Below are 46,565 nucleotides of genomic sequence, written 5' to 3'. Positions count from 1 at the left end.
AACTGGATCAAGTAAATAAGTTTAAATCTCAAAAAAACTATTAGACAATCATCTGGTCGCAATACTAAAAGGATAACCAAAAAATCATGGTCAAATTTTAATCATTAGGATCGAAATGTGCCATGATTTTATAACATTATTTCTACAGTTATAAATCAGTTCCCAACACTTATTAAATATGAAAGCTAAAATCTTACTACCGCTACTAGCCGCTTTTTTCTTAAGCTGTAACACTTATGAAAAATTAGGTGATTTTAAATACAGAACAACTGTTAAAAGAGTCTTTATTGACGATTTTGGAGGTTTAATTATTTCTATAAAAACCTATTACAGCCCTAAAAAAGATACATTCTTGTTTGGACATGCGATTAAAACCCAAAAACTTGATTTTGAAACTGAAAAAGATACTATTTACAGCATTGGAAAGTTTACGTATGATCCTGCGAACAAGACAATAACTTCTACGGAAATTTTTACAAACGGATATGAACGTTATAAATACCTGGATTCAATTGTCAGGATACTGATTCAGGAACAAGACGGCAGTATATATTTAAAAAATTATATTGAATATAAAGATGGGGTAGGTATAGATTATAAAAAAGAAACTGGATCAAGTAAATAAGTTTAAATCTCAAAAAAACTATTAGACAATCATCTGGTCGCAATACTAAAAGGATAACCAAAAAATCATGGTCAAATTTTAATCATTAGGATCGAAATGTGCCATGATTTTATAACATTATTTCTACAGTTATAAATCAGTTCCCAACACTTATTAAATATGAAAGCTAAAATCTTTATACCGTTACTAACTGTTTTTTTCTTAAGCTGTAACTCTTATGAAAAAATAGGTGATTTTAAATACAGAACAACTGTTAAAAGAGTCTTTATTGACGATTTTGGTGGTTTAATAGAGTCTATAAAAACCTATTACAGTCCTACAAAAGATACATTGTTGTTTGGACATATAATTAAAACTCAAAAACTTGATTTTGAAACAGAAAAGGATACCAACTATATCGATGAAAAGTTTAGGTATGATCCTGTAAACAAAACGATAACTTCTACTGAAATTTATAAAAACGGATATGAACGTTTTTTAAAGATCGATTCTCTCGTCAGGATACTGGTTCAGAAAAAAGACGGGAGTATCTTTCTAAAAGAATATATTGAATATAAAGATGGGGTAGGAACAAGTAAATAATTTTCAATCACCGTTCTCCGAAGTGTTCATTATGAAAAGCTGGCAAATGTCTATTTTAATTTTGCGCAATTTTTTTGTTTCTTATAAATTATAAATGTATCAAAAGTCTCCTGAATTTTATAGAAACATAGTGTCATTCCGAGGTACGAGGAATCACATCAAGTATTCGCCAACAGTATGTGCTCAGCAGATGTGATTCCTCGTACCTCGGAATGACAAATAGGTGAGGTAAAGCTCGCGACAGCAGGAATAAAAAACCTTTGGTTCAGACCAAATAGATTTTTATAATTTCGCATTGGCAATTAAGGTATTCAGTTTACCTTCTAATGCAGTTAACCCGTCAGAAGAATCAACATTCATTTGGCTTAAAATGGTGTAGAAATCCGATGTATGAACAGAACGGTTGGAAGATTTTTCTGCAGCAACGGTAATGGCAATTTTTCTGACCTCCTCGAATTGTTTTTTCATTCCTAATCCCTTATTATTTATAGTGGTAACTTTTTCCATGATTTTTTTCACACCCGATGGTTTACTGCCATATTTTGTATGTTCGTTCCAATTGGCGTCAGCGATGCGTTTAATAAGTTCAAGGTTCTTTTTCCTGCCGGGTGTTAAGTTATAGGTAAGAGTATCCCACTTCGTTAAGTCATCAGCCATAGCTTTTCTGTCCAGTGCTGGTGAAGCAGCATCCAGCCCGCCCATGGCGCCATGAGCGATCCTTTCGGGTAATTTCATTTGATCTGTAAGTGCTTTGTCACTGTGTTGATCGATACTGATATTATGCATTTCTTCTTCGTCTGTAAGCTGATTTAGAATGGGTTCACCTCTGTATTTATCAGCAGAAACTCCTGCCATTCCCTTTAATTTATTGACTACATGACCCAGTTCATGATGGTTAGCCGCAAACATAGGAGAGGTAAAAGCCTGTATGTCTTTTGTAGCGGTATGCCCGTAGTAAATGGGAAGTAAGGTCTGGCTTCTTTCCATATTCACTGTGGCATCACCAATTTCTGCCCTTCTGGGGTTTGCTGTTCTTGCATACCCGCCTGTTGCCTTTGCTTTTATAAATTCACTCAGATTGTTATGATGTTGTGCAAGCAAGTGGGCATCTGCCTCTTTATCCCGGCGTTCTGTTTTTTCTCCCAGTGGATTATCTCTTTCCGGATTCTGCAATCCGGCACTGGGACCAATGAGAAGTTGATTGATTTCGATATTCCGGTCTCCTAAAAGCTGCATTAATTCTGTAAAACGACCCTCACCGGCTGCAAATTTCATTCCCTGAAGCACATAAGAAAGGAATATTTTTTTGTATTTAGCATCCACACCATCACCCAGTGGCGTCTGATTAATGAGTCGGTTAAAGAGAGGTTTTAAAACTGCCGAATCTTTTTGCAAGACTGTATCCAGAAATGTTTTTCTAACGGCTTCATCAGCACTATCAACGTATTCCTGAACCAGATCAGCCTGAATATTGGTTTGGGCATAACAAGCATCTCTTATCGAAGTTAGTTTCGAACTAACCGCATGAAAGGTTGCCGGAGAATCGTGTTCACTAAAATCCTGCAGTAATTTATTTGCTTTTATGATCAATTGTCTTTCCTCTTCATGCGCTGCTAAAAACTGACCGCCTTTGGCTGCCACGTTTTGTGCATTTAAAACCCTTTGTACGACCTGGCGAAAATTAAGGGTTGCTTTTGGCTGAATTGTTTTTTGCCGGCTAAGCATTTTTGCCCCCATCACGTTGGCCTGGGGATCCGGCAGGCCGGTGTTGTTTGCTTTTCTTTGCACAAGAGAAGTAGGGCGGTTGTCCTCGAGTACTATTGCCTTATTCTGAACGGTTTTCTTATTCAGACTATCTGAAACAGATTGCGTTTGGCTTCTGTTAGTTTTATCTTGAGAATGTTCCATACTAATTTCAATTTGTGATGTGCTTTTTATCAACTATTTAATAAGGCTAGAGCAATTTCTCTAATAACACTGGATTTTTCTAACAGGACTAAAGAGTCCTCATCTTCAGAATCAGTATCATCAGCATCTGATTCTGGTTCGGCATCTTCTACATTTTTATCCCCCGCGGCTCCGGTAAATCTTTTTAGGGATAATAATCTGGATTCTAATATTTTGACAAGGTTTACCAGATAATCTTCTGCTGTTTCTATAGAATCTATTAATAGTTTGATCTGTGCCAGGGATGACTTAGAGATCCATCCATACCCGGTATGATCTCCAAGTAACTCGTGTTCGCCTAATTTGGTAAAATAGGCCTGACATGCCATACAGGCAACTTTTGTGCCTCCAATTTCTAATATTTTTTGTTTGGTATCACGTATACTCGCAAGTATGGCCGATTCTGCATGAATATTTTCTTTATTAGCAGGTACGTTCATCTTTTTAGAAGCGTGGGCTCTCGCAAATTTTCTGGAACTGGTTCCGGTCAGACGAAGCGGATTACGCTTATGCTCCGTTAGTAAATTTCGGATTATTTTTTGTGCTATAGTATTTTCCGTATCGCCTTTGACTACTTTTATTTTAGCCCTGAAATCTTTCTTAACCACATATCTTCCTTTTGCTTTATACCCCATGCTCCGGGCAACGTTTTCAATGCCTTTTACTCTTCTCCGAACACTTATCGGGCGAATATTAGCTTTGTAATAATCACCCAAAACCATTGCTTTTTTACCTCTGATTTTATTATTGGCATTAGAAGTATTTCCGGAAACATAAATTGATTCTGAAGCTCCCAAAGCCGTTTTTACCAAAGCGGTTTGTATTTCCGGAGTTACGTTATTCTTTTGCATTGCATTTACAAATTCTTTGACCATTGAACTGAAATTGGCTAATCTTGCTTCTTTTTTTGAAATATTCAAATGGTCTGTAGTAGGAAATCCGCCTACAAAAAAAGCCGGATTCATTGGTGTTGCAGTAGCATCAATACCAAGTTCAGCTTTTATTTTATGTATATTTGCTATTTTTTCATTTGCTTTTTCTATACGTTCGTTCATCTCCTTCATCTGTCGGTCAAATTTCTCTTTGGCGGTTTCCTTACTTCTTACATTCTGAACGACATAGGAGCTGGCGGGCTTCTTTTTAAGAACTTTTAATTGTGTATTGTGCGTGGTATTGAGAGCTTTGGCTCCCATAACATCAGCCTCTTTTTCGAGTCCTTTATCATCGTTTACATTCACTTTGTCTTTCATTTGCAAAGTTGGCTTTACCCTTCCTTGTTTTTGCTGCACCACATGCCAGGCTTCATGAGGTAAGTGTTTTTCCTCTCCGGAAGCGATATGGATGTCGGTTCCCTGTGCATAGGCATGCGCATTAAGTTGTGCAGGCTTGTCGGAGTTATAATGTACTTTTACATCATCCATACTATGTCCGGAAAGGTTTTCTATTCCGGATTTTAAGGGGTCGGGCAGTCCGGTGTTGTTGGCTTTTCTTTGCAGAATAGAGGCAGGGCGATTGTCCTGCAAGGCTGTTGCTTTATTTTGAATGGTTTTTTCACTCAGACTATTAGCAGCAATACTTTGCGTCCTGTTTGTTTTGGTGTCATAATCCATATTTTTTGCTCCATTTCATTTTGATTAGAACTATTGTATTTTATTTTTTTGGTGATTCTAGACCAAATTTCTGTTTTGCTTTACTTCTTTATCAAGAACTAATTTTTTTGAAACGGGGTCTATTTTAACTGCCGGAATCGTTAATTGCTGTGAAAGTCCGGGTAAACCTTGTGAGTAGCCTCCTTTTCCAACCTTTCTTGCCTTATGTGTATTGGAATGTTTTTCGCCTACCAATGCTACATATTTCCCTCCGTTACGCCTGTTTTTATCAGCTTCAATTGTATGTTGCGCAAAAGCATTCATAGTCATATCCCTGAGTTCATCACCTCCGGAGTCATCAGGGTCATATTGCGCATGTAAAGAGTCAATACCCACTACTTTGATTTTATTATCGTATGCTTTTTGTACTAATTTTTCTAAATTATGTAACTCATTTTTTAAATTATTGCTGAAGTCATTTGATTTTAAAAATGTTTTTAATTTTGCAGGCATAGGGGTTAAGGCCGGAGCAGCATACCATTCATCGATTATGGTTTGATATTCGGATCTTATGTGTTCCAGATATAGTGTTGTGACATTGTTTTTCTTCAAATTTGCCATTTGATTCATTAAGAATTTTTTAGAGTCTGGTGTATCATGATTTTCGCCCATAATAAATCCTTCAAATCTGTCTTTTCCCAAAAGATGGTTTACTTTGTCGTTATTTTCTTTCTTATTGAATTTTTTGGCAATAGGTTTTTGTCCAAAGGCAGCGTCAAAATGAGTATAATCCATTTCGGTTACCTTTTTTCTTGAATCGTTCAGGAGCGCCTCTTTTTTATTTTCATAGCTATCCATAAAATGGGGTGTGCCAAAACATTTTAGAATAGTTGTTTCCTGGTCGCTCCGCAAATCTTGTGGGGTCATGTTATATAAATGTGCACGGACATTTGTAAAAAGTTCCGCCAGCTGAATAAAATTGTATTTTATGTTTATGGCTTTTTTTGCGTTTTGAAATTCAAAACCTTCGTCGTCGTGAACAATATTCCGAATATCATTAAAATTCTGGATCCAATCTGGATCCAGATTGGCATTTGGTTTATGAACATGGAATATTACACCCTGATTTTCCCAAATTGCTTCTAATCGTTTTCTTTTTTGATTTTCCTTATTTCTTTTGTTTTCTTCCGCTAATGCTTTTTTGTACGTAATTCCCGAAGGCGGTGCTACTGCAGTTGTGGCAGTTGAAGTAGCTGTTGGAGTGGTAGCAGGGGTTCCAAATAAATAATTCCATGCCCCTTTAAATGCTCCAAACATTAACTGTACAGGTACAGTTGGATTATCGGTAGAGAATTGAAATTCCCTGCTGATTTTTACTCCTGATTTTGGTTGATCAGTCAATTCTGAATGGTTCGATTTTCGTTGCAGGAGAGAGGCAGGGCGATTATCTTCAAGTGTTATTGCTTTATTCTGAGTGGTATTAGTCGTTAGGCTATTAGAAACAGATTGTGTTTTGATGTTGTTTTTTATATAATTTGACTGTTCCATACGTTTTGCAATTAATTATTCTCTTTTTTTTAGTATAACCATTGGTTTCTAACAATAGGAGTGAAAATAGAGTTGTGTTATTTTAGATGTCTACCAAAAAACGGTCCCTGCCTGTACGCATTTTATACACTGCATCTTTTAGTTTTTCTGAAAATATCATAACCAAATTACTGAAGGCTTCTTCTCCCTCTTCCTTTGTCTGGATTGGAGTGTCTAATGCATCTTCATGCATAAACTTCATAAATTCCATATCTACTTCATTGTCATTTAGTGCCATTAAATGTATAATCTGACTGGCGTTTATTTTTTGTTTTCCGGCTTTACCCAATCCCCCGTAGTCTGCTTTTTCTATGTCTTTTGGCGCATCTGTTCCGTTCATGCCCTGTACCAGAAGAAAAGTACTTTTACTTACAGATTGCTCTATGAGTTGTCTTGGTGTTGTGTGACCTAAACGAATTACAACAGTACGGTTTAAGGAGTTGGAAATAAAATGATCTACATTAGCAATAAATTTATTGATCACCTCAACGGGTATTGGCCTGTTTCTCAATAAATCGAGTGACATTAGCGGATTTTCGCCTCCAATAGCGTTCAGGGGGACCGCATCGCCACCTTCGGTTCCATGTAATTTTTCATTTTCTGCGGAAGCTTTTGTATCATGATGCCTTAAACCGAATTTGTTTTCATACATAAACTTTATGTCCTCCTGGGTAAATCGTTGTACTGTTGCTGTCCCGTAGTTTTTTGTGGAGGAAAAAGACGTATTTTCCGGAGCAGAATGAGATATGCTTTTATTCTGAATGGCTTTCGCACCCATAACATCAGCCTCTTTTTCGAGTCCCTTATCATCATTCACATTCACTTTGCCTTTCATTTGTAAAGTTGGTTTTACCCTTCCTTGTTTTTGCTGTACCACATGCCAGGCTTCGTGGGGTAAGTGTTTCTCCTGTCCGGAAGCGATATGAATGTCGGTTCCCTGTGCATAGGCATGAGCCTGAAGCTGGGCAGGCTTCTCGGAGTTATAATGTACTTTGACATCATCCATACTATGGCCGGAAAGGTTTTCTATTCCGGATTTTAATTGGTCCGGCAGACCTGTGTTGTTTGCTTTTCTTTGCAGAATAGAAGCAGGGCGATTGTCCTGCAGGGCTGTTGCTTTATTCTGAATGGTTTTCTCACCCAGACTGGCTGAAGCTTGTGTTTCACTTTGGTTTGTTTTATTGTAAGCATGGTCCATATCACATTTTTTAATGGGTAAACAAAATGGTGCAGCATTTTATTTGTTTTACATAGAAAGTTTTTAAATTAAATTTATGCAATAAGAGGTGTGTTTACTGTTGGCAGCCCTTCGGGTGAAGATCGAATCGTTTTTACTGCTTTTACGCTCTGATTGGCCGACCTTAGTGTTTTTGAAGCGGCAACGCCAAGCCCTGAAACAGCTGTAACAGCCTTTTGTGCTCCTTCTCCCGCAAGAGCGCTGTGAGCATCTGTACTGCCTGCTGCCAGGCCGGCACCCACTTCAATCCAATGGAGTGCCGCTGCCATTCCGGTAAAAGCTTTATGTGCATTTGGATAATTCTCTTTATTTACAAAATCCATGAGGAAATGCATCACGGAGCGCAATGCTTTGGCAAGACCAAATACCAGTCCTGCAATATTCAAAACTGATCCGCCGCTGGCTCCCACTACTGCTGCGATAGCCTCAAACGCACGAAGTGAATCAATCAATCCTTTTTGTGTTTTACTAGGATTGTCATTTCCATGAATCGTGATTGCTCCGCGCACAATTTTTGCGACCCCAACCGCTATGGCTGCGATACCCGGAACCAGTGCGACTCCATGTGATAAGGCAAGTATGGCTATACCCGCAGACAGGGATAATATTCCTTCCAGAATTACAAATCCGCCAACCACCCGGTTCGATAAAAAATATTGCTGTACTTCGCTTGAGTTTTGAAATTGGGTTACCACAACCTGATCGCCGTTCTGATGCACACCGCTCATGGATTTTGCCTGAACGGTTCCCTGCCATTTTCCATAATCCGCCTGACTCATCACCGCGTAATTAACACCCGGCACACCTAAAGGGTCCATAGATTGAAATTGGGCCGTATGCTCTTCCTGTACTTTTTTTGGCTGAATGGTTTTGGCACTTTCCGCAGGGCGTGAAATACTGGCACGCTGAATAGCACGCTGTCCCATGCTGGTCGCTTCCTGTTCCAGCGAAGGGTCATTATTTACCGCTGTGCCGCCAATCTTTATAGTCGGTTTTACGCGCCCTTCCATTTGCTGTACCACATGGCCTAATTCATGGGGCAAATGTTTTTCCTGACCCGGTGCCAAATGAATATTTGAACCCTGTGCGTAAGCAAGCGCTTGTACGGCAGCAGGTTTGGAAGAGTTGTAATGCACTTTTACGTGATCCAGGTTTTTATTGCTCAGGCTCTCCATTCCATTTTTTAAAGCATCCGGTAAACCGGTGTTATTGCTTTTTCTTTGAACGGTAGCAGAGCGATTATCTTCCAGTTCTATTGCTTTATTGCCCTTTAAGTTTCCTGCGGAACTTGTAAGCTGTTTGGTTTCTGTTTTATGCTTTGCGTATTTCATGATACTATAAAATTACATTAGCTGTTTCTCCATCATTTAGAGTAATCCGGTCAGCAGGCTGTGTCAGGTCGTTATGCCTGCGCTGCCGGAACCCGGGTCAGGGGGTGGATCTTTGCGGAAATCTTTGTAGAAGCCTTTATTTTCATGTTCATCATCATCGGTAGCATATCCTTCTTCTTCATCCTCACTTTCATAACTGAGCTTTTTTCTTTTTTCATATTTATGGCTCTCGTTGCATTTTTTGCACAAAGCCCTTAAACGGGATGGGTCATTATGATCCTCTCTTATTTCTTCGTCACTGGCTCCTCTTGCCTTAAGGGCTCTTTCGCGCCCTGCCCACGGAGGGTAATGATCTAAGGCTAAGGCACGTTGGCTGTGTTTATTCCCCCCTTTACTGGTATAGGCAAACTTGGTTAGTTCAAGGGCTTTTTTCCCTTTTCTGATGGCAGCCAGAGGTCGTCTGCAGGCCGGGCAGGTATAAATATGGCTGTACCTCTTGTTTACGTTGGCACGTCTGTGAGCAGTTTGCCTTAAAACCCTTTCGGTAATTCGTTTCGGTATGTGGAATCTTTTTTGCTTGTTCGATCCCGGTTGAATATATTCTTCATCTTCATCTTTTTTCTTCTTCCCAAATTGAATGACGCCATTGCCGGAAGTTTTGCTTTGCAGCTGAACGATTGGCTGTGAACTATTGCCTGTTTCCTGCAGCCTTCTCTGAACAAGTGACAGCGCCCGATTATCTTTCAGTTGCACCGCAGCACTGCCACGATTGCTATTCGCAGCAGTTATTATGCTTTTATTATCTGATATTTTACCCTGATATCTTTCCATTCTTGCTTTTTTAAATTAAAAGGCTTCCTGTTTTGATTCTAATCTTAACTGTTTTGGAGGAACGCTGTAAAAGCGGCAGCATCCCCATTAAAAACATCAAAATCATTGGACTGATTATCTAAGGTATAGCTGGCGGATTTTTGCCATAAAGTCCACGGTTGGGATTTCCAGAGGGTTGGTAAAGTGAGTGTGCTATTATAATCGGCAATCCATAAATTATAGCCGGCAAAAGCAGGATTGGTCAGATACCCGTTTGCGGTATTGTTGTCTGTGTAGAGGAGCGGTTTTCTTCCTGTTTTTTGCTCCAGCAGCGTTAAGAATTGCAGTAAATTGGGCTGTATTGTCGTTTTATCAATGCCGGGATCGATGCTGGTTTCTTCAAAATCTACAATAGGAGGAAAATCAGTTTTTGAAAACGCACCGACAACTCCCAAATAATTAGCCACCTGCTTGGCAGGATCATCGTCACAATGGTAAAAATGATAAGCACCACGAACAAAACCTTTTGCCTGGATGGCCGGCCAGTTGGTTTTAAAATCCGGATCGGTATAGGTAATGCCTTCTGTGGCTTTGCAGATGATAAAAGTCAGGCTGTCAGTCTGTTTGTTGAGAGAATTGATTTCGTTTCCCTGGTATTTTGAAATATCAATTCCGAAAACGGTAAAATTATCGGCTATTGTTGGTGCTGTACTCATAAGATTTTGAATTTTGGTGGGTTAAATGCCTTTAGGCGGAATTATTGGTTTATTGTTTTTGTAATGCACTGAAACTGTTATTTGAAAAGCTAACAGATAAAAAATATAATTTGAATACATATGGGTATTCTTATCTAAATCATTGTGATCCTGAGCGAAGTCGAAGCCCTTTCTATGTAAAAAATCCTTCGACTCCGCTCAGCCTGACATCAATTTTGAATTATTGCCAACGCGTTGTTTTTAATCTTTTACTAAGGTGACATTTACAGGTCCGATTGCCCCTGAATAATCAATAGCGGAACAAAAAGGATGATGGTGAATTAATTTTTTTAAAGCCTCAAGTCTTCGGTCGTAATAGGGGAGTTCTATTTTTTTACCGGTGATGAGCGGAATGAGGTTCTCATTTTTTAAAGGATATGCTTTAAATAAAGGTTCCTGAATCTCAAAAAAAACATCCTCATGGTCCAGTATAAAATCAATATTGTATTTTTTGTTTTTTAAGGTTCGTTTATCGTCTTTTAGTGAGAGATTGATACGATCTTCGATTTTATTCAGTATCGTATCAATTGATTTTTCATGTGTTTTTACGACCAGATACAGACTCCTTGCCGTAATCAGATAGCCATTGATGATAAGATCATGGTATTTGCAGCAATGATTAAGAGCAATGGCAATGATCGTATTGGTATAATTCAGATCGAAATTGTTTTTCCAGTTTCCAATTTTAAGCGCTGTTTTATGCGTATAAAAATGCTTTTTGGAAAGTGGGACAACAGGTGTATCTTCAATATTTTTCATAATCCGGTTCTATTTTTCCTAATACTAATTTTTGTATTAACATCCTCCGTTTTTAAATTCAAAAATGACATAAAAACAGTTTGGATTTGAAACTGATCTTGTCCACACTACCCTAAATTAAACAGCTGCAGCTTTTTTAAGACTCAGCATGGCTGTAAATAAAGCTTTGGCATGTGGCCGTGCCGTTAGTGTATCAGGTGCATAGGGTTCATTGGTGTCCGGATTCCATGGGCCGACACATCCGCCTTTATTGACAGGTTTTCTGGTAGCAGGGCTCACCGGAGCAATTGCAAACAATCCGAAAGCTTCCTCGTCGTAATAGTTTCCCGGAAAATGGGGTTTAAAACTCATATCAGGTCCCGGATTCCATACTCCGGAGCTGCAGGTTAGAGCTGCATTAGGATCATTACATTGGGATCCCGGCGGATCTGCTTTCCACCATTCATCAGTCCATTCGAAATAAGTACCTCCAGCGCAGACTCCCTGACCAATGTCAGAACGATTGGCGACCATATCGTGATAATGACCTGTAATGTATGTAACCAAATTATCCATCTGCGAAGCATTCATGGGCTGAATATTTCCTGCACCATCATGCGTAGAGGCAGGAACTCCCCATTCTGTAAGCATTAAGGGACGAGGATTCGCAGTAGTCGCTGTTTTATAGGTTGAGAATAAATCATCAAACCCATTTGAATTGGTCCAGTTTCCGCGATAGGAATTATAGCCCCAAAAGAAATTACCTGCTGTCATATATTGGTTTCCCTTCGTGACACTATGCATACTATCATCCGAATTTACCAGTGTGGTCAGCTTGCCAGGAACGGCACTGCCAATGGCTGTGGCAACCTCATTCCAGTATTTAAAAAATAATGGATTTTGGATTACATCCTCTGCATTCACTTCATTTGCCATTGCAAATCCCATTAAGGCAGGATAGGCTCCCCAGGCAGAGGCCAGATTAACTAAAGCGGTTTTGAACGAAGCACGCAAATCTACATTTGCCTTGTCTGACCAGGTAAGAGGCAGAAATGCCTGCTGATTGGTTTTGGGTGGTGCGTAACCCATTAAAACATAAATAGGATTTTCGCCATTGTTCCAGCAGGCATCCAGAAAATCTTTGTGTTCGTGGTCCCAGGTTCCCGGATTTCCACCCGCTATGAGTTGCGCGGAGTCAAGGGTGTTGTAGGTTTTTAAAAGATTGACCCCGTTGGCTCTCATCAGTTCCAGATCTCTTCTCCATACCGAGCTCCAGGTATTAATGGTAAAATCTCCGTAGGGAACAAAAGCGGTACAAGCTCCCCAGGGTACAGGCGAGTAGCTCACTCCGTTGCCAAAAAAAGGCTGACCGTTAACCGTAATTTTATACTGCTCAATGGCCCAGTTTGTAGTTGCTTCCATGATATAAGTTTGTTTCGTTAAGTTGATTCTGTTAATGATTATTTGAAAAAAAACGTGTCATTAATTCATCTGTGTCACACTCAGCGTGCGGTTCTCCTTCTTAAATTCTCTTCTGATGCCTTCCAGTAAAACCTGAAAACCCACTATGGTTTCGTTTTTCTGTATCGCTTTCAGGGCGCAATACCGCAGTACATTTATGATGGCACCACCAGCGAGTTCGTATTGTTCTGCAATGTTTTCGAGATCAATAGCCGGATCGAGTTTACATTTCCCGGAGAAGGCATTTTCCCATAACAGCAGGCGTTCTTCGGGACCGGGCATTCCAAAATGAATCATCGACTGAAACCTTCTCGAAAAAGCCTCGTCCATATTTTCTTTTAGATTGGAAGCCAGTATTACGACTCCCGGAAAATCTTCAATACGTTGTAATAAATAACCCGTTTGCTGATTGGCGTGCCTGTCGTTTGAGGAGGAGGCACTGGTTCTTTTGCCAAAGAGCGCATCTGCTTCATCAAAAAACAAAATCCAGTCTTTATGCTGTGCCACATCAAATATTTTCGAAAGGTTTTTTTCGGTTTCCCCAATGTATTTGGAGACAATCATCGAGAGATCGACCCGGTATACTTCGCGATTGGTATTTTTGCCCAGTAAGGTAGCCGTAAGCGTTTTTCCTGTTCCCGGAGGTCCGTAAAAAAGCGTCCGGTATCCGGCTTTGATTTTGTTTTCAAGGCCCCATTCACTCATGAGTGTTTCACCGTGGTTCAGCCAGGCATTAATTTCCATGACCTGTTCCATGACCTGATTTTCCAGAACCAGATCCGACCAGTTCAGGTTGGTGAAAATTTGTTGTGCCGGAAACGAAACACTGTGTTCCAGCCGTGGTAAGGTACCAGTGATAAAATAATGCAGCCAGCGTTCGTTAATCGTAAGCGTCTGATTTAAAATTGGCACGTTCGATTCTGCAGCTTCCAGTACTAAAACCTGTTCTTTCGCCAATATGTTACCGGCACTTAAAACATTAAGTACTTCCACCTTTAATTCCGGATTGACGGCTGTGATTAAAAAAGACAAGGTCTGGCCCGTTGGTATAAATCCGCTGTGGTTTTTATTGATGACGCCGCCAAATTCTGTAAAACCGCGATCGTACAGGGCATTTTTACTGAAAAAAATATCCAGAATTTCCGGTTTGATCTGAGGGGCAAGTATCAGGGCAAGGCAAAGCCTTTCAAACAGATTTAAATCCCATTCAGCCAGTTTTATGTAGTACACGCTGCCTTCCGTATCTGCTCCTGCTTCGGGCATCGGAATGTCCTTCCAGTGATTTTCATGGCCTTCCTGGAGCAGATAACTGCAAATAACCTGATCGATCACTTTTTGCAGCCAGTCCATTTCACGGTCCAGCACCAGTAGGTTCGGATTAGTTTCCATAATCAGCAAATAGTTTTTCAATATCGTCTAAATTGGCGTCTGCCCATTTAAAATACAATAAAGCCGTGTTTGGATTTAATTCATTGGCTTGCAGCATATCCAGAAAATAACCCTCCGGATGCTGCATGATCCTTTGCGCATTATAATCGGCATCATTATGAAAATTTGAATCATAAAAAGTGTCCGTCCATTCACTGGAATTATTGGTTTTAGCCATAAAATCACTAACAAAAAAGGCCAGTTTATCGTCTTGCACGACCAGTTTTTTAGCTTTAAAATAAGCGGGTTTTCTTTTGGTTTCGTGATGATAGTACTCAATATCCTTAGACTGGATGGTTTTGGTGCCCGGATGTCCGAAAATATCGACCAGGCCAAAGTTTTCAGTTTCACTTGCCAGTTCCAGTTCCGCCTCTTTTTCGCCCGCAATCGCCAGTGTGGTATGCGTGGCGGTGGCGCTTTCGGTTACAATATAGATTTCGCGAAAGGAAAATAAGGTCTGTGTGAGTTTTATAATTAATTGCTGCTGAATGGCATTCCAGTTATTAATCTTTATGGACTGCGGTTCTTCGGCCTTAAAAATAAAGCTGCCCTTACTTGCAAAAGACAGTATCTGCCTGCTGAATTCAAATTGCCCTTCAATCGCTCCATGGCCATTTCCGCGGCCGGAATAAGGCTTTGAAATCCCGTCGCTAAAATTCCAGTTAGACGCATTTAAATGTACTACTGCACTCAGTTCAGCATCTTCCGGAGGCAGGATCGAATTGCGGTACAGATTGCCCAATACGATAATTTCGCCATTTTTTATCTGAAAATAATCACCTGGAAACAGACTTTGGCTGAGGGGCCTGGCCGGTATAAATCCTGCTGTTTTTAAATAACAATGTCTGTAGAATTTTTTGTAGATACGTTCCATACGACTATAAAGTAAGAGATTAAAGTCCACTGCAGCAAGGTACTGCCACAGTGGACATTTTTAGTTTTCTTAAGAGGCCAGCGCCGCAGCATTTGCCGCAGCCAGCGCCGCCTCCAGTGATTTAAGCTCAATCTGGGCTTTGTTCAGCTGCGTAGTCGCAACATTCAGTTGTCTCGTCGTTTCATCATTGGCTCTGTTGGCTTCCAGATAAGCCGCTTTTGCTTCTATATCTGCCGTGGCTAACAAGGCCAGGATGGAGTTGTTGTTTTTGAGTGTAAACGTTTCATTTACGCTCTTTTTTCCTGTCAGCGTCAGGTAAAGGGCTAAGGCCTGTTTTTGTTCCAAAGCGGTAATCGCTTCCGATTCCAGACACAAGGACTGGGCTGCAAAGATCGATTTCAGGGCATTAAGGGTAAGGGCAACGGCATTGTTGGCGTCTGTTCCGGCGGCGCTTATTTTAGTGATCAAATCATCTGAAATAAGCGGGTTTAACGCTTTTTTTCGGATCACGAGATTGGATAATTTATTAATAATTTCTACCGAGTAAATCAGCTTATTGATTAATGCCGCCATTTCTTTGGCTACTGCTCCGGTATTTTCATTGGCAGCGGTCATCTTGGAAAAGGCGATTTCGGAATTCTGCGTCAGGTCTAAGGCATTCTGAACGACCTGCTCGGCAAGCTGTTTGTTGCTTAGGGACTGGGATCTGCTGTTTTCTGCTTCTGTCAGGTAACCCTGATATTTGATGGCTTTTTGATTTAAAGACGAAACAACGGCCAGCTGCTGCTGCACGACTGCCTGTGCGTCTGTTACCTGAGAAGTTAATAAATCCAGATCTGACTTTTTCTTTTCTGTAATTCCATATCTCTTTGTTGTCGGTTTTATGAATGCTGTGGTTTCCATATTTTAGAATTTTACGGGTTAGTTTTACTGATTATTTGTTATTGAAAAATGGAACGGTTCTTCGTTTTCCCAATCGGATAAATTATTGCTGTACTGCTTTTGATTGGTTTCATTTCCTGAATAAACAGAAAGCACAACAGGAATGTACAATTTTCCGTCTATCAATGCATTACCAAAATTATCAGTTGTGGTTGGATCAATTTTGACTTCGTAGGACAATGAATTTTTAGACGATGGCAGGGCTGTGGTGTAATTGCCTGAAGAAACATTTTCCGCTAATTTCAGATTGAAGAAAAAGCCTTTTTTGTTTTTTATTTTTGGCAATTTTTCCGCTATTATTTTTTCAAAAGAAACATACAGCTCATTTAATTTTGCGGTAACGGTTACTATTTTTGAATTAACTTCTGCCTGAATCTGATTGTAATTGTTTACGATACTTTTATATTCTGCATTCAGCGCCTTGATTTTATCTTTGTCCTTAACCGGATCCAGATTTTTGATTTCTTTTTTAAAGGCGTCGTCCAGTTCCGTAATTTTCAGGTTTATGGCTTTTAGTTCTTCCTTGAATTGACTGATATCGTTTTGCGAGTACTGGATTTCTTTTTTGAGTACCGCTACTTCGATGCTTTCTTCAAAATAATCCAGTTCGTAGCTGGTAAAAAGATCTTCATTATACGATAAGAACATACATCTGTATTCGGTATGTTTATGATCGGTCTCGTCTACGGTAAAGCTGATGGCATAAGGCGACAATACAGGAAGATCCGGATTGAGATGGGCACTTTTTGGCGCTTCATTTTCTACGGTAATATCCGTTACGGCTTTTAGCGTATTTTTTAAACTAAAAGTTTCTGATGGAGCCGATAGGAAATCATCGTACGTATTGATCCCTTTTTTATAGTCATCTGTAAAGATCGTAAGAAGGAAGATCACGTACTTTTCGCCCTGTACAAGCATTTCATTATCAGTATCTACCAGATCCATAGTTTCGATTTTTTTAAATCCTTCCCTTTTGGAGCTGGCCGCCAGTTGGGCAGCAGAGGTTACTTGCTTTTGGTCATTTTCAGCCTGTGTTTCGGCAGCAGCCAGACTGGCTTTGGCATTTGCTGCATTTGAAGTGGCAATTTTTAGCGAATCGGCAGCTACTCTGGCAGCGTCAACTTCTTTTGTTTCGTTTAGTTTTGCATTTTCAAGTTTCTGCTCTAAGGTGCTTAAAGCTTTGGCCGCGTCTGCAGCAGCTTTGGCAAGATCAGCGTTTTTAGGTTCTTTTTTAGAGGCTTCTGCAGTATGTGCTGCTTTTTCTTTGGCAGCAGGTATTTCTTTGTTTAATTTGACAATTTCCTCTTTTCCTTCCAAAACAAGTACATCAGCCTCCTGTTTTTCTTTAGTGGCAGCTGCTAAAGCGGCATTGGCATCGCGCAGTTTGTCTTTGGCCTGAACGACTTTTTCTTTGGACAGCTTGGCAGTATTAAGTGCCGAAAAGTACGCATTCGAATTGTCAACCACAGCCGTAAGCGCTTTTGAAGGATCCGTTTCCGAAGTTTCAAGTAAGGGAAGAATCTGTTTGTATTGCAGCGAATTACTCATGGCTTCTTCTGCTGTTAATGCCGAGAAGGTAGATTTTTTACTGTCCTTTACCAGGAAAAGATTATAGCTTTTTACAGGGTTGTCTAACCCAAGAGAAGCCGTATTGGCTGCTTTTTCATTGCTGGTAAAGGGCGGTTTGTAATAATCAAACGAAACACTGTAAGAGCCGTCATATACTTCAGGGACGTGTACTTTCAAATTGTAGTTAAGGGTTTTGTTGTTGAGATTGTAAGCCACTTTTGCAGCCTGCAGTTCTACGGTATTCGATTCTATTGCTCCCTGCGCTTTTTTGGTCGTCACACTTGCAGAGGCTTTGGCATCATTCTGTGCTGCAACAACGGCTGCAATAGCTGTAAAATCTGCGGTTGCCACTTTTAGTAAATTGTCAACGGCAGTATCGGTCGCTTTTGCTTTGTCCGCTATGGTTGAGGAGGCTACTTCGGCAATAGAGGCAGAGGTTTCCATAGCATGCTGGGAAGCCAGTTCTGCAAGGTAAGCCGTCGTGTTCATCAGTGTATACGCTTCAAAGCTTTGCTGATAAATCTGAGTCCCATAGTCGGCAGCATTTACAATACTAAAAATACTTCCCATATCGCTTGCCAATCGTACAATTGCATTGGCAGCAATCTGAATGTTGGCGGCACTTGTGGCTACATTGGTTACCGATTGTGACGTGTAAGTGTTTTGCTGCGTGGCAGACAATAGGGTATTGGTAGAAATGTTTTTGCTTTCAGTAGCCTGTTTTTTTACCTTCTGCGACTGATCGTATTTTTTTGTTGCCGTAATAGACTTGTCGTTGGTCACTATTTCAGCACCTTCGGCATAATAAAGTGTAAACATGGAAGAATTCAATTGGGAGTCCAATTTTTTCTTATTCGATTCCTGGCTTTCTAATGAAGCCAATACACTGGAATGTAAATTTTCACTGTAGCTGTTCATAATTGTTTTTTTAGTTGATTAATTTTTATTTTCAAGGTTCGGTTTATTATGGTAATTTTTCATTTTTAAATTCATACTGGCTTAGTACGGCCAGTTCACATGAAGGGGCTTGTCCATCCAGGGGTATTTCATGATCGAAAAGGCAAACGGAGACTTGTTGATCAGGACATCGTAGGGTTTCTTGTCGACTGTCAGTTCCCAGCGGTCTTCCCTTTCAAATAAAGTGCCTTCGCGTACGAGCCAGTTGCCCCTGAAACCGCTTACGGAACATTCCCCAATAGCATCCCAGTAGGAAATGGCTGCCTGTATCAGGCCGTCTATTAAGTTTTTATGGGCTTCAGAAATTTCGATTTCATCAGGAATAGTATGCAGCAGTGATAAACCGCATAAGACCTTATTGAGCGGCAGATAGGTTTCTTCCGTTTGGGTTAATCCGGTAACCACATACTGCAAATACTGGGCAGCACTAATCTGATTTTCGATAGTGGTAAATTTGTTATCCTCGACTAATCCAAGGCGTTCAAAAAGCATCACGACATAATCATTCAGAAGTACGATTCCGGCATTTCGGACGGTAATCCCTTCCTTTATCGGTGCTTTTGGCTGTTGGGGTACTTTCAGTTTTTCCATCTTTGAAAGTGACGCTGTTTTTTGTACCGTCTGAACGATTTGTTTTTCGGTCTGTATAACTTCCCTGAAACTAAGCTGCAGGGAGGGTGGAAACTGATACAGCTGTTTTTCAATATCGGTCAGGAAGCTTTTTTTGGTAATTCCTTTTTTAGTCACCACTTCCCAGATCAGTTCGTTCCAGATTTTATCAATAGAAATGATACGCCAGTTGTCATGGGCTGCAGCTCCCAGCAGTTTTCGCAACAAAAGGCTTTGCAGGTCTTTTGCCGCAATTCCGCGGATGGTAATAGCCCCAAGGACATGGTAAAATTTCTCCAGTATTTTCAGGTACGATTCTTTGTTTTTGTCTAATTGGCTCACAGCTTCACATAAAGTACCGAAACTAATATTTCGGCTGAGCCAGTCGGTTTGTGCTTCGGAAAGGAACTCTTTTTTAATTATTTTAAAGAATATTCCGGGTGCTCCGGCTATAATTTCATTCAATATATCTTTAATCTCAATTGTTCCGGAAATCGCAAAACCCGTTGGCATTTCTCTATGGACAATGACTTGTAAACACCAGTCGTATTTTTCTTTTTCGCTTCGTTTTTGTCCGTTGAACAGCATGATTTTTCCCGAAGACTTGAATGTTTTTTCGAATATATTCCCGTCCTGAAGCAAATCATTTTCAGGAAGAGCAGCGTCGCTATTTTTTTCGAAATAAGCGCCTTCAGTGGTTGTTGTGTAAGCTGTTGTATCCATTGTTTTCGTATTGTTTTTCGACACACTTTTTGAAGAAGCAATCACTTTTTTCAAATAGACCGTAAAGGCTTTTTGCAGCATTTTTTCAAACAGCACTTCATTTCCTTTATAAGCGGTATAGTTCAGAAGGGTTTGCCAGAATAACTCATTCAGCTCAGCACGGATTTCATTTTTGGAAACGTATTGCGTTTGACTGATGATTACCACAGTCCCGTTTTCGATCCAGTTATTTTTCAGGAATATTCCGTTCTTTAAAAAATATGAAATGAGGTCCTGGCCCTGTTTTTTGTTGTGTTTTCGAAGCAAACTAAATTTCGCATCCTCAAAATGGGAAACCAATAGATTCGATAGTTCCGATTGGGCTTCCGGCGAGCTGCTCTGAATCAGCAGGGCAAGCGTAACAATATCAATGGCGCTGTTGCTTTTTAATTGATTCAGAAAGCTTCTTTTAGTCGTAATTCCAAATGATTTAACTCTTCTGGACTGCAATAGTTTAGTGATAAACTGAAAGTAATCCTTACGTTTCGTGTTGGTCACTTTTTTAGTTAATGCTATAAGAACCGTTTCCAGAAACACAGACAAATTATGTTCGGGATGCAGCAGGATTTCCTGAATGCTTAACAGCAACAAATCTTCGGTAAGAAGCTCTTCGGGAAAGTCATATTTTTCTTTTGCATTTAAAATTTCATAGACGATTTGTATCGCTTGTACCAGTTCTGTTTTTTTGTAACGGCTTTTTTTAACCAGTAACTGCAATACTTCGCGGTTCAGCACCAACGGAAGTATTTTTTTGATAAAAGCATTATTTCCATAAGACAGCATCACTTCAAAAGCCATTTTTGGATGCAGGGAAATCGTTTTAATCAGGGCATTTTGCAGGTCGGCAAAAACTTCGTTTTTAGTCGATTTTTTTTGCAGCTGCACTTCCAGTTTCGACATTAAATTCCTGAAATGCAGAGCAGGATAATTCGAATTATTACGGCCAGTTTCGCTAAAATATACCGCACTCAGCTGGTTATAAATTAAGGCTGACTGCGCAGTTTTTAAAGACTCCGGAATTTGGGCCGTGGTAAAGGCTTCCAGCAATTGTTCGGCATCGAGATGGTTCTTTTTGCTTAATTCTTTTATGCAATGCAGCAGAAAGGCCTTAGCATCGGTATTTTTATTCCGGATCATAAAAGCAATTCCAATTTGCCATAAGACGGTACTTTTTGTTTTGAGCTTCAGCGTGATGCTTAAACGGTTCAGATAAAGCAGCGTATCCCTGTTCAGTGAAGAGGAACTGGTATCGAATTTCGAAAACAGGACCTTTAAAGCCGTTTCCTCTAAATCACCAATGACTGCAGCCAGTACCTCTTCCGTATTCAAAACCCTTTTTAGAATAGTGCCGAATTTGCCGCTGTTCTGATGGTGGAGTGCCACGATCAGTTCGTTCAGATTTTCTTTTGCTGTTTTCGTTTTTCGGAGTTTCTGATCCTTCAGTAATTGCTCCAAAAGCATCCAGTAATCAATGCTTTTTTCAGCTGTGTAAGGCGATTTTTTTTGTGTTTCGTATTCCTGTGTCAGTGTTTTTAGGGAGAATATAAAATCGTTGTGCTGCGTCGTTTTATCCGACAGCTTAAGGATTGTATTTTCAATTAATAAAATAAGCTCCGGATAGGAAATATTATAATGATTCGCCATTTGCAGAATACTGCTTTTCATAAAGGCGATTTTATTAAAAAGCGTACCGCGTTCCAGCAGCAAAAAGTTCAGAATAAAGAAATAAAGGTTCTTTTTGAAACTGGCTGTGCTGGTCTGAATGATCGTTTCTTTGACCTGAAGATTCGTCATCACCGAAGAAAATTCGATAATAGAACCGCTGTTATTAGGCTCAAGTGCCGCGATTATTTTGTTGACATTTTTGGCGTCAAACTGCCATGAAATTCTTTTTCTGACTTCCTCGTGGGTCAGTCCGGTTTGTTTGATAATGGTAATAATTTCCGCTAAATTGGTCTGGAGCAGTTCGGCCATAATCTGATTTACGGAGCCTTCCTTATTTTGAAAATTCCACGGCAGATAACCTTTCAGTAAAAAAACAGTAAGGTTCTCCAGCATCGATTTTTCTTTGTTGTATACCGCAATCAGGTTTTGTTTCTGATTGTTCTGATTGATAATCAGTTCGGCGATTTTCTCGCGCAGGAGGCTGCGGATTTTAACGCCCAGATCAAATTCCAGATCGCTGTAATCACAAACGCCCAGATCCAGTTCCAGCGACTGGATTCTCCAGCTTTGTTCCGGCGGGCAAAGTTCATTGAATACGCCGGCAACCTCTCCCGGCAAAGCGATCTTGCTCCAGGTACTCAAACGTTCCTGAAGGCGGTATCCCTCTTCGCGGGTATCAAAAGTAGTGTCCCACTTTAGACTTGATACCATATGGCTGTTAATTTGTTCCATTTCTTGTGGCTAAAATTGAGGTTAAACTACCGATCAGGTTTAGGGCAGACGTAACCGGATTCAGGGTTACGGACGGCGCTGTATTGGTTCTGTATGCATCTCCCGAAGCTGTTTGCAGCGGAAGTAATTCGTCTTTGTAGCGCAGACTTTCATACCAGTACATATAATCCGGAATAAAAGTTTCTAATTCCTGAATGCTTACAAAAAGACATTCATAACTCACATTAAAAGGAAGGTTCAGGGTAAGAAACTGTTTTAATCTTTTCCTGAATTCCGGGGTTTGCAGTGACGGAATAAAGTCCGGGAACAGTAACAAGAGACTCTTCTTAAAAACTTTAGCGTCAAGGGCTATTTTTTCATTGCCGGAAGCAACTGTGATGCGGAACGAATAATTGGAATCGGCCGCTTTTATAAAATCATTCTGGCCGTCTGTGGCCCTGTTGCCTGCCGTAAACGGATATTGGGTTCCGGAAAACAGCAGGTAACCTTTTTGCAGTTGCGAATCCAGTTCGGCTTCGGTGGTGGCGTTTAAAACATAATTCAGGTTGGTAACGGTTTCAAAACTGATGTTGTCTATCGTGTAATACGCTTCATTTACCGGATTGGGTTTTATGATTTCGAGATTAAATTTCAATGGATTCAAAAGCAAAACGGTTTCCAGCAGCAGACTGCCGTGTCGGTTGGTGGTAAACCACGAAGCTTTCTGGATGGTTCTGTAAAACGTGGTATGCAATAAATTTTCAATAGGGCTCTTTTGACTGTCCAGTCGGGCCGAGATGAAATTTTTATAAATGTTTTTAAGCCCGAACAATAAATTCAGCTTGAGTTCTAATCCCGAAAAATTATTGAAATCCTGTTGGTGCAGTTTTTCCTTTGCATTGATTTGCTCTGTTTTGAATAAGAAATCGGTGGTATGTTCGTTGCTAAAACCAAATTCATTAGCACTAATTTTCGGCAGATTTACGTCCAGATTTCCATCGACTTCATTGGCTATTTTTTTCGCCCCAATATAGTTGTAGGCCTTTTGTCTGTTGTACGACAGCAGCCCAAGATTTTGCAAATAGAGACTCTTTAAGATGATCTGGTCTTTTCTTTTGTCACCGGTATAAACGGTATCCTGAATAATGGCATCGATTACCTTTGGCGCTTCACCGTGTCTGGCCAGAAGATGGTCCAGAAGATTATTTCTTCGGTCGAGGTTTGTTTTTTCCTCTTCCATGATTTTCATTAAGCCAAAAATATACGGATTGTAAGGATCCTGCTGGTAGTCGAACCAGCTTTTTTCCAATAACTCCGCCGGAGTTTCATTGCCGTAACTGTAATTAAAGGCATTATTATCCTTTAGCAAAGGCTTAATATGAGGCACGTTGTACAGGGACTGATAAAAATAGCTTGGTGCAAACGTTTTATAGGGTACCGGATATTCGAGATGTTTTTGCTCGTATTTGTCTTTTACGGCATAAAAATTTTCTTCATCGGAAGGGGCACCGCAAAGGGCATTTTTAAAAGAAAACAGTTTGGAAACATTCGCCAGTTGCGAAAACTGGTTGGCCAGTATCTGATCAAACAACGTGAGATATCCTTTGAGCTGACGCGATTGTGCCACCTGAACAGGCAGTGAAGCGTCTTCTAAAGTATCATCCCCAATTCCGTATTGCTGCGGGAAAGTATTTTGAATGGAATAATAGGTATTGATGTCCCTAAAGCTGCTTTTGGGTGCTTTTGAACTGGTCTTATTGTTGATGAAAGCGGTTGTTTCATTAAAATTATCCATCCTGATTTGTAGCGGCCCGAAAGTATCGGCCGGCAAATCTTTTCCGTTTGCATTTACGATCAGTTTTTTATTTTCAAAAGAAGCCAGTACGTCAATAACCAGTATTTCATTGATCTTGGACTGAAGCACCGGAACGGGGATCTGGTTCTGATACAGCTGCACGCCGGATACTGAGGCAACCCCGGGGGTAGACGCTATAACGGGTACTAAATCAATACCTTGTACCGTATCTTTTTTATCGGTCAGGGATTCTGTTACAATCCAGCCGTTTACCAATTTCGGTCCGTCATAGATTTCTTCGGCAGTGTATCCCTTTTCTTTTAGAGTATCGTAACCCGCCTGCGTTATTTTTGAAAATACATACGAGCGGATATTGTTTTGCAATTCCAGTAAAACAGTATACGGATCCGTATCTTTTTCAAGCACTATTTTAGTGTCCATCCAGCAGGCTACCGGAAGTAAAGCCATTGGCATATTGAAAAGCTCGCCTAAATTGCGGCTTTGATTCAGCAGGTAAAAGGCCGATTTACAAAGACCTGAAATTTGAATTTCGTCCGTAATCTCTGGATTTAGATAGAGATAAACCTGGTAGACTTTGTTAAAAGGAAAAACATTAGTGTTATAGCAAACGATGGTTACGTTGTCTGCCTCTGCTATGCCATCAATCAGGTATTTTTTATAATCATCGATTGTGTAGGGGGCTGTAGTCAGGATTTCGGAAGGGTCATAAAACTGGTTTTCCATTTCCATTTTTCCATTAGCATCAGTCAGGATATCCGCGATGCTAAAATCGGTACAATAGCCCAATTCGGTCAGCGCATAGCAAAACTGGTCCAAAATGGTCATTCCGGGATCACTCGGATTAAAGTTGGTCCATTCACTTCCGATGTGTTTTTGCACATAATCAATCGCCTCTCCCTTCAGGAAAGTAAAATCCTGGGAAGCAGGAAGCTGTTTTTTGGTGATATGATTAGCGGTATCCATCTGATTTAAAATGTAATGTTATGCTGGTCTGCTGAAACCAAAAGAGTTGTCGGTCCGTAGGACTGCAGCCGTGTTTTGGCACTTTTCAGGGTTGTTTTTATTCCGGTTACCGGATGAATCGTATAGCTTGAAAAAGAAATGGCCTCTACGGTGGCTACACCTTCAATGGTGCAGAGGAACGTATTGATTTTGGCGTCAATAAGAGGGTGACCTATTTCGATCTGAGCCGGATAAGCAGTGATCCACGGCGATAAATAGTTTTTTAGCGCAAGGTTTACCGTATTGTAAAGTAGTGCTTCCTGATAGCCGCTTTTTAGTCCTATTTTAGCCGAAATGCAAACATATTCCGGGTTAAAATTGGAAACACTGAGGCAGGCAAAAGGAGAGGTATTGTCCTTTAGGAATTTTTGTATTTCGTTTTCCAGACCATTCGTTACCAGAGGAAGATAAGCACCGGTATCACTTTCGTCTGTAATTCTTCTGACCACGTACACAGTCGTACTGCTGTCTGATTTTTTTGAAACCACTTTGGAAAAATAAACCGTATCGAATTTTTCAGCGATCAGCGTATAATAATCGGCAGGGCTAACGGCTCTTTTTTTGGTTTTAATGCTATTGCTGACTCTCTGATTTTTATTGGTTGTGTTTTCTGCGGCTTTTCCGCCAAACGAAGCAAAAGGCTGCACTATGGTTGCCAGCTGCGGAATGGCCGTTTGCGGTTTGGTAATTGTGTTACTGTTGATTTGCGGCGTTTGCGTATCGGTCAGGAATGCTGTTCCGGTTCGCTGTGCCATAAATCCGTTGGTTTGCAAAAAAACAGTATTGGAATAGGTATTGAGTGCACCGTTCACCACAATGGAAAGCCAGTTATTGCTGCCGGGCATAAAAGCGCCGTTATTATTGCAGTCCGCCGGAACAGGCAGTTCTATAATACCGGAAGATTTAAACTGATTGGTCTGATCGGATAAAGGTTTTATTTCTTTCCATCCGGAATGGTTTAAACAGAAATACGAAACACTGTCACCGGGCGTAATCGTTGTGGCATTTCGGGCCAGTTCAAAATATAAATTTAAAGAACTGTTGCAGATTAACTGCTCCAGCTCCAGGAATAAGGCTCCTGAATACTTAAAGGACGGATAAACCGGAAAACCGGCCGTCAGGTCGGTTTGCGGAGCACCGACAATAGCGGTATTGTATACTGTGGCATCCGTATCGGTGCTGTCAAACAGCTGGTAATTTTTAAAAGGAGTATAAACAAAATACTGAAGCGGATAATCTCCGGCAGTACCATCCAGTTTATAGGTTACACTTGCCTTGTAACTGGCCGAAAACGTTTTGATTTTGGGTGCAAAGGGCAGGTTGGCGGATACTACAAATTTTGAAATCGGGTCTCCTTTTGATTTATTAAAAAGATTGCCGTTTTGCAAAGCAATATTCGCTACGACATTCGGGTATATTTCGGAACCAAAGCCATATTGATTTCCGGACAAAGCTATTTTTATATATCCGGAGGAACTGGCCCCGGTAAATTTGAAAGGCTGGAGCTGAATATACGGATCCGCTTGCAGTGTTTTAGTCGTAGTGTCTTTCGCTGCATCTGAAGTCGCAATAGCGGAATCATTGTACGCGTAATAACTGCTGCAGGTACTGTTGAAAGGCACATTCGGATCTCCCGCTGCAGAATCAAATAAATAAAGTGGTGTTACAAATTCCTGTGCCGGAACGAAAACAGGTTCGGTTTCGGATACAACAGGGGGAACGGCAGGTTTACTGGTTTTAATCATTTTAAGACCGTTCCATGTTTTTTCCTGCAGGATGTTAAAATCGGCAGTAAAAGAAGCATTATTAAAGGGACCCGGAAGAGGCGGCGGCGGCGTATCTGTTGTTCTGTTTAGCAGTCTGGCCAAACTAACTTTAGGTTTGGTCACTGGTATTGATCCGTCCGGATAGGCGATATAATTGTTGTAGGCAGCATAATACGTCTGGAAATCAGATGGAATCTTATCCCAGTCAATACTTATGATGAAACTGTCAAGAGGTTTGCTGAAGATTTCATTGTTCCCAATTATAAAATTAGAATTGAATAACGGAACCGGCCCAAAAGGAGGGAAGGGATTTTTGGTATTCAATTCTCCAAAATCATTATACAATTGAAACGTTTTCACGCCTGTGATGTCCAAAGCGATCGTGATCGCAAGTATTTTGGGAGGGGCACCGGGGCTGGAAATGGTCTGGAATAAAATTTTAAGCATGGGCCAGCTCGTCTGCAATCCGTCCGGATGAATAAGAAAGGGCTCAATGGCAGGCTGGGCAGGATCCAGGGTAATCGTGATGATCAGACTGTTAGCCGACGGAGTAGTGCTTAACTGAAAGGCCGACGGCAGTAAAGGGACTTCCAGCCAGCTGTTTTGGGTACTCAGAAAATAGCCTGCTCCCTGAAATTCAGCTAAATTAATTGCCGAATCAAATTCGAGCGTGAGCGTGATGTTTCTCTGGCCTTCCCGCAACAATAACATCGGCGAGGCAAAAGCAATTCCGGTGGCTGACGGAAGCACCGGAGGAGTCGTATCACCAAAAGTGGCCCAGCTGATCGTTTTGCCGCTGTCATCCTGCTGAACAGCTGACGGTTTCGCAATAGTTTGTACGTTATACGACAAAACATTGGGTGCTCCCTGATAGGAGAGTGTCTGCACACTTTTTATAACGGCCGGATTCAGCGTTACGTCTTTGAGTGAAGCAAATAAAACAGGGTTCTTTTCCGCATCAACCTCGCCATTAAACAAGGCGCCGGCCGGTAAATCAAATACGGAATTGTTTTTTGCCAGTGCAGCACATAAAAACACGCTATCTGCAACGGCAGGTAATTTTTTTTGTTTTAAAATGTCGGTATAATAAAAATCAAGGTGTTTTTGAGAAATTCCGTTAAGCTGCTCCTGCTGCACTTTCAGCACGTTTACAAAAGAACGTAACAGGGTCGTGTCCGGGAATTTACTTTTTTTAAGACTTAATTTTTTAAATTCATTGCTGGCATGATGAATGATCGTTTCTAAAAAATTAAACAGGCGATCGCCAATTTTGGTTAAAACCGTCAGACAAAAAGAGGTCATGCTGTCCAGTGCTTTCAGGATGGTCTGTTCAGAGTCATAGCCAAAAATTTCCCAAAACGGACTTTTGTCTTTATTGATAGTCCAAAGAGGCACATCAAAAGAAGCAAAATCGCGATAGGGGGCACCGGCAATAAAGGTTCCTTTAGACGGGGAGGTGTATAAATAGTGTCGGAAGGACTGAATCGCCCAGAAATCAATGCTTAGTTTGGTCTGAACTTCGTGTAAAATATAATTTTTAAGATCGTACGTTTCGTTGCCGATTTGCATGTAATGGGTCCAGCGCTCGATGATTTTATACACAGCAGTAAGATGATCAAATAACTGATTGAGTGCTTTGGAATTCAAAAAGCCCTGAGTGTCCTTACTGATTAAGTTCTGAATTTCGGTACGGCTGTTTTTATAAACACCATGCAGTTCTTTGTAATTGGTTCCGGAGATCGCGGCCATCAGAAAAACGGGGTCCTTCAGTAAAAACGGATTCCAGTTTCCCTCAATGGTGTTGGTATTGTTATAAAAATTAATCAGCTTGCTAAATTCAGTCAGAAAGTACAGCCAGTCCTGTTCGGTCCTTCCGTCTATCAGACAGGGATTCGGAACGAGTGCCTCGTTAAGTGAATTTATGATGCTATTTTGATCCATTACAATCATTATTTTTTTGCTAAATTGGTTCCTTCCTTCAGGTGAAAAGGAAACACATAATTATGTCTGGTATTGGTTTGTGAATAGATGTAAATGATCAGTATTTCGATGATACCATTGGTCAGATCGGTTGAAGCTACTTTTACGTCCTGAACCACTATTCTGGGTTCATAGCGCAATAACGAAAACTTCACCGCTTCTATAATTTCGCCTTTTAAATTCGGATCAATTTTTCTAAACATAAACTGTTGCAGGCCGGAACCAAAATTGGCTTCCAGTGTACGTTCTCCTTTTCGGGTATTGAGGATAATATTGATAGACTCGTGAATATTCGTCTCGTTTGCAGACGTATTCAGCTGATAATTACCCACAGAAAAGGACACGGGAAAAGCCCATCCTGAACCTAAAAAGGTATTTTCGCTTTTATTTTCTATAGTATTATCCACCAATCATTACCGTAAAGGCTCCAAGGACAATAGATCCCCCGTGAGCAGTCTGATCTCCCATTCTTGCGGCGGGCAATCCGCCTATCATTACCGTAGCCGATCCTTTTATGATCGAATCCGGCGGCCCTACACAAACCAGCATGTCGCCCACCCGGGCTGCCGGTAATCCCGCAATAAGAACCGTTGGTTCTCCTACGCCAATTATTGGCCCGCCGACGTGGGGGACCGGCGGCACGGCAGGAGTAACCATCGGACATTCGTGAAAATCTGTTAATCGTGCTGCTGGTGGCATAATTTTGTTGTTTGTTGTTTATTGTTTGTTGTTTATTGTTTGTTGTTTGTTGTTTGATCGTTTGTTTTTCTTTCTTTTGTCTTTATTCTTTATTCTATACTCTTTTTTCCACGCAAAGTCGCAAAGTCGCCAAGTTTAAATCTTTGTTCCTCTGAGCCTCTGAAGCTAAAAACCTTTGTCCCTTTGTCCCTTTGCCCCTTTGAAACTAAAAACCTTAGCTCCTCAGAACCTCAGAACCTCAATTAATCATCACCATCGCGCCTTTCAGCGTTAATTCCATTCCTCCCGAAACCTGCGCCATTTGCCCGCCCTGAGCGGAATATTGCATATCGGCATTATCTTTAATATTTAAGCCTTTTGTGGCTACATCGCCGCCACTGGATTCGATGGTAACGCCCTGCATGCCTTTGATACTGACATTTTGCTGTGCCGAAATACTGATGTTTTTCTGGCTGGACAGATCAATGCCGCTTTCCGACATGACAATAGTGTTTTGATTCTGATCACTGATCGTGATTTTCTTATCCTTGTCGCTGATGATGATGGTATTTTTATTAGGCGTAGCAATGGTCCAGACAATATTCTCATCATCAAATTGCACCGAAATCCCTGATTTGGATACAATCGCTTTTACTGAATTTTTTTCGTTGGGTTCTAAACCCGTAAAAGGTTTTATTTTCGTACCACTGTATAAACTGCCCAGAATGACAGGATAGCGCGGATCTTCGTTTAAGAAACCCAGAATAACCTCGTCTCCGACTTCGGGCAAAAAGAAAGCTCCGGCGCCACTGGTCGAATAAAAATTGGAGAGCCTTGCCCAGATTCCCGCACCATTGGCATCAAACAAAGGCACATTGACCAGAATGCGAAATTGCGAATCGGGATCTTCATACATTTGTTTTACCGTTCCGTTAAACAAACCTCTTGCACCCGGAATAAGCCCGGAGGCCGGGGGAGACATTACATCGGGTTTTTCGGTAAACCAAAGCGGCGAAACACCCAGATAGACTTCAGAAATCCAGTTTCCCTGTGAGAGATCATGCACAACGCCCGCGATGAGGTAATCCCCGTTAAAACGATCCCCAAGACCATTAAAAGTCATATATTTTCCGGGTTCAATCACGTTGGTGCCCTGAAATTTGGCTTCACCGGTTATTTTGGAATATTCACTTTTAATGATTTGTGCTTTGGACCAGGTATTTAAGTCGGCTGTTTCCAAAGGTGCTGAAGTCTGCAGCTGAAAAGCAGAGAGCCCAATCACTTCTGATAATTTTTTGGAGCTTAAATTCCCGGATCCGGTTACATTTGGCGTGGCCTCACTATTAATGACTTCCTGATTTTTATAATCCCAGGTATTAGCCGTTACATTCCCTAATTGATTCACAGCGTTTAGTTTGGCATTAAATTCCAGTAAATTATCGCCATAAGTCACGGTAAGGACAGAGGTGGTATCGCTGTCGGGCGCCGTGACGGAAACTTTACCGTTTAGGGTCGTTACGATTAAGCCGTTGGTTTCGGCAAGGGCTAAAATATAGTCCCAGTCCGTTACATAATATTGGACCTGTTCGGGCCAGGTGGTCGTGGTAGCCGTCACATTGGCACTTAATCCGGAATAGTTTCCGATAATGGACGAAATAATATCGCTGTCTTTTTGATTCGAATACGTCAGGCTTTTGCGGCCTACAATCATTTTTACAGCTGCATCACTACATTCAATTTCCAAAGCCGATCCTATCAGACTGTCAATGCGAATGGACTGGCTCATGATTAAGCCTGTAAAAATTACGGCATTATTGGTATCATAACCCGCGAGGATACTAATCGTTGCGCCCGGTACAAAAGTGGCCGAAGAGCTCGCCTCAAATTCCCCCGTACTGGCTTCTCCGTCTAAAATGACAATTTTAGCACTGGCGATACGGTTGACGCTTTTTTCGATGTGAACCGAAAACACGCTCAGTTCGTCCGGTATGGTGCTGCCATTGACCTGAATAGAGAAGGTTGCGATGCCGCCGGTTTTTATTTCACTAGAAGTACTCATGAGTTAGAAGGATTTACAGGAGGAAATATGAGTTTATCAATGCCATTCAGGTTCCTGAATTTATTGAGTTTGTTGTATTGGGCGACTTGTATGTAAAGCGAATCGTCATTCCAGGTTTGCAGGCACAATTGGGGTAACGACATTCCTTCGGACACCGTGACTATATGCGTTAAGTCGGGAGACTCGGGCGCGTCAATCATGGTGACCGCTTTGGGAGAAACATACTGGCTGAAGGACAACGCTATTTTGGCTCTCAGCGGACTTCCATCGGGTTTAAACAAGGTATACGAAATGTCAATCGAGTCCAGTACACCATTAAAAGTAATATTTTGTCCCCATTGTACTTTTACAAAATTCGGACGGTGGATTTTTCCGTTGTAGGTGTAAATAATGGTTTCCAAAGCGTTAATTTCTTTCGCCATATCCACCCGTTTGCTGTCCACCACACCGGTACAGTCTATGACAATTTCAAAACTTAATTTATCGCTAGGAGTGCTTTTATATTTTTGTGAGGCAGAGCTGGTAGCAGGTGCCTGCTGTTCGTTGTATTCAATGCTTTTTTGTACCTTGATCGATTCCGGATTTATCATAAAGGCATACGGATTCCCGGCGAATTTGTTTTCAAATTCTTCGTCAGTGTATCCCGTAATTTTCATGAGTTCTAAACCTGCCATTTGTTTCTTCTTTAACGTTTATAGCTGTTGATCTGATTTTTCTCGGCGATTAATCTTTTGCATTCTTCGAGCAATTGTTTCCTCAAAAGAGACAATTCTTTTTCTTTGGCTACAGAAGAGTGTTTCGCATGGCTGCTTACAATCTCTGTTTTGATAATGAGTTCCCTTATTTCGATTGGCATAGGTATCAGGTAAAAAGATTTTCAAAAGTTGTTTTCGATGAAATATTGAAATAGGTATAGGCCAGTTCAATAGATTCAATGGCAATCCCGCTTTCCTGAGAGTTGAGGTCAGAAACGGCATATTTAACCGGATAGGCATTATTGAATGTCCACTGCATGCAGACAATACCGTTTGCATTGAGCAGGCTCAGTATCACATTGTGCGGCTGGATCGGATTCGATAGTCCCTGATCAATACAGTTGGCGCACCAGTTTACCAATTGGGACCCGACAGGAACAATGGCTCTTTTCAGGATTAAGTTCTGACTGTTGGAAACTGTTGGGAGGCGGTATTTAAACCTGTTTTCGCCTCCGCAAACAATTTCTTCCATGCTTAATTCTTTAGAAATACCGGATACTTCCTTGAAAGCTGCATCTACACCTGAAAAGGAGAGTGTAAAATAAAAGCTAACCGGATAATCACTATTTGCCACCGTTTTTAATGATTAGCTGTTCGTGTGCAATTTCTATCGTGTCTACGGCCACTTCATTTCCGTCAGATTTCAGATCTGTACTGGTAATTTTAGTTGGCCAGGCATTGTTTAGCGTCCATTGCATGGTCACATTTCCTTTTTCGTCCAGTAACTTGATCAGTACGGTTCTTCTTTTAATCGTATTCATGACCACCTGCTGGTGCCAGTCCCAAAACGTATTATCATTTACGAAGATGCCTCGTTTCATGGTAATATTGCCGTATTTGGTAATTCCGGGCATTTTTTCGACAGAAAAAAGCGGACTGTTACTTTTACGGTATTCTATAATTTGATTTTCGACATCCATTCCTGTAACTTCCTGAAAAGCTACTTTTGTCAGTTCGGTTCCAAGATCTACTTCAAACCTAAACTTAGGCATCGGCCACGTTGCGCCTTGTACGCTTCCATCATCTGTTGGCATAATATTTTATTTTTAAATTAAAAATTTACTTAAATTGAGTTGATTGCTGCTTAACTGGAAGCTACCATTTGCTGTTGAAAGGTCAGTACAATGAATTCCGCCGGATGTACTACTGCTACTTTTACGGTAACATTCATAAAGCCGTTCAGGATATCATCTCCCGTCATGGTCGAACCCAGTCCACAGGCTACAGAAAAAGCATCAGAGGCACTGGCACCCTGCAAACCGCCCTGTTTCCAGATGGAAGTTAAAAAACTTGAAATCATCGAGATGACCGCTTCCCAGGTATTTTTGTCGTTCGGCTGGAAAACATAAGCCTGAGCCGCCAGTTTACAGGATTGCTCCAGGAAGATCATCGTTCTTCGTACCGGAATGTATCGCCAGTCCTGACTGTTTCCATCCAGCGTTCTGGCCCCCCAGATCAAAATGCCAAGTCCGTTAAACAAACGAATCGCATTGATCGATTTACCCGAAACAGCATCTACGTTTAAATTGGCCTGCTGGCTTTCTGAAATACAAATCGGTAACGAAGCTGCTCCTACTATAGAAGTATTGGCAGGTGCCTGCCACGGACCAACCGCATTGTCTGTAGTGGTAATGACTCCGGCCATAGCCCCGCTTGGAGGAAGGATGTTGGCATCACTTAATACATGTTTGATAATCAGGGAGTATGTCTGACTCGCAATTAAAAGCGCATTATTGTTCTGGGTCACGGTTAACGTACTGGCCGGATTCTGAATCCCGGCAATAATCGCGGCCACACTTGCATTGGGTGCACTTGGCGGATTGATGATCGGTTCTAATTGTTTGAGGTCTCCGCCAAATAGATTGGTATAATCAATATCCTGATTTTGCATGATGGTGGTCCCGATAAAAGGGTAGTAGGCCATTCCGTAATTCAATCCTACAGATCCGGTATTCATTCTAAAGTTAGATATGTCCTGCGTATATAAAATCGGGTCCGGATCATCGCCTCCAATAATATCAAACAAACACATGGCCGTCTGCATCGTGGTACATTGCAACAGCATGGTTTCCATAAGCGTACCATTGTCTGCTACACTTAGTAAGGTGGCCTCAGGGCAAATATACATGGTAGGTTCCGGCTCATTTTTTAGCAGGGCAAGACCCGTAGTCAGGTCGTTTAACTGCACGTTCGGATTGATAAGCGGTGTACCGGCTGTCATTGGTTTTTTAGATGAGGTTCCGTACGTACCCACAGATACAATGTACGCGTCACCGCCACCGTTTTCATAAAAAAGGCGCACACTGTTGTACAGATAATACACCGTAGTAGGATCCGGAACAATGGAGTAGAAGGATCCTCCGATCAGCATATAATCTCCCTTTTTAGGTTGACTGTCTTCTTTTACCAAGTAATATTCAGGACTATATTGTTTCGCAGGACTCGCGGGAAGCGGAGGATCCGGGTAACAAAAAAAGGCTTGAAAATCAGCAAACGAGGTAATTCTTACCGGAACATTCGTATACGATTTCCCTTCGTAAGAAGCTTGGGGTGTGTATCCAATAAATGCTGGTACTGCCGTAGCGACTGCTACAACGGAATTCGGAAAAGCATTTAATTCTTGAATGTAAACACCAGGAGTTTGGATGGTAGATAAATTCATTGATTTTAGTTTTTAATGTTCATTTTTAAATAGTTTTTTATAAATAGATATACATGGGTGATGTAACTTGAATATTCCCTGTGCTGTCAATGATTCCAATCCGGGAAACATCGGGAACAGGCAGTCCTTTCAGCAGTACTTTGCCATTTGAATTGGGCTGACCGGATTCGTTGGGTTCACTTTTACTGCTTAAATCAAATTTGTATTTTGGTTTTTCGCTAAGCGTAAGATCAGTTTCGCCGGAGGTAAAAAGGAGTGCTTTTTCTCCTGTGGGCAATACGACCTGTTGTGGCCCCTCAAACTGCATCTTGCCTTTTTCGCTAATGACCGGATGGCTGAGCGGAACGGCATTTTTATTAATCACGTAATACTGCCACTGCGTTGCGCGGGCTGTAAAATGCAGTTCAAAATGCAACGGATTTGTAGTGGCAAGATCTTCAAAATAAATTCTCAGTACCCCTAAAAACGAACCGGATTTTTCCTGGGCTAAGGTTTCCTGCAGTATTACAGTACCGTTGCTGTCCTGATTTTTAGGATCTTTGCTGGTATAGGTAATTTGTCCCGCAAAGTTGATTGGCATTGCGGTGAAAAGCTCAAAAAAAGGATTATCGGACTGAATACTGAATTCGAAATACTCCAGCGCCGTGGTTTTCGATATATAATTTAAGGTATCGGTTACGGTTGAGTTAGATTGCAAGTAAAGTTCAAATCCATTGGAAAGGTGATTCATTCGCAGGCCAAATTTCCGGAATAGTTTTTCGGCAGCAGGGTCCGGAATAAAATGCAGGCAGTTGCATTTGCCGGTATCAAAAAAAGTATGGTACACCAGAACATCAAAGGCTTTTATGTAAACACTCTGACTCATGACAGTATCGTGTTATTGGTATTCGTAACCGCCGGTATGATTTCGGTCATTTCATTCGCCTGAACTTTGATTAGTTTCATCTTGTAAATGATCGAAGGCTGGTATTTGGCTCCCATGGCCGTCCATAAACTGTGCATCTGGTGGTAGGAGATTTTTTCATATTCAAATTCCAGTCTGGTGATTCCATCGGGAATACTCGAAGAGGAGGAAGCATCTAAATAATTGTTGATCTGAAAAAAGTACATAATAGCGTCCAGAAATTTTAAGGACTCGGTATAATCATCAAAATTGCTGCTGATCAGGATATCCAGATTGTATTTTTCTACGGGATTAAAACTCGAGTAATTACCGTTTTCGAGCCTTTTGTTTTTAATATAGAAGGGCTGATTGGTTTCTTTTTCGACATTAATCAGCGATAAAACGACTTTGTTCTGGTTGGCTTTCGGAAAGGCCCCGTTGGTATCAATAAGATAATTCAGGACGATTTTTTCTTCGTCCAGTCCAAAACGGTTTTTCAAAAACTGTCCCAGCAATTTATTCGTAAATACAAGTGACTGATGTATCATGGTTGAGTAATTCTAAATTTCAGCTGAACCAACCAAACAAACTGGTAGTCAGATTATACTGGTAAAAGTACTTCGGAAATTAATCCAAAAGAGATTTTCAGAATATACTTTTCGTATACATTCGGTAAAATTCTGACACTTTTGTAGACAAAATGTAGACAGGGGCTTTTTTTGCGTGAAAAAGAAAAATTTTATCCGTATGTGTCTCACTAGAATAGAGATCAACGCCTATCTGTTGTGGAAAGCATAAAACAGACTCACTAACCCTTTTGGGTATAACTCACTGCAACTCTTATTTGATATAAAAACAAATAGATAAAAGAATAAATTGGAGTAAAATATCTTTATTCTTTTATAACTCAATGTCATCCTGAGCGGAGTCGAAGGCTTTTTCACATGGAAAGGGCTTCGACTCCGCTCAGCCTGACACCAATTTTGAATTACATCGAAACGAGTACTCAATACCGATTTTTTACCGCAACGGACGCAAGGATTTTTATGTAACAATGCCTTAAATACGCAAAGTTCGCAAAGCTAACTCAATACAATCCCAATAGCTATCGGGATTGCGAACTTTGCGCTTTCTAAAGCAATCTTTGATAAAAATCCTTGCGTTCCTTGCGGTAAATTTTTTTGTCACTTTCCACAGATTTTGGAATTAATCCTCCGAATGCCTCTTTATTGAAGACTAAATAAAGGTGCTGTAAATAAAAAATTCGATTACAAAAAAGTAACCGAATTTTCATTAGTATAAAGATGAGGTATGGAATACTTTACGATACTGTCCTTAAATACGAGATAATATCCTGCTCTTTTTCAAGCGTCAGTTTTTTCTTCAGGCGGTATTTATGAGTCCGTACACTATCCTGGTTGATTCCGAGAAGATTGGTGATGTCATGGTTAGTCATATTCATTTTGATATAACAGCAATATTTTAAGTCCTTGGCACTTAGAGAAGGATGTTTTTTGGCAAGCGTCAGCAAAAAATCCGGATTAGACTGTTCAAAGTAAATTTTAAAATCATCCCAGAGTTTCGTATCCTCCGCCACCGTTTTGATGGAATTTACAATCGACATTAATTCTCTGCGGATGGCATCATTGACATTGGGATACAGATACGAAATGCGGGTTTTTACCTTTTGCAGGATTTCTACCTTTTGGTCCAGTTCCATTACATAATGGCTCAGTTCCCTTGTGTTGCTGGTGTTGTTTTTTTCTCTGGCCGCTTCTGCAAATGAACCCGCTGTACCGGTATTGCTTTCTGTTTTCTTTAATTGAAAAATAGATTTAATTCTGTAAATGAGAAAGTCAGCATTGTTGATATGTTTGTAAGGATGGGTAAAAATGATGCAGTTTTTAGACCAGCAGGTCGACTCGCATTCATAGTTTTGCGTCAGGCATAAAATGGGAGTATCAATTTTATTTAAGTTGAAATGGCTATCGTTTATGACAGGCTGGTTTCTTCTGAAACACAAAATAATCAAATCGGGATGTAAGGATTGAGACGTGCTATAGAGGTCCGAAGCCCTTGAAACAGCGGCGATAGAAAAAGTAAAATCAGCTATAGCCGACAGGATATTCAATACCTGAGTCAGAATGGTGGTATCGTCACATCCAATCAATATTGATTTTTTTTCAGGCATTCCGGTGGTTGATTTTTTGGTTTTCGGTAGGGTAGTATAAAAGTACAGCTTTAGTGTAGTTCAACAGAAAAATATGTCACAGAACGGGTTTTTATTGTCATGAGATTGTTTTTTTAATACCATTCAAATGGTTTTATAGTATTTTAAAAAGAAAGTGTTTTAGCTTTCTGAACAGTGGGGTTTATGCACGAATTATATAGTACAGAATTGATAGCGTTAAAGAGTTTACCCTTAATTCTGCCAGTCTGACATTATATTTTTGTTACGTCATTTCTCCGTCACGTTACCGTCACTCCTCCGTCACCGCTCCGTCACTCCTATACGTGAACTTTAGGGTAGATTTTTAGGGTATTTGGGCCTTTTTCGGTCATATTGTCAGGAATATTGGTGGTTTGAATCGGGATTATAGGCTCTTGTGGATTCCTGTTTTTCTATACTAGTGGTATATCGCGGATTTTACTCTTGGGCGCTATTTTTTGGGTTTGGGTCTTTTCCTTATCGTGTCAAAGACAAACCCACCACTTAACAATCGCTTTCTTTGTAATTCATTTTATTAAATAAGTTTATAAAACCGAATTTCAAATACTCTCAAAAGTGTGTTAAGCCCAGAATTTTAGCAATGGCTTTAATCAGATTCGTACTTATAATTAAAATTGTTACAATTAAAGAAAATCATATTTTAAGATTAAGAAAAAAATATGATTATTGTATATCATTTATTTTCTATTTATTTGTGTTTTTTTTAACAAGTTTAATAATATAATTGAAAGCTATAAATATGAAACTGATCTTCAGCTTACTTTTGTTTGCAACTTTGACATCGTCTTTTGCACAACAGAAAATTACATTTGGTTATGATACGGCAGGAAATCAAACCAGCCGGACTTTGTGTTTAACCGGCTGTACTGCAAAACCGGGAAAGGAAATTAAAGAAATTGAGGCTATTACAGAGGAGGACCTGGAGAAATTCTTTTCGGAAGATGTGATTTCCTATTACCCAAATCCGGTGAAGGAAGAACTTTATCTAAAATGGGGACTAACGGATGATAATATAGTATTATCGATAGTGGTTTATGGATTAAATGGACAGTTATTGAAATCTTATTCAGGCACAGACCGCACAAATGCACAAAACATTGCTTTTCAGAGTTACGGTACAGGTGTATACTTGGTCGTCCTAAATTATAAGAACGGTGACCAAAAAACAATCAAAATTATCAAGCAATAAAATTAATTCATGAAACAATTTTACATTACATTTTTATCATTAATTTTTAGTTTATTAGGTTCAGCTCAAACGGAAGTTGGTATAACTTCAGGTGAATTGTCAGTTTCATTAGCAGGAGCTGCTACTTATATAATTCCAATTACAGTACCTCCGGGAATCAATGGCATCGTTCCAAAAATTAGTTTAGCCTATAGTAGTCAGGGAGGTAATGGTGTTGCTGGTTACGGTTGGAATATTGCAGGGGTATCCACCATCAGTAGGATACCTTCAACTAAATATCATGACAACATTATTGATCCCGTCGATTTTGACAGCTATGACAGATTTGCATTTGAGGGTCAACGCCTAATTGTAAAAAATGGATCTAGTGCAACTTATGGTGCTGACAAAACAGAATATGAGACCGAAAACTTTTCAAATGTTAAGATTACCTCTTATGGTGTTCATCCAAACGGGGTCAACTACGGGCCGGCATATTTTATAGTGGAATATCCAGATGGATCAAAAGGATATTATGGAAATTCTACTGATTCAAGATCTATTACAGATTGGTCTATAACCTATTGGGAAAATCCTCAGGGAATAAGAATAAGTTACAGTTATTTACAAACCAATAATGTTTTGGATGTGGCTTCTATAAAGTATGGAACCTTATTGGCTACGGCGCCCATCAACGAGATCAAGTTTAATTATGGGTCAAGGACAAGACACGAACAGGGTTACATCGGAGGGGTAAGTTTGTCAAGAACTAAATTACTTACAAGTATTAATGTAATTGGTAATGGAACAGGATTCAGGAATTACTTATTGCAATATAATGTTGCTACATTAGGTTATGAACGATTAAATGGAATCACTGAAAATAATGGTGATAATTCAAAGAGTTACAATCCGACTATATTTGAATATGGAAAGACTACAGAAACGATTACTGTTAGCCCTAAATCATCTTCATTAGGTTTAGGTGAGATCAATGCTAATAATTCAGCTACAATTGCCGGGGATTTTGACGGAGATGCTAAAATGGATTTTGTTTTATATCCAACTACAGGCGGAATAAATGCATATAAAGATTTTTGGGTATTTAAAGATGTTAATAATAGTTCTATGTTAGTCCCCACTAAAATAAATAGTGGATATTTTACATCAATTTTCCCCACTAATGGCTTAACTGCCAATGGTAAAATGTATCATTATCAAGGTATTACTATTGCTCAGGGTGATTTAACAGATCTTAATGCCGTAAATTTCAAAACTTATAATAATCTGTCTACCGGAATAGGTCTGGATAATGTAAAAAAAGCGGTATTTCCTGAAAGGTGGATTATGAATTGTAATGATTCTTTTAATGCAGGAGGAGCAAAATTTTTTTTTAGCGGGGATTTTAATGGTGATGGACTGACTGATGTTATGGCACTGGATCAGGATATACAGGAATTAGTATGCCAGCCCGATCCTTATGGTGGTCCTGATTTATTTCTCTATTCTACAAACACCAGCAGTGAATTGTATTTTGTAGACCTAGATCGAAGAAAAACAAGTAATTTTGCCAATTATGCAGGGATATTACAGGAATTTTTCTTAAGTACTGACAGTAAAATTGAAACATTTGACGTAAATGGTGATGGAAAGACCGATATACTTCATTTTAAGAATGGTAGATTATATGTTTATACGCTGAACAATAATAACCAACTTGAATTTTTATGGAAAACTTTAGATTCAGATATTAAAATCACACAGGCTATACTATCGGGAGATTATAACGGAGATGGAAAGATGGACTTTATCATTCCTACAAGTGCAGGTAATTATTCTACTGCTTATGTAAAATTTTTATCTACAGGAACCGGATTTGTAAAAACTAACGAAACTTATCCATTTACTAATTGGGGTAATTTTAAAGACGGCCAAGACGTTTATACCTGTACTCTTATTCCTTTGGATATAAATGCTGACGGAAAAACCGATATTGTGCAATGCAGATCAATTTTTGGTAGTGCATTTAATGGAGCGAGAGTTATGATGAATGTTTTTAAAAACACAACTGCTTCGTTTACTGCCTCCTCTACTTATGATACAGGCTCACTACAGGCTATCAGAAGCTATCCTCTACCGGTATTTTTATCACCAAAAACTAATAATCAATATTTATCACTCGGTATTATTAGCAATAATCAAATCTATACATTCGATTCAAAAAATGATTTTACGAAAGAAGGATTACTGCTTAATATAACAACAGGAAATGGAGTTAAAGAGACCATTACTTATAGTCCATTACAGCAGGATGAGTATGAACCTTTATATACTCCTTCAATTTTTACGGAGACCTTTCCGAATATAGATATTGTTGCAGCACCAAGTTTAAAAATTGTAACTATGCTGGAAAAGCAAAGTGCGGGCAGTTATAAAAAGCAATTATTACAATATGCAGGCGCTGTTTCAAATGCTGAAGGAATCGGTTTTTTGGGTTTTAGATCACTTATGAGGACCAATTGGTATAATGACAGTACAACTTTAATATCAAATGTATCCAAAAATGACATTTCTTTAAGAGGAGCTAATATTGAGAATTTTTCATTATTAGGTTATCAGGGGCCAACTGCGGCTTCTCCTTCGACTTTTATTTCCAGATCCTTAAAAGGTTATAATACTGCTACTGATGCTTTACAGAGCAATAAGGTTTTTAAACTTAAAAATACTTCAGAGAGCCAGTTTAATGGTTTGGAAGGAACAAGCAGTGTCACTACTAGAATCCTGGATCAGTACAATAACCCTACTTCGGTTAATACTGTACTTAAAGAAGGAAATACTGAAGTTCAAAACAATACAACTACGGTAACCTACAAAACAGTCAATACTTTACCTTATTACGTAGGAGTTCCTGCTACTAAAACAGTTAATGTAGTGGTAAATGGAAGTACTATGATTTCTGAAGAAGTTTACGGTTATACCAATACAATGTATGGTCTTTTAAATAAGATCCAAAAAAAAGGGGATGCCTCGACAAGTTATATCACAGAGGATAATAATTCATTTGACAGTTTTGGAAATATCCTCAAAAAGACAATAAGCGCAAATGGCCTTACACCAAGGGTTACAAGCTATGCCTATGATGCCTCAGGAAGGTTTTTAATTAAAACAACTGATATTGAAGGTCTGTTTAAAACGTTTGATTATAATTTAAGTTCTGGGGTTTTAAACTCAGAAACCAATCAAAATGGATTAATAACTTCTTATTTATATGACAGTTGGTTAAAGAAAACCAAAACTACGGATTATCTTGGTAAGAGCAATACGTATACGTACAGCAGAAGCAATGAGAAAGTTATCGTTACCAATACAGGAGATGATGGTAGCAGTGTCGAAGAGACGTATGATGATTTAGGCCATAAGGTTAAAATAAAGATAAAAGACATAGCGGGAAATTTTTCTTCTGTAGATTATTTTTATGATATATACGACAGAAATTACAAAACAAGTGAACCTTATTTTGGGAGCAGTCCAACAGAGTTCAATGTAACTAACTATGACGAATACGGCAGACCGAAAGAGGTTATTTCTTTTACGGGTAAAATAACCAATATAAAATACGATGGACTTTCTACAACCGTTAGTGACTATTTAAAAACTAAGGTTTCTGTTAAAAATGCAATGGGAAAAGTAATATCAATGACGGATACACCTGGCGGCAATGTTACTTATACTTATTATGCCAATGGTAATTTAAGAGAGGCAAATTATGGAGGGGTAATAACTACAATTACTCAGGACGGATGGGGAAGAAAGAAGGAATTAAAAGATCCATCCGCTGGCATTTATAAATATGAATATAATGACTTGGGTGAAATCACAAAAGAAACTACCCCAAATGGCTTTACAAGTTATAAATTAAATGCATTTGGAAAACTGGATGAAAAGAAAATTGTTGCTGGTGTAAGCGATACGATTTCAAGAACAAAGTACAGATATTATACTACAACAAAATTACTTTTAAAGACTGAATTTAATGATTTAAAAAACAGTACCCAAACAACAGATGTGTATACTTATGATACTTCTAAAAGAATAAGCAAGACGGTTGAAACCACACCATATGCAACCTTTACAAAAGATTTTGCTTATGACGCATTTGGGAGAATAGATACTGAAACCTCTACAGCGGCTGTAGGAGTGAAATCAAGTTCAAAAAAAATACAAAATACCTATTTAAACGGATCACACTGGCAGATCAAGGATGCACTGACTGGTGTCATCCTATGGCAAACCACTACTGTTAATGCCAACGGGCAACTGCTGACAGGAATAAATGGGCCGCTTGCGTTAACCAACACCTATGATAAAGAGGATAAAGGTTATATTTCACAATTTAAATATGATAAAGCGGCAACGCCTACCGTTAACATTCTTACTCTAAATACCGATTTTAATGTATTAAGTGGGAATCTTAAAACCCGTACAAATAGCTTATTTAACAGAAATGAAATTTTCGACTATGATAATTTAGATCGTCTGACAGTATATACGAATGCCCTTGGTATTCAGGAAACGCAGGCTTATGATGAGAGGGGAAGGATTACACAAAATAATATAGGTACTTATGAATATGACACTTCTAAAACATATCAGAATAAGGCAATAACAGCAACTCCCGAAGCTCTTGGCTATTATGGAATGAGAGAAGGTATCTTTAATGATAGTATGGAAGATCGTACGGGATGGGGTAATGAGAGATCTCTTGCTACTGTTTTTTATAGTTATGATGTTACAACGGCTGCACATACAGGGAAGAATTCATTAAAGCTTGCTAACACAAATACAACGGAACAATATGTATATTCGGATAAATGGGTAGACATTAACAATACTGCAGCAACAGAATATACTTATTCTGCATGGATCTACAGCAGTAGTCCGCAAGCGGAAATAGTTCTGGTTATGAAGGATGCTCAAGGTGTTTTAAGTTACAACACTGTAGTAACAAGTACTACCGGAAGCTGGACACAGGTAACAAAAACATTTTTAGTTCCAGCAACTATAAAAAAAATACGTTTACGTTTAGATAACAACGGATTAGGGAATATCTGGTTCGATGATGTTCAGATACGAAAAACAAGTGATGCTGTTGCATCGACTAAGGCATTGAATGTAACGTATAATGCGTTTAAAGGCCCTATTCAGATTGAAGAAACAGCGGTAGATAAGATAAGTTTCACTTATAACGACAGTAACGATCGCAGCAGTATGTTTTATGGCGGGCTACAGACAGATAAGCTGCAAAGGACTTACCGAAAGCATTATTCTGCAGACGGGACGATGGAAGTGAAACAAAATACAGTTACTGGAGCCCTTGAGTTTGTAACGTATATTGGAGGAGATGGATATACGGCTCCCTTGGTTTTAAAAAGTGACGGAGCTACGTCAAATTATTTATATTTGCTTCGGGATTATCAGGGAACCATTGTAGCCATAAGTGACCAGACTGGTGCAGTTGTTGAAAAACGATTGTTTGATGCCTGGGGAAATATAGTAAAAGTACAGGATGGCGCTGGTGTAATCCTGGCAGGCTTGACCATTTTAGACAGAGGATACACCGGGCACGAACACTTGCAAAGTGTAGGGATCATTCATATGAATGGACGTTTGTATGATCCGAAACTGCATCGTTTTATGCAGCCTGATAATTTTGTACAAGATCCATTTAATACGCAGAATTATAACCGCTACGGATACTGTTATAATAATCCTTTACGGTATACTGATGTCAGTGGGGAATGGATTCATATTGTAATTGGTGCGGTTGTAGGTGGTGTAATTAACTGGGGTGTGCACGGGTTTAGAATGGATATGGAAGGCCTAAAAGCCTTTGGTATTGGAGCGGTCGCTGGAGCTGTGGGTGCTGCAACCGGTGGTGCTGCTTTTGGTTTAGCCGGAGGTGCAGCTGGTGGTGGTGGTGGATTTTTTGCCGGTGCATTTTCCGGAGCGGTAGGCGCAACCTATTCTTCGTCAGTTCTGAGTTTAGGAAATAACGCGGCATTTGGAGATCCGTTAATGTCAGGGAAAGAAATGTTAACCGGTATTGTTATTAGTGCGGTAACTGCAGGTGCTTTTAATGGTATTACTGCAATAGCCAATGGTAAAACTTTCTGGACAGGAACTACTCCAAGGATTGCTGTACAACCGATAACATTGCCTCAAACAGCCGGACTTGCAGAAGTAGATAATGGTACTGATATTAAAACGGGGGATTATAAAATTTCAAGTTCAACTGAAGCAAAAAATATTCCTACTAATCAGTCAAATGCTTCAACAAACATTAATGTTGATAATGGCTATATAGAATTTCCAGCTGGTAAATTACCAGATGCATCATTAGCAGATGATGTGGCATTTTATAATAAACTTGCGGATCCATATTTGGATTGCTCTGATATTGCCAAAAGTATGTATCAAGGAACAGAAGGAACAAAATTACTGGAAATAACACCTAAAAAAGGCCTTTGGTTAAATGGAATGGAATATGGACAAAAAACGGAGTTTATGTATCATCAAGTTATCCAAAAAGGATCTTTTATTTATGACCCGATGATGAGCAGTAAGCCAATTTTATCCAAAACATATTGGGAGATTTATAAGTCTATGAATTCACAAGGTATAAAAATAATAACACGATAATTAAATATGGAAAGTACAAGTTTATTTTCGGCTTTGTCAAAAATAGCTCCAGTCGAAGCATCGAAAGTGAATATGATTTCACTAGATGATAAATACGCATATCCACCTTTTTTTAGATTTAAATTTAAAGGCTTTGATAAAGATGATGATATATATATATTATTGGAAAGCATTGTTAACAGATTTAATGGAAATCTAGAATGGAGTCTAATTACAAAATCTCAATCTAGAAATTTTATTTTAATTCCCAAGATTTTTGAAATTTATTTAGATAATGAATTTTACAATATAAATAATTATATAAAAAAAATGACCTTAAGTAAGTATAAAAAAAATATTGACCTTGCGATTGATGACATATCTAGCTTTGGTAGTTATATAATTTTAGAGTATAATAAAAAAGCTAAATGATTAGTGAAAAATTGTAAACATAAATTAATGTAAATAATTAAAATAGTTTCAATTCTATTAGAATTATTCAGAAGAAGTCAAACACGAACTGCTACTACCGAAAAAATATTGGTAGTAGTTACTATATAAAATAATAAAGATGTTAGAAGAAATTATAAAAAAATATGGCGAGTTCTCTGATTCATGGATTTCCTAGCTCCCCGAAGTGTTCCTTATGAAAAGCTGCGCAAATGTCTCTGACTTTGCGCAATTTTTTATTCTTATAAATTGTAAACCT

At 39.7% G+C, this 46,565-nt stretch carries 32 protein-coding genes and 1 pseudogene; 6 read left to right on the top strand and 27 right to left on the bottom strand.

Features of this window, described 5'->3' with window-relative positions; translation table 11 throughout:
- Positions 1-178: 178 nt before the first annotated feature.
- Both GJU43_RS21550 and GJU43_RS21545 read left to right on the top strand, forming a co-directional pair.
- The gene (locus tag GJU43_RS21550) at positions 179-625 is read left to right on the top strand and encodes a hypothetical protein (RefSeq protein ID WP_154343854.1); all 447 of its coding nucleotides are present in this window, start codon (positions 179-181) and stop codon (positions 623-625) included.
- A gap of 159 nt (positions 626-784) precedes the next feature.
- Complete coding sequence (locus GJU43_RS21545; RefSeq protein WP_154343853.1) at positions 785-1,207, top strand: hypothetical protein; 423 nt, start codon at positions 785-787, stop codon at positions 1,205-1,207.
- Between the two features lie 282 nt (positions 1,208-1,489).
- Here GJU43_RS21545 and GJU43_RS21540 read toward each other — a convergent pair whose 3' ends face one another.
- Complete coding sequence (locus GJU43_RS21540; RefSeq protein ID WP_154343851.1) at positions 1,490-3,115, bottom strand: hypothetical protein; 1,626 nt, start codon at positions 3,113-3,115, stop codon at positions 1,490-1,492.
- A gap of 143 nt (positions 3,116-3,258) precedes the next feature.
- On the opposite strand from GJU43_RS21540, the gene GJU43_RS23250 reads away from it, so the two are divergent.
- Positions 3,259-3,303, top strand: a complete 45-nt coding sequence (locus GJU43_RS23250) for a hypothetical protein (protein ID WP_370455682.1) — start codon at positions 3,259-3,261, stop codon at positions 3,301-3,303.
- A gap of 1,134 nt (positions 3,304-4,437) precedes the next feature.
- Here GJU43_RS23250 and GJU43_RS23245 read toward each other — a convergent pair.
- The 26 genes and pseudogenes from GJU43_RS23245 to GJU43_RS21410 form a co-directional block, all read right to left on the bottom strand.
- Positions 4,438-4,764 (bottom strand): annotated as a pseudogene (locus tag GJU43_RS23245) (DUF4157 domain-containing protein); the annotation flags it as partial.
- A 57-nt stretch (positions 4,765-4,821) separates the two neighbouring features.
- Positions 4,822-6,291 (bottom strand): membrane-targeted effector domain-containing toxin, encoded by a 1,470-nt coding sequence (locus GJU43_RS21530; RefSeq protein WP_154343849.1) that lies wholly within the window; start codon positions 6,289-6,291, stop codon positions 4,822-4,824.
- Positions 6,292-6,373: 82 nt separating this feature from the next.
- A complete protein-coding gene (locus GJU43_RS23120; RefSeq protein WP_229655109.1) occupies positions 6,374-7,528 on the bottom strand; it encodes a DUF4157 domain-containing protein in 1,155 nt (384 codons plus the stop codon).
- Positions 7,529-7,602: 74 nt separating this feature from the next.
- Positions 7,603-8,898 (bottom strand): DUF4157 domain-containing protein, encoded by a 1,296-nt coding sequence (locus GJU43_RS21520; protein WP_154343847.1) that lies wholly within the window; start codon positions 8,896-8,898, stop codon positions 7,603-7,605.
- Positions 8,899-8,961: 63 nt separating this feature from the next.
- Positions 8,962-9,729, bottom strand: coding sequence for a GH-E family nuclease (locus GJU43_RS21515; protein ID WP_154343845.1), 768 nt, complete (start codon positions 9,727-9,729; stop codon positions 8,962-8,964).
- Positions 9,730-9,773: 44 nt separating this feature from the next.
- Positions 9,774-10,424, bottom strand: a complete 651-nt coding sequence (locus GJU43_RS21510) for a GH25 family lysozyme (RefSeq protein WP_154343843.1) — start codon at positions 10,422-10,424, stop codon at positions 9,774-9,776.
- A 240-nt stretch (positions 10,425-10,664) separates the two neighbouring features.
- On the bottom strand, positions 10,665-11,222 hold the full coding sequence (locus GJU43_RS21505; protein ID WP_154343841.1) for a hypothetical protein: 558 nt from the start codon (positions 11,220-11,222) through the stop codon (positions 10,665-10,667).
- Between the two features lie 117 nt (positions 11,223-11,339).
- Positions 11,340-12,623: a hypothetical protein gene (locus GJU43_RS21500; protein ID WP_154343839.1), complete on the bottom strand. Its 1,284-nt coding sequence runs from the start codon at positions 12,621-12,623 to the stop codon at positions 11,340-11,342.
- A gap of 60 nt (positions 12,624-12,683) precedes the next feature.
- Entirely contained in the window at positions 12,684-14,051 is a 1,368-nt protein-coding gene (locus tag GJU43_RS21495) for an ATP-binding protein (protein WP_154343837.1), read from the bottom strand.
- Positions 14,041-14,964 (bottom strand): hypothetical protein, encoded by a 924-nt coding sequence (locus GJU43_RS21490; protein WP_154343835.1) that lies wholly within the window; start codon positions 14,962-14,964, stop codon positions 14,041-14,043. The genes GJU43_RS21495 and GJU43_RS21490 overlap by 11 nt, the downstream gene beginning before the upstream one ends.
- Positions 14,965-15,033: 69 nt before the next feature.
- Positions 15,034-15,867 carry a hypothetical protein gene (locus tag GJU43_RS21485; RefSeq protein WP_154343833.1) on the bottom strand — a complete coding sequence of 278 codons (834 nt, stop codon included), beginning with the start codon at positions 15,865-15,867 and terminating at the stop codon, positions 15,034-15,036.
- Positions 15,868-15,891: 24 nt separating this feature from the next.
- The gene (locus tag GJU43_RS21480) at positions 15,892-18,393 is read right to left on the bottom strand and encodes a hypothetical protein (RefSeq protein ID WP_154343831.1); all 2,502 of its coding nucleotides are present in this window, start codon (positions 18,391-18,393) and stop codon (positions 15,892-15,894) included.
- A gap of 81 nt (positions 18,394-18,474) precedes the next feature.
- Positions 18,475-22,200, bottom strand: coding sequence for a contractile injection system tape measure protein (locus tag GJU43_RS21475; RefSeq protein ID WP_154343829.1), 3,726 nt, complete (start codon positions 22,198-22,200; stop codon positions 18,475-18,477).
- A complete protein-coding gene (locus GJU43_RS21470) occupies positions 22,187-24,958 on the bottom strand; it encodes a hypothetical protein (RefSeq protein ID WP_154343827.1) in 2,772 nt (923 codons plus the stop codon). Before GJU43_RS21470 ends, GJU43_RS21475 begins: the two co-directional genes overlap by 14 nt.
- Positions 24,959-24,963: 5 nt before the next feature.
- Positions 24,964-28,704: a hypothetical protein gene (locus GJU43_RS21465; protein ID WP_154343825.1), complete on the bottom strand. Its 3,741-nt coding sequence runs from the start codon at positions 28,702-28,704 to the stop codon at positions 24,964-24,966.
- Between the two features lie 8 nt (positions 28,705-28,712).
- Positions 28,713-29,150, bottom strand: coding sequence for a GPW/gp25 family protein (locus GJU43_RS21460; protein WP_370455681.1), 438 nt, complete (start codon positions 29,148-29,150; stop codon positions 28,713-28,715).
- Entirely contained in the window at positions 29,143-29,442 is a 300-nt protein-coding gene (locus tag GJU43_RS21455) for a PAAR domain-containing protein (RefSeq protein WP_154343821.1), read from the bottom strand. Before GJU43_RS21455 ends, GJU43_RS21460 begins: the two co-directional genes overlap by 8 nt.
- Before the next feature lie 238 nt (positions 29,443-29,680).
- On the bottom strand, positions 29,681-31,480 hold the full coding sequence (gene vgrG, locus GJU43_RS21450; RefSeq protein ID WP_154343819.1) for a type VI secretion system tip protein VgrG: 1,800 nt from the start codon (positions 31,478-31,480) through the stop codon (positions 29,681-29,683).
- The gene (locus GJU43_RS21445) at positions 31,477-32,154 is read right to left on the bottom strand and encodes a hypothetical protein (RefSeq protein ID WP_154343817.1); all 678 of its coding nucleotides are present in this window, start codon (positions 32,152-32,154) and stop codon (positions 31,477-31,479) included. Before GJU43_RS21445 ends, vgrG begins: the two co-directional genes overlap by 4 nt.
- 11 nt (positions 32,155-32,165) lie before the next feature.
- On the bottom strand, positions 32,166-32,336 hold the full coding sequence (locus tag GJU43_RS21440; RefSeq protein ID WP_154343815.1) for a DUF5908 family protein: 171 nt from the start codon (positions 32,334-32,336) through the stop codon (positions 32,166-32,168).
- Positions 32,337-32,341: 5 nt separating this feature from the next.
- Positions 32,342-32,809: a phage tail protein gene (locus GJU43_RS21435; protein WP_370455680.1), complete on the bottom strand. Its 468-nt coding sequence runs from the start codon at positions 32,807-32,809 to the stop codon at positions 32,342-32,344.
- The gene (locus tag GJU43_RS21430; RefSeq protein WP_127340819.1) at positions 32,799-33,269 is read right to left on the bottom strand and encodes a phage tail protein; all 471 of its coding nucleotides are present in this window, start codon (positions 33,267-33,269) and stop codon (positions 32,799-32,801) included. Before GJU43_RS21430 ends, GJU43_RS21435 begins: the two co-directional genes overlap by 11 nt.
- A gap of 50 nt (positions 33,270-33,319) precedes the next feature.
- Positions 33,320-34,897, bottom strand: coding sequence for a phage tail sheath C-terminal domain-containing protein (locus tag GJU43_RS21425; protein WP_154343813.1), 1,578 nt, complete (start codon positions 34,895-34,897; stop codon positions 33,320-33,322).
- A gap of 37 nt (positions 34,898-34,934) precedes the next feature.
- On the bottom strand, positions 34,935-35,762 hold the full coding sequence (locus GJU43_RS21420) for a hypothetical protein (protein ID WP_154343811.1): 828 nt from the start codon (positions 35,760-35,762) through the stop codon (positions 34,935-34,937).
- On the bottom strand, positions 35,759-36,328 hold the full coding sequence (locus tag GJU43_RS21415; protein WP_154343810.1) for a DUF4255 domain-containing protein: 570 nt from the start codon (positions 36,326-36,328) through the stop codon (positions 35,759-35,761). Before GJU43_RS21415 ends, GJU43_RS21420 begins: the two co-directional genes overlap by 4 nt.
- 773 nt (positions 36,329-37,101) lie before the next feature.
- Positions 37,102-37,971, bottom strand: coding sequence for a hypothetical protein (locus GJU43_RS21410; protein WP_154343808.1), 870 nt, complete (start codon positions 37,969-37,971; stop codon positions 37,102-37,104).
- A gap of 778 nt (positions 37,972-38,749) precedes the next feature.
- On the opposite strand from GJU43_RS21410, the gene GJU43_RS21405 reads away from it, so the two are divergent.
- From GJU43_RS21405 to GJU43_RS21395, 3 genes are read left to right on the top strand one after another with little or no spacing between them, the layout of a single operon-like run.
- On the top strand, positions 38,750-39,199 hold the full coding sequence (locus GJU43_RS21405; protein ID WP_154343806.1) for a T9SS type A sorting domain-containing protein: 450 nt from the start codon (positions 38,750-38,752) through the stop codon (positions 39,197-39,199).
- A gap of 9 nt (positions 39,200-39,208) precedes the next feature.
- Complete coding sequence (locus GJU43_RS21400) at positions 39,209-45,877, top strand: RHS repeat-associated core domain-containing protein (RefSeq protein WP_154343804.1); 6,669 nt, start codon at positions 39,209-39,211, stop codon at positions 45,875-45,877.
- Between the two features lie 6 nt (positions 45,878-45,883).
- Positions 45,884-46,288, top strand: coding sequence for a hypothetical protein (locus GJU43_RS21395; protein WP_154343802.1), 405 nt, complete (start codon positions 45,884-45,886; stop codon positions 46,286-46,288).
- Positions 46,289-46,565 lie beyond the last annotated feature (277 nt).

It is taken from the genome of Flavobacterium sp. LC2016-23 (assembly GCF_009674775.1).
Classification (GTDB): Bacteria; Bacteroidota; Bacteroidia; order Flavobacteriales; family Flavobacteriaceae; genus Flavobacterium.
This window is presented reverse-complemented; position numbering and strand designations above follow the sequence as displayed.

Excerpts from the sequence above, each read along its gene's own strand:
- GJU43_RS21550 (WP_154343854.1), top strand. The coding sequence starts at position 179 with ATGAAAGCTAAAATCTTACTACCGCTACTAGCCGCTTTTTTCTTAAGC.
- GJU43_RS21545 (WP_154343853.1), top strand. The coding sequence starts at position 785 with ATGAAAGCTAAAATCTTTATACCGTTACTAACTGTTTTTTTCTTAAGC.
- GJU43_RS21540 (WP_154343851.1), bottom strand. The coding sequence starts at position 3,115 with ATGGAACATTCTCAAGATAAAACTAACAGAAGCCAAACGCAATCTGTT.
- GJU43_RS21530 (WP_154343849.1), bottom strand. The coding sequence starts at position 6,291 with ATGGAACAGTCAAATTATATAAAAAACAACATCAAAACACAATCTGTT.
- GJU43_RS23120 (WP_229655109.1), bottom strand. The coding sequence starts at position 7,528 with ATGGACCATGCTTACAATAAAACAAACCAAAGTGAAACACAAGCTTCA.
- GJU43_RS21520 (WP_154343847.1), bottom strand. The coding sequence starts at position 8,898 with ATGAAATACGCAAAGCATAAAACAGAAACCAAACAGCTTACAAGTTCC.
- GJU43_RS21515 (WP_154343845.1), bottom strand. The coding sequence starts at position 9,729 with ATGGAAAGATATCAGGGTAAAATATCAGATAATAAAAGCATAATAACT.
- GJU43_RS21510 (WP_154343843.1), bottom strand. The coding sequence starts at position 10,424 with ATGAGTACAGCACCAACAATAGCCGATAATTTTACCGTTTTCGGAATT.
- GJU43_RS21505 (WP_154343841.1), bottom strand. The coding sequence starts at position 11,222 with ATGAAAAATATTGAAGATACACCTGTTGTCCCACTTTCCAAAAAGCAT.
- GJU43_RS21500 (WP_154343839.1), bottom strand. The coding sequence starts at position 12,623 with ATGGAAGCAACTACAAACTGGGCCATTGAGCAGTATAAAATTACGGTT.
- GJU43_RS21495 (WP_154343837.1), bottom strand. The coding sequence starts at position 14,051 with ATGGAAACTAATCCGAACCTACTGGTGCTGGACCGTGAAATGGACTGG.
- GJU43_RS21490 (WP_154343835.1), bottom strand. The coding sequence starts at position 14,964 with ATGGAACGTATCTACAAAAAATTCTACAGACATTGTTATTTAAAAACA.
- GJU43_RS21485 (WP_154343833.1), bottom strand. The coding sequence starts at position 15,867 with ATGGAAACCACAGCATTCATAAAACCGACAACAAAGAGATATGGAATT.
- GJU43_RS21480 (WP_154343831.1), bottom strand. The coding sequence starts at position 18,393 with ATGAACAGCTACAGTGAAAATTTACATTCCAGTGTATTGGCTTCATTA.
- GJU43_RS21475 (WP_154343829.1), bottom strand. The coding sequence starts at position 22,200 with ATGGAACAAATTAACAGCCATATGGTATCAAGTCTAAAGTGGGACACT.
- GJU43_RS21470 (WP_154343827.1), bottom strand. The coding sequence starts at position 24,958 with ATGGATACCGCTAATCATATCACCAAAAAACAGCTTCCTGCTTCCCAG.
- GJU43_RS21465 (WP_154343825.1), bottom strand. The coding sequence starts at position 28,704 with ATGGATCAAAATAGCATCATAAATTCACTTAACGAGGCACTCGTTCCG.
- GJU43_RS21455 (WP_154343821.1), bottom strand. The coding sequence starts at position 29,442 with ATGCCACCAGCAGCACGATTAACAGATTTTCACGAATGTCCGATGGTT.
- vgrG (WP_154343819.1), bottom strand. The coding sequence starts at position 31,480 with ATGAGTACTTCTAGTGAAATAAAAACCGGCGGCATCGCAACCTTCTCT.
- GJU43_RS21445 (WP_154343817.1), bottom strand. The coding sequence starts at position 32,154 with ATGGCAGGTTTAGAACTCATGAAAATTACGGGATACACTGACGAAGAA.
- GJU43_RS21440 (WP_154343815.1), bottom strand. The coding sequence starts at position 32,336 with ATGCCAATCGAAATAAGGGAACTCATTATCAAAACAGAGATTGTAAGC.
- GJU43_RS21430 (WP_127340819.1), bottom strand. The coding sequence starts at position 33,269 with ATGCCAACAGATGATGGAAGCGTACAAGGCGCAACGTGGCCGATGCCT.
- GJU43_RS21425 (WP_154343813.1), bottom strand. The coding sequence starts at position 34,897 with ATGAATTTATCTACCATCCAAACTCCTGGTGTTTACATTCAAGAATTA.
- GJU43_RS21420 (WP_154343811.1), bottom strand. The coding sequence starts at position 35,762 with ATGAGTCAGAGTGTTTACATAAAAGCCTTTGATGTTCTGGTGTACCAT.
- GJU43_RS21415 (WP_154343810.1), bottom strand. The coding sequence starts at position 36,328 with ATGATACATCAGTCACTTGTATTTACGAATAAATTGCTGGGACAGTTT.
- GJU43_RS21410 (WP_154343808.1), bottom strand. The coding sequence starts at position 37,971 with ATGCCTGAAAAAAAATCAATATTGATTGGATGTGACGATACCACCATT.
- GJU43_RS21405 (WP_154343806.1), top strand. The coding sequence starts at position 38,750 with ATGAAACTGATCTTCAGCTTACTTTTGTTTGCAACTTTGACATCGTCT.
- GJU43_RS21400 (WP_154343804.1), top strand. The coding sequence starts at position 39,209 with ATGAAACAATTTTACATTACATTTTTATCATTAATTTTTAGTTTATTA.
- GJU43_RS21395 (WP_154343802.1), top strand. The coding sequence starts at position 45,884 with ATGGAAAGTACAAGTTTATTTTCGGCTTTGTCAAAAATAGCTCCAGTC.